The 57553-nt window shown below is 74.2% G+C and carries 48 protein-coding genes, 1 pseudogene and 1 riboswitch (2 of these 50 only partly in view); of the genes and pseudogenes, 25 read left to right on the plus strand and 24 right to left on the minus strand.

Annotated features, from left to right (window positions below; all coding sequences use genetic code 11):
• Positions 1–592, plus strand: the 3' portion of a protein-coding gene (locus ABH931_RS23285) for an NAD(P)H-binding protein (RefSeq protein WP_370116396.1). 281 nt of this gene lie to the left of the window's left edge; only the last 592 of its 873 coding nucleotides appear in the window; its start codon lies beyond the left edge, outside the window; its stop codon occupies positions 590–592.
• Positions 593–612: 20 nt separating this feature from the next.
• Here the strand turns inward: ABH931_RS23285 and ykgO are convergent, their stop codons facing one another.
• Both ykgO and ABH931_RS23295 read right to left on the minus strand, forming a co-directional pair.
• Positions 613–735, minus strand: a complete 123-nt coding sequence (gene ykgO / locus ABH931_RS23290) for a type B 50S ribosomal protein L36 (protein ID WP_370116399.1) — start codon at positions 733–735, stop codon at positions 613–615.
• Positions 736–840: 105 nt separating this feature from the next.
• Positions 841–1887 carry a lactonase family protein gene (locus ABH931_RS23295; RefSeq protein WP_370116402.1) on the minus strand — a complete coding sequence of 349 codons (1047 nt, stop codon included), beginning with the start codon at positions 1885–1887 and terminating at the stop codon, positions 841–843.
• A 174-nt stretch (positions 1888–2061) separates the two neighbouring features.
• On the opposite strand from ABH931_RS23295, the gene ABH931_RS23300 reads away from it, so the two are divergent.
• Entirely contained in the window at positions 2062–2763 is a 702-nt protein-coding gene (locus tag ABH931_RS23300) for a DUF6882 domain-containing protein (RefSeq protein ID WP_370116404.1), read from the plus strand.
• A gap of 28 nt (positions 2764–2791) precedes the next feature.
• On the opposite strand, the gene ABH931_RS23305 is transcribed toward ABH931_RS23300, so the two are convergent.
• The 3 genes from ABH931_RS23305 to ABH931_RS23315 all read right to left on the minus strand — a co-directional run bounded on the left by ABH931_RS23305 (position 2792) and on the right by ABH931_RS23315 (position 3817).
• Positions 2792–3190 (minus strand): hypothetical protein, encoded by a 399-nt coding sequence (locus tag ABH931_RS23305; protein ID WP_370116407.1) that lies wholly within the window; start codon positions 3188–3190, stop codon positions 2792–2794.
• A gap of 151 nt (positions 3191–3341) precedes the next feature.
• Positions 3342–3566 carry a DUF1877 family protein gene (locus ABH931_RS23310; protein ID WP_370116409.1) on the minus strand — a complete coding sequence of 75 codons (225 nt, stop codon included), beginning with the start codon at positions 3564–3566 and terminating at the stop codon, positions 3342–3344.
• Positions 3563–3817, minus strand: coding sequence for a hypothetical protein (locus tag ABH931_RS23315; protein WP_370116412.1), 255 nt, complete (start codon positions 3815–3817; stop codon positions 3563–3565). The genes ABH931_RS23310 and ABH931_RS23315 overlap by 4 nt, the downstream gene beginning before the upstream one ends.
• A 137-nt stretch (positions 3818–3954) precedes the next feature.
• On the opposite strand from ABH931_RS23315, the gene ABH931_RS23320 reads away from it, so the two are divergent.
• Positions 3955–4899 carry an alpha/beta fold hydrolase gene (locus ABH931_RS23320; protein ID WP_370116415.1) on the plus strand — a complete coding sequence of 315 codons (945 nt, stop codon included), beginning with the start codon at positions 3955–3957 and terminating at the stop codon, positions 4897–4899.
• Between the two features lie 7 nt (positions 4900–4906).
• Here ABH931_RS23320 and ABH931_RS23325 read toward each other — a convergent pair whose 3' ends face one another.
• A complete protein-coding gene (locus ABH931_RS23325) occupies positions 4907–5899 on the minus strand; it encodes a magnesium transporter CorA family protein (RefSeq protein ID WP_370116417.1) in 993 nt (330 codons plus the stop codon).
• 24 nt (positions 5900–5923) lie between these two features.
• Between ABH931_RS23325 and ABH931_RS23330 the strand changes: the two genes are divergently transcribed.
• A complete protein-coding gene (locus ABH931_RS23330) occupies positions 5924–6271 on the plus strand; it encodes a hypothetical protein (RefSeq protein ID WP_370116419.1) in 348 nt (115 codons plus the stop codon).
• A gap of 104 nt (positions 6272–6375) precedes the next feature.
• On the opposite strand, the gene ABH931_RS23335 is transcribed toward ABH931_RS23330, so the two are convergent.
• On the minus strand, positions 6376–7275 hold the full coding sequence (locus ABH931_RS23335) for an SDR family oxidoreductase (protein WP_370116422.1): 900 nt from the start codon (positions 7273–7275) through the stop codon (positions 6376–6378).
• A gap of 87 nt (positions 7276–7362) precedes the next feature.
• Here ABH931_RS23335 and ABH931_RS23340 point away from each other — a divergent pair, with 87 nt between their 5' ends.
• Entirely contained in the window at positions 7363–7923 is a 561-nt protein-coding gene (locus ABH931_RS23340) for a helix-turn-helix domain-containing protein (protein WP_370116425.1), read from the plus strand.
• A 29-nt stretch (positions 7924–7952) separates the two neighbouring features.
• On the opposite strand, the gene ABH931_RS23345 is transcribed toward ABH931_RS23340, so the two are convergent.
• The gene (locus ABH931_RS23345) at positions 7953–8189 is read right to left on the minus strand and encodes a hypothetical protein (protein ID WP_370116428.1); all 237 of its coding nucleotides are present in this window, start codon (positions 8187–8189) and stop codon (positions 7953–7955) included.
• A gap of 112 nt (positions 8190–8301) precedes the next feature.
• On the opposite strand from ABH931_RS23345, the gene ABH931_RS23350 reads away from it, so the two are divergent.
• From ABH931_RS23350 to ABH931_RS23370, 5 genes are all read left to right on the plus strand, one after another.
• Positions 8302–8727: a hypothetical protein gene (locus tag ABH931_RS23350; RefSeq protein ID WP_370116431.1), complete on the plus strand. Its 426-nt coding sequence runs from the start codon at positions 8302–8304 to the stop codon at positions 8725–8727.
• An 89-nt stretch (positions 8728–8816) separates the two neighbouring features.
• The gene (locus ABH931_RS23355) at positions 8817–10016 is read left to right on the plus strand and encodes an MFS transporter (protein ID WP_370116434.1); all 1200 of its coding nucleotides are present in this window, start codon (positions 8817–8819) and stop codon (positions 10014–10016) included.
• A riboswitch (ZMP/ZTP riboswitch) is annotated at positions 10016–10101 on the plus strand. It overlaps the preceding gene by 1 nt.
• A gap of 32 nt (positions 10102–10133) precedes the next feature.
• A complete protein-coding gene (locus tag ABH931_RS23360; protein WP_370116436.1) occupies positions 10134–10286 on the plus strand; it encodes a hypothetical protein in 153 nt (50 codons plus the stop codon).
• Positions 10287–10309: 23 nt separating this feature from the next.
• Positions 10310–11113, plus strand: a complete 804-nt coding sequence (locus ABH931_RS23365; protein ID WP_370116439.1) for a methyltransferase domain-containing protein — start codon at positions 10310–10312, stop codon at positions 11111–11113.
• A 179-nt stretch (positions 11114–11292) separates the two neighbouring features.
• Complete coding sequence (locus ABH931_RS23370) at positions 11293–11496, plus strand: cold-shock protein (RefSeq protein ID WP_370116442.1); 204 nt, start codon at positions 11293–11295, stop codon at positions 11494–11496.
• A gap of 106 nt (positions 11497–11602) precedes the next feature.
• Here ABH931_RS23370 and ABH931_RS23375 read toward each other — a convergent pair whose 3' ends face one another.
• On the minus strand, positions 11603–14002 hold the full coding sequence (locus ABH931_RS23375; RefSeq protein WP_370116444.1) for an ATP-binding cassette domain-containing protein: 2400 nt from the start codon (positions 14000–14002) through the stop codon (positions 11603–11605).
• Positions 14003–14004: 2 nt separating this feature from the next.
• Between ABH931_RS23375 and ABH931_RS23380 the strand changes: the two genes are divergently transcribed.
• The 3 genes from ABH931_RS23380 to ABH931_RS23390 all read left to right on the plus strand — a co-directional run bounded on the left by ABH931_RS23380 (position 14005) and on the right by ABH931_RS23390 (position 18461).
• Positions 14005–14628, plus strand: coding sequence for an ATP-binding protein (locus ABH931_RS23380; RefSeq protein ID WP_370116447.1), 624 nt, complete (start codon positions 14005–14007; stop codon positions 14626–14628).
• Between the two features lie 129 nt (positions 14629–14757).
• Positions 14758–17799, plus strand: coding sequence for an AAA family ATPase (locus tag ABH931_RS23385; protein WP_370116450.1), 3042 nt, complete (start codon positions 14758–14760; stop codon positions 17797–17799).
• A gap of 365 nt (positions 17800–18164) precedes the next feature.
• Positions 18165–18461: a hypothetical protein gene (locus ABH931_RS23390; RefSeq protein WP_370116453.1), complete on the plus strand. Its 297-nt coding sequence runs from the start codon at positions 18165–18167 to the stop codon at positions 18459–18461.
• Positions 18462–18623: 162 nt separating this feature from the next.
• Here the strand turns inward: ABH931_RS23390 and ABH931_RS23395 are convergent, their stop codons facing one another.
• From ABH931_RS23395 to ABH931_RS23405, 3 genes are all read right to left on the minus strand, one after another.
• Positions 18624–19214, minus strand: a complete 591-nt coding sequence (locus ABH931_RS23395) for an SSI family serine proteinase inhibitor (RefSeq protein WP_370116456.1) — start codon at positions 19212–19214, stop codon at positions 18624–18626.
• Positions 19215–19598: 384 nt separating this feature from the next.
• Positions 19599–21299, minus strand: coding sequence for a DUF885 domain-containing protein (locus ABH931_RS23400; RefSeq protein WP_370116459.1), 1701 nt, complete (start codon positions 21297–21299; stop codon positions 19599–19601).
• A gap of 59 nt (positions 21300–21358) precedes the next feature.
• Entirely contained in the window at positions 21359–22261 is a 903-nt protein-coding gene (locus ABH931_RS23405; RefSeq protein ID WP_370116461.1) for an NAD-dependent protein deacetylase, read from the minus strand.
• Between the two features lie 95 nt (positions 22262–22356).
• On the opposite strand from ABH931_RS23405, the gene ABH931_RS23410 reads away from it, so the two are divergent.
• Entirely contained in the window at positions 22357–24300 is a 1944-nt protein-coding gene (locus tag ABH931_RS23410; protein ID WP_370116464.1) for an MFS transporter, read from the plus strand.
• A gap of 122 nt (positions 24301–24422) precedes the next feature.
• A complete protein-coding gene (locus ABH931_RS23415; protein WP_370116467.1) occupies positions 24423–25415 on the plus strand; it encodes an alpha/beta fold hydrolase in 993 nt (330 codons plus the stop codon).
• Here the strand turns inward: ABH931_RS23415 and ABH931_RS23420 are convergent.
• A complete protein-coding gene (locus ABH931_RS23420; RefSeq protein WP_370116470.1) occupies positions 25397–25558 on the minus strand; it encodes a hypothetical protein in 162 nt (53 codons plus the stop codon). The genes ABH931_RS23415 and ABH931_RS23420 overlap by 19 nt on opposite strands.
• Before the next feature lie 120 nt (positions 25559–25678).
• Between ABH931_RS23420 and ABH931_RS23425 the strand changes: the two genes are divergently transcribed.
• On the plus strand, positions 25679–30592 hold the full coding sequence (locus ABH931_RS23425) for an alpha-(1->3)-arabinofuranosyltransferase family protein (RefSeq protein WP_370116472.1): 4914 nt from the start codon (positions 25679–25681) through the stop codon (positions 30590–30592).
• A 983-nt stretch (positions 30593–31575) separates the two neighbouring features.
• Here ABH931_RS23425 and ABH931_RS23430 read toward each other — a convergent pair.
• Complete coding sequence (locus ABH931_RS23430; RefSeq protein WP_370116475.1) at positions 31576–32751, minus strand: glycosyltransferase family 4 protein; 1176 nt, start codon at positions 32749–32751, stop codon at positions 31576–31578.
• A gap of 235 nt (positions 32752–32986) precedes the next feature.
• Here ABH931_RS23430 and ABH931_RS23435 point away from each other — a divergent pair, with 235 nt between their 5' ends.
• Genes ABH931_RS23435 through ABH931_RS23455 form a run of 5 tightly spaced genes read left to right on the plus strand, consistent with a single transcriptional unit; the run spans position 32987 to position 37499 of the window.
• Positions 32987–33982 carry a DUF3068 domain-containing protein gene (locus ABH931_RS23435; protein WP_370116478.1) on the plus strand — a complete coding sequence of 332 codons (996 nt, stop codon included), beginning with the start codon at positions 32987–32989 and terminating at the stop codon, positions 33980–33982.
• Entirely contained in the window at positions 33979–34527 is a 549-nt protein-coding gene (locus tag ABH931_RS23440) for a methyltransferase domain-containing protein (protein WP_370116481.1), read from the plus strand. Before ABH931_RS23435 ends, ABH931_RS23440 begins: the two co-directional genes overlap by 4 nt.
• The gene (locus tag ABH931_RS23445; RefSeq protein ID WP_370116484.1) at positions 34524–36089 is read left to right on the plus strand and encodes a hypothetical protein; all 1566 of its coding nucleotides are present in this window, start codon (positions 34524–34526) and stop codon (positions 36087–36089) included. Before ABH931_RS23440 ends, ABH931_RS23445 begins: the two co-directional genes overlap by 4 nt.
• On the plus strand, positions 36086–37201 hold the full coding sequence (locus ABH931_RS23450) for a methyltransferase domain-containing protein (RefSeq protein WP_370116487.1): 1116 nt from the start codon (positions 36086–36088) through the stop codon (positions 37199–37201). Before ABH931_RS23445 ends, ABH931_RS23450 begins: the two co-directional genes overlap by 4 nt.
• 52 nt (positions 37202–37253) lie before the next feature.
• Positions 37254–37499 carry a hypothetical protein gene (locus ABH931_RS23455; RefSeq protein ID WP_370116490.1) on the plus strand — a complete coding sequence of 82 codons (246 nt, stop codon included), beginning with the start codon at positions 37254–37256 and terminating at the stop codon, positions 37497–37499.
• Between the two features lie 69 nt (positions 37500–37568).
• On the opposite strand, the gene ABH931_RS23460 is transcribed toward ABH931_RS23455, so the two are convergent.
• The 4 genes from ABH931_RS23460 to ABH931_RS23475 all read right to left on the minus strand — a co-directional run bounded on the left by ABH931_RS23460 (position 37569) and on the right by ABH931_RS23475 (position 44261).
• Positions 37569–40328 carry a bifunctional YncE family protein/alkaline phosphatase family protein gene (locus tag ABH931_RS23460; protein WP_370116493.1) on the minus strand — a complete coding sequence of 920 codons (2760 nt, stop codon included), beginning with the start codon at positions 40326–40328 and terminating at the stop codon, positions 37569–37571.
• A 13-nt stretch (positions 40329–40341) separates the two neighbouring features.
• Positions 40342–41694 carry an ABC transporter permease gene (locus ABH931_RS23465; RefSeq protein ID WP_370116600.1) on the minus strand — a complete coding sequence of 451 codons (1353 nt, stop codon included), beginning with the start codon at positions 41692–41694 and terminating at the stop codon, positions 40342–40344.
• 20 nt (positions 41695–41714) lie between these two features.
• Positions 41715–42656: an ABC transporter ATP-binding protein gene (locus ABH931_RS23470; RefSeq protein ID WP_370116496.1), complete on the minus strand. Its 942-nt coding sequence runs from the start codon at positions 42654–42656 to the stop codon at positions 41715–41717.
• 237 nt (positions 42657–42893) lie between these two features.
• Positions 42894–44261: a deoxyribodipyrimidine photo-lyase gene (locus ABH931_RS23475; protein WP_370116499.1), complete on the minus strand. Its 1368-nt coding sequence runs from the start codon at positions 44259–44261 to the stop codon at positions 42894–42896.
• Between the two features lie 320 nt (positions 44262–44581).
• Here ABH931_RS23475 and ABH931_RS23480 point away from each other — a divergent pair, with 320 nt between their 5' ends.
• Positions 44582–45697, plus strand: coding sequence for a mechanosensitive ion channel family protein (locus ABH931_RS23480; protein WP_370116502.1), 1116 nt, complete (start codon positions 44582–44584; stop codon positions 45695–45697).
• On the opposite strand, the gene ABH931_RS23485 is transcribed toward ABH931_RS23480, so the two are convergent.
• The gene (locus ABH931_RS23485; RefSeq protein ID WP_370116505.1) at positions 45661–47406 is read right to left on the minus strand and encodes a discoidin domain-containing protein; all 1746 of its coding nucleotides are present in this window, start codon (positions 47404–47406) and stop codon (positions 45661–45663) included. The genes ABH931_RS23480 and ABH931_RS23485 overlap by 37 nt on opposite strands.
• 425 nt (positions 47407–47831) lie before the next feature.
• Between ABH931_RS23485 and ABH931_RS23490 the strand changes: the two genes are divergently transcribed.
• The 3 genes and pseudogenes from ABH931_RS23490 to ABH931_RS23500 form a co-directional block, all read left to right on the plus strand.
• Positions 47832–51530 carry a HAMP domain-containing protein gene (locus ABH931_RS23490; RefSeq protein ID WP_370116603.1) on the plus strand — a complete coding sequence of 1233 codons (3699 nt, stop codon included), beginning with the start codon at positions 47832–47834 and terminating at the stop codon, positions 51528–51530.
• A complete protein-coding gene (locus tag ABH931_RS23495) occupies positions 51527–53896 on the plus strand; it encodes a SpoIIE family protein phosphatase (RefSeq protein ID WP_370116508.1) in 2370 nt (789 codons plus the stop codon). The genes ABH931_RS23490 and ABH931_RS23495 overlap by 4 nt, the downstream gene beginning before the upstream one ends.
• Positions 53897–53936: 40 nt before the next feature.
• A pseudogene (locus ABH931_RS23500) lies at positions 53937–54195 on the plus strand (transposase); the annotation flags it as partial.
• Between the two features lie 72 nt (positions 54196–54267).
• Here the strand turns inward: ABH931_RS23500 and ABH931_RS23505 are convergent.
• The 5 genes from ABH931_RS23505 to ABH931_RS23525 form a co-directional block, all read right to left on the minus strand.
• Positions 54268–54960, minus strand: coding sequence for a cytidylate kinase family protein (locus tag ABH931_RS23505; RefSeq protein ID WP_370116511.1), 693 nt, complete (start codon positions 54958–54960; stop codon positions 54268–54270).
• Between the two features lie 274 nt (positions 54961–55234).
• The gene (pip, locus tag ABH931_RS23510) at positions 55235–56194 is read right to left on the minus strand and encodes a prolyl aminopeptidase (RefSeq protein ID WP_370116514.1); all 960 of its coding nucleotides are present in this window, start codon (positions 56192–56194) and stop codon (positions 55235–55237) included.
• A 69-nt stretch (positions 56195–56263) separates the two neighbouring features.
• Positions 56264–57103, minus strand: coding sequence for an SAM-dependent methyltransferase (locus ABH931_RS23515; protein ID WP_370116517.1), 840 nt, complete (start codon positions 57101–57103; stop codon positions 56264–56266).
• A gap of 108 nt (positions 57104–57211) precedes the next feature.
• The gene (locus tag ABH931_RS23520; RefSeq protein WP_370116519.1) at positions 57212–57481 is read right to left on the minus strand and encodes a hypothetical protein; all 270 of its coding nucleotides are present in this window, start codon (positions 57479–57481) and stop codon (positions 57212–57214) included.
• On the minus strand, positions 57481–57553 hold the final stretch of the coding sequence (locus ABH931_RS23525) for a hypothetical protein (protein ID WP_370116522.1). It continues 83 nt past the right edge of the window; the window shows 73 of its 156 coding nt (coding positions 84–156); the start codon falls outside the window, past its right edge; its stop codon occupies positions 57481–57483. The genes ABH931_RS23520 and ABH931_RS23525 overlap by 1 nt, the downstream gene beginning before the upstream one ends.

Raw genomic sequence — 57553 nt, forward strand, 5'->3', positions numbered from 1 at the left:
CGTGCGGCGCATCGTGTACCTGTCGTACCTGGGCGCCGCGCCCGAGGCCACCTTCACCTACGCCCGCGACCACTGGCACACCGAGCAGCACATCCGCGGCACGGGCCTGGGCTTCACCTTCCTGCGCGACAGCAGCTACCAGTCCGACCTCGTCGCCATGACCGGCGACGACGGCGTCCTGCGCGGGCCGGCCGGTGACGGCCGCGTCGCGGCCGTCACGCACGACGACGTGGCCGACGCCGCCGCGGCGGTCCTGCTCGCCGGGCCCTCGGCCGGGCACGGCGGCGCCACCTACGACCTGACCGGCCCCGAAGCCCTGACGTTCGCCGAGGTCGCCGCCGCCATCGGCCACGCCGCCGGACGGGCCGTCACCTACCAACCGGAGACCCGCGCCGAGGCGTACGCCTCCCGCGCGGTCTACGGCGCGCCCGCGTGGGAGGTCGCGGGCTGGGTCACCTCCTACGAGGCGGTGGCCTCGGGCGAGATGGACGTCGTCTCCGACGCCGTGCACGCCCTCACCGGCCACGCGCCGCAGTCCTTCGCGGACTTCCTCGCCGCACACCCGCGGACCTATCGGCGCCTCCAGGGCTGACCAGCCCCGGCCGGCGCTGATCAGCCCTGGCGGGCCTTCATCCGCGGGTCCCGCTTGTTGATCACGTACACCCGGCCACGACGGCGGACGATCTGCGAGCCCGGCTGCTTCTTGAGCGACTGCAGTGAGTTGCGCACCTTCACGGGGCATCCCCTTCCTTGCACCGGCCCGGCATGGAGCCCGGACCTCGTGGGCATGCCAACGCCCCCGTGACGCCGCGCATTCCCGGCTGCCTCTTCGGGGCCCGCTCAGCCGATCGCCAGGGCACAGGTCGGCGACGGCGTCGCACAGCGGTGCAGCGCGGTGAGCGTGCCGCTGGTGGCGTCCACCGCGAACACGACGAGGGTGTCGGACCGCTCGTCGCAGACGTAGAGATGCTCGCCGACCAGTTCCAGATGCCGCGGCCAGGCACCCTCGCACGCGAACTCTCCGATCAACCGCGGCAGCTCCTCGCTGGGCACGGCCCGGAACACCGAGACGGTGTCCGCGCCCCGGTTGGAGAGCAGCAGCAACCCGCGGTCCGCGCCGACGCTCAGATGGGCCGGGTAGTTGGTCGCGGTCGCGGTGGTGCTCGCCGCCACCGCCCCCAGCCAGGTGAACCGGCCCGGCTCGGTCTCGCGCAGCACGTGCAGGCGTGCGTCCAGCTCGCCCACCACGTACGCCAGACCGTCCGCGCCGCGCACGAGCTGGCGCGGGCCCGTCCCGGCGGGGAGCGCGGTGACCGCGTCCGGCCCGTCGTCGGAGTCGGCCACACCGGACCGGAGCTGGTCCGTGCCCAGGTCCACGACGGTCCACCGGGCATCGGGACCCGGGACCACCATGTGCGCGTGCGGCCCGTCCTGCCGGTCCGCCTGCGGCCCGAGCGCCTTGGCGTCCCCCTCCCAGGTCCGCGCGCCACCGGACGGAAGCCCGGCCTCGTCCAGGTCGAGGAAGAGCACCGACCCGCTGCGGTAGTTGGCCACGGCCAACCGCCGCCCGCCCTCGCCGACGGCGAGGTGGCAGGGCCACCCGCCCCGGCTCGACACCCGCGCCAGCTCCCTCAGCGACCCGTCCGTTGCGACGCCGACGACGCTCACCGTCCCCGCCCCGTCGACCGCGTCCGCCTCGTTCGCGGTGTAGAGCAACGGCAGTGTCGGATGCCGCACCACGTACGACGGCGACGGCAGCGCGAGCGCGCCGAGCGGCGTCAGCGAACCGTCCGCCGGATCCCGCCGGTAGGAGGTCAGGCCGCTGCCGTGCCCGCCCATCTCCTCGGTGTAGCAGCCGGTGACGAGCAACTGGACGGCGGTGTTCACGCTGGCGTACTCCTCGAAGCGGTCGACGCTTGATCATCGCATGGCCCGATCGCCACCCGGCCTGTTCGAGGCGGTCCCTCCTGCGGCGCGGGCGGGCCTGATAAGTCGCCCCGCTCCGCCCGGACGCCCGAGGCCGCGCAGAGCCGCCGGTTCGGCAGCAGCTAGGCTGCCCCGATGACCGTGGCCTTCTCAGACGAGTTCCTGCACGCCGCCGAGTACCACGCGGCCTGGGGCGTACAGCAACTGGAAGTGATCGACCGCGCCTTCCCGGCCGGGCCGTGGACGGCGGATCTGGACCAGTGCCGCTATGAGTCCGGTGGCCGAAACCTTCGGGTGGGACTGCTGGGCAGCTACGACCTGGCGGAGCAGACGTGGCTGTGGGGCTGGGCCAACCCGGGGTTGGGCGGCAGCGCGGTGGCCGCCGCCAGTGCGCGCGTCGCCGAGTTCGGCCGCCGTCACGGCATCGTGGAACTGCAGCAGGAGGGCGTGTCGCTGGCAGGCTTCGCCGATCCGCGCCGCGCCGCGGAGGCGCTGGCCTTCCTCGGCATGGCATCGCTCGGCGCGCCCGGCTACATCGGCCAGGAGGCCGGTCCGCAGACCCGGGTCTACTTCGTGCCGCAGGACCCGGAGCTGCGGCCCGCGCCGCTGGACCCGGTTGCCATGCCGCGTCATCTGCTCACCGGCGCACAGCTGTTCGGCCGCTCTCCGCGACTGGTGGTCAAGGGCTGGTTCGCTTTGCACGGTCTGACGGTGCAGGAGGCCGCTGACCGGATCACAGCTTCGCTGCCCGGCGGGGGCACTGCTGTGGTGGCTTTCGACTCCGCCGGCCGTATCTCGGGCATCGACGCCGGACCGGTTTCTGCCGGAGCCCACTGAACGTGTCCGTGCCTGGCGCTGCCGGGACTCAAGGGCTTTCGAGCCGGCGGTACCACCACGGGCCGGCGTTCCAGGGACGGCGCTCGTCGGCGAACGGATCGGGCAGCGTACGCGCCAGGTACCGGACGTCGAGCGCCGCCACCTGGCGGCCCAGCTCCGCGCGGGCGCGGGGCGGCAGGCGCCGCAGTACCTCGTCGAGCACACTGCGGGCGTACCGCACGTCGTCGAGGTCGCAGCCGGGGGCGGGGCAGTCGGCCGGCCTCGGGTAGAGCGGGCGCCGGCCGGGGGAGAGGGCGAACTCCCGGTACCGGCGCAGGGCGAGTTCCGTGGCGCCGGCGGTCACGTCGCCGTGGGGGCGGCGCAGTTCCAGGCGCCGGACGTCGCTCATCGCGGCGGCGGAGAGACCGGGGATCGCGCGCCGTGGCACGTCGTGCTCCCAGGCCAGTGCATGGAGTCGGGTGGCACGGAGCGTGCCGGGCCGTCTACGCGGCATGGGCCTTTCGGCTGATCGTCGTCATGCGCGTCATCCTGCCGGACGCCGCGCGCCGACGACAGCCGATTTCCGCGCCGCACCCCCGTCAGCTCAGTTCCCGCAGGACCGCCTGCCCGGCCGCCGCAGCCGCCGCGTAGAACGCCTGGAGGTCGGCGTAGACGTCCCGCAGCGCCTGCGCTCCCTCGCGGTCGCGGCCGCACGGGTACACGTCGTCCAGGTCCATGGCGTCCTCGTCGGCGAAGTCCGCCAGCGTGTCGAACGACAGCCGCGCGAGGAACCCGGCCGCCCGCGCCACCTCCTCCGCCGTCACCAGGCCCGGGGATCGAAGTCCAGCTCGTCCTCCGCCCCGTCGGCATCGAAGAGCGCGCTCCCCATGACCGGGTCGACGGGACACCCGGCCGCCCGCACCAGCCACTGGAGCGCGCCCCACGACTTGTCCAGCGCCAGTGCCGCCCGGAACGTCTCCCCGTCCCGCATCTGTGGGCGCGCCCACACGCGCCCCTCGGCCGCGGCCGCGGCCGCCTCCGGTCCGACCCGCAGCAACTCCACGTGGATTCCCATGACCGCACAGCATGCCGTAGGCCTCCGACATCTCCTGAGGGAGGATCAGGGTCCGGATCCTTCTCAAAGGGCATGCGTCAGGTCGGACCCGGTGCCTACGCTGGCTGCGTTTCGAGCAACCGACCGGGGGAGTGAACATGCGACTGGGAGACAAGGCGACGAAGCGTACCCGTCGTGTCGGGGTGGTCGCCGCGGCCGCGCTGACGGTGGTCGGCCTCTGCGCCGGGGGACCGGCCGTGGCCGCGTCGCGGGCCGCCGCGCAGGACGGCCCGGCGGGTATCCTCGGGGTCCCGACGCAGGTGGCGCACACGCGGCTCGGTGACGTGGGCTACCGCGAGCTCGGCGCGGGCAGCCCGATCGTGCTGGTCATGGGCCACGGCGGGTCGATGGACGACTGGGCGCCGGACTTCGTGGACGCCCTTGCCGCGCACCACCGCGTGGTCGTCTTCGACAACGCGGGTATCGGCGAGACCAGCGCGCTGCCCGCGCCGCTGACGGTGTCGGAGATGGCCGACCAGACGGCCGCCCTTCTCGCGTCCCTGCGGCTGCACCGGCCCACGGTGCTCGGCTGGTCGATGGGCGGCATGATCGCCCAGGCTCTCGCCGTGCGGCACCCGGAACGGGTCGGCCGCCTCGTGCTCGCCGCCACCCTGCCCGGGACCGGCGACGCGCTGCCCGTGCCGGCGGCCGCCGCCGCGGCGCTGGACAGCCCTAACCCGCTGGTCGCCCTGTCGGTGCTGTTCCCGCAGGACCAGACGGCGGCGATGGTCGCCTACGGCCGTGCGGTCCTGCAGTACCCGGACTTCTACAGTGCCTCAGCGGCCGTGCGGACCGAGCAGCGGGCGGCGAGCACCGCATGGACGGCGGGCCAGGACCCGGCGGGCCGGCACATCGGGCGCATCCACGTCCCGGTCCTGGTCGCCGACGGAGCCGAGGACGCGGTCAACCCGCCGTCCAACGCCTCCCTGCTCGCGGCCGACCTGCGCCGCGCGCAGCTGCTGCAGTACCCGGACGCGGGCCACGCCTTCCTCTTCCAGGACGCGCCGGCCTTCGTGGCGGCGGTCGACGCGTTCGCCCGCTGAGCGGCGGTCAGATCCAGTCGCGGCGCTTGAATCCGAGGTACAGCCCGACCGACAGAGCGACGGTCACCCCGGTGGAGACGAGGAAGCCCCACTCCGTGCCGAAGCCGGGGTACGGCACGTTCTGCCCGTAGAAGCCGGTGACGGCGGTCGGCACGGCGACGATCGAGGCCCAGCTCGTCACCTTCTTCATGATCATGTTCATCCGGTTGCCCTGGATGGTCAGGTTCGTCTCCATGATCGAGCCGACCATGTCGCGCAGCGACTCCGTCCACTCCGTGACCCGCAGCACGTGGTCGTAGACGTCCTGGTAGTACGGCATCATCGGGTCGCAGACGATCCGCAGGTCGCGGCGCATCAGCGTGTTGACCATCTCGCGCATCGGCAGCACGATCCGGCGCAGCCGGACGAGGTTCTTGCGCAGGGCGAAGGTCGCCCGCTGGATGTCCTCGGTCGAGCCGGCGCTGCCGTCGAACAGGCCCTCCTCGATCTCCTCGATCCGGTCGTCCATCTCCTGGACCGCGCGGAAGTGCCCGTCGACGACCTGGTCGAGCAGGCCGTGGAGGAGGTAGCCGACGCCGTTCTCGGCCAGCGCGGCACCGTCGTCCCAGCGGGCGACGACCTCGTCCATGTCGAAGCGGTCGTCGGGACGGATGGTGATCAGAGCCTTGTCGGTGACGAACACCGACAGTTCGCTGACGCTGAGCTCCTCGCCGCCCTGGTGGGCGCAGACCGCGTACATGCTGAGGAAGCAGTGGTCGCGGTAGCGGTCCAGCTTGGGGCGCTGGTGCTCGTGGCGGGCGTCCTCGACCGCGAGCTCATGGAGGCCGAACTCCTCGGTGATGGTCTCGAAGTCCTTGGGGGACGGCGCACACAGGTCCAGCCACACCAGGGTGCCGGGTTCGGCGAGGTGGTCGGATATCTCCGGCACGGGGAAGCCCTCGAGTTCGAGCTTCCCGTCGCGGTAGAGACGGGTCCGGGCGGAGCGAGCGGTTTCGGCCATCGCGCCACAATAGCGGCTGGCCGAATGCCCTCCGTCCCCGGTCCCGCGCCGCCCCCCGGGCTGCTCAGCCCGCTGGTGCCGTTCGCCCTGGAGTTCCTGACGCTGCGGCGCCTCACGGCCTCGGCCTTCGGGACCCTGATGAGCCTCGAACCCGCGATCGCGCTGCTGGTCGGCGCCGTCGTGCTGCACCGGATTCCGGGCCCGGGCCCGGCGCAGGGCACCGCCCTGGTCGTCACCGCCGGCATCGGCGCGACCCGCACCGGCGCCCGCCCCGAACCGTCCCCGACCCCGCCGCCGGACCACGCGCCGCACCCGGCCCGCGCGGACGCCGACTGCCCGGCCCGAGCCCCGCGCGGACGCCGCCCGGCCTGAGCCTCGCGGGGGGCGGCTCGCACGCCGAGCCGCTGGCACGCCGAGCCGCTGGCACGCGGAGCCGCGCCGGCACCGCGCGGCGGCGGCGCCCCCGTCGCGGGCCGTCACTCCGGCAGGGTGTACGCCCCCGCTGCGATGTCCTCCAGCAGGGTCGGGCCGGTCGGCTCCCACCCCAGCAGCTCGCGCGTCCGCTCACTGGACGCGACGATGTCCATGCCGAAGAAGTGGCCGATCCAGCCGAAGTGCGCCCCGGCCTCCTCGGCCGCGACCGATACGGTCGGCAGGCCCAGCTGCGCGCCGATCGCCGCGGCGATGTCGCGCGAGGGGATGCCGCTCTCGGCCGCCGCGTGCACCCGCGAGCCGGCCGGAGACTGCTCCAGGGCGAGCCTGACCAGCCGCGCGGCGTCCGTGCGGTGCACGGCCGCCCAGTGGCTGCTGCCGTCGCCGATGTAGGCGGCCGCGCCGTGCTGCCGGGCGATGCGGGTCAGCTGGGCCGTGAAGCCGTGGTCGCCGACGCCGTGGACGGTGGGGGCGAAGCGCAGCGCGACCGCGCGGACCCCGCGCTCCGCATAGGAGAGGGCGAGGTTCTCGCTGCCGCCGCGCATCGAGTCCGCGCCGTGGAACGGCGAGGGGTCCTCCTCGGTGAGCGGTCGCCCGGGGACCGCGGACGCGAGCCCGGAGGCGAGCAGGAACGGACGGTCGCTGCCCTCCAGGGCGTCCAGCATCCGCTGGACCGCCACGTGCTCGGTGCGGCCGGCCGCTGCGTAGTCGGTGAAGTCGTGGATGAACGCGAGGTGGATCACGGCGTCGGCGGCCTTGGCCGCCTCGGCCAGGCCGTCGGGGTCGTCCAGGCTGCCGCGGTGGACCTCCGCGCCCTTGGCCGTGAGCGCGGCGGCGGAGCCGTCGGAGCGGGCCAGGCCGACGACCTGGTGGCCGTGGGCGAGCAGTTCGTCGGTGACGGCGGAGCCGATCCAGCCGGAGGCGCCGGTGATGAAGACACGCATGGCGGGTGCCCTTCCCTGGGTATGTCAGTGGCTGACATCAACGCTAGCACTTTATGTCAGTCACTGTCATCAGTAGAATCCGATGCCATGAGTCGCTGGAAGCCGGATGCACGGGGGCGGATGATCGCCGCCGCCATGGAGCTCTTCGCCGAACGTGGGTTCGACGCGACCACCGCGGGCGACATCGCCGCCCGCGCGGGCGTCACCGAGCGCACCTTCTTCCGGCACTTCGCCGACAAGCGCGAGGTCCTCTTCGACGGGTCAGGAACCCTCACCCACACCGTCACCGACACGATCCTCGCCGCGCCCGCGGCCGTGCCCGCGCTCGACGCCGCCCTCGCGGGCATGGCCGCGGGCGGCACCCTCCTCGCGGAACTGCGCGAGCACGCCGTCCGCCGCTCCCGCATCGTGGCCGCCACCCCGGCCCTGCACGAGCGCGAACTCCTCAAGCTCGCGGCCATGGTGGACGCCACCGCCGACGCTCTCCGGGCACGCGGCGTCGCCGACCCCACGGCCGCCCTCGCCGCGCACAGCGCCGTCTCGGTCTTCCACGTCGCCTTCGGGCGGTGGGTGACCGCCCCGGAACCCGCTCCACCCTTCGCCGACTGCGTCGCCGACGCCGCGTCAGCCCTGCGCGCCCTCAGCTGAACGCACGGCCCGCCCTCGCGTCGAGGGCGTCACTCCCACACCTCGGGGCCCCCGCCGATCCACTGCACCGTGTCCTCCGCGTCCAGGTCGACCTCGCCAAGGCCCGCGCGCCGGCAGAACTCGACGACGTCCCGCACGTTGTGCGCCTTGCCCACCTGCGTGCCGAGGATGTCCACGTGCCGGAACGGCGGACTGGCCTCGACGACGTGGTGGACGACCACAGGCGGCCAATGGTGCGGCACACCGGAAGCTGCTGGCTCGGTCATGTGCCCCAGCCTGCGACGACACCGCCGTGATCGCATCCGCGCCACCGCGGCCGCTGCCACGCGTCCGGCCGTCGGGGGATCGGCTCCGGCACGCGGGCGTAGATTGGCAGCCATGCGATGGGGGACGCAGCCGCGCTGGGCGCGGTGGGTGGCAGTGGTGTACGTCGTCGGCTTTCTCGAGGGGACCGGCGTCCATGCGTACGACGCGATCGTCGGTGGCGTCCACGCCTTCCGGGGCTGGACCGTGCCCGACCAGGTCCTCGCCCAGTCCCTCCTCCTGTTCGACCCGCTCGCGGTCGCGTGGACGGTCCTGGCGCGCCCCGCGGGGCCCGTGCTCGGCGCCGCCGTCATGGCGGCCGACCTGGCGGCGAACTGGGGCGAGAACTGGGACGGGATCGTGCGCCACCCGCTCGACTACGTGGGGGTCGTCGGTATCACGCCGATGACGTTGTTCGGGCTCTTCGTCCTCGCCACGGCGTTCCCGCTGTACCGGTCGTTCAGTGCGGCAGAACGCGCACCGCTGCGCATCCCGCGCTGATCGCACGTGCCTCGCGCACGCAACTGGACCACTCGACAGGCACGGAACCGGACCTTACCGGGGGTCCGGTGGTCCCCTAGCGTCTCCCTGTGACCGAAACCGTCGACACGGCCCCGCCTGTCCACGCGCCGCACCCCCGGATCGTGACGCGGCCGCTCCTGTTCCGCTTCGTCTCCCTGCTCGGTGCCTCGACCAGCTTCTACCTGCTGCTGTCCGTCGTCCCCGGCTATGCCGCCGCCCACAGCGGCCCCGGAGGCGGGAGAGGAGCGGCAGGACTGGCCACCGCCGCGCTGATGCTCGCGAGCGTCGCGGGGGAGCTCGCCACGCCCGCGCTCGTCCGCCGGCTCGGCTACCGGACGGTCCTCGCGGCCGGGCTGGTGCTGCTCGGTGCGCCCGCGCTGGTGCTCACCGCCTCGACGGCGCTGTGGTGGACCGTCACCGTCTGTCTGCTGCGCGGCGTGGGCTTCGCCTTCACCGTCGTGGCGGGCGGCGCGCTGACGGCGGCCCTGGTCCCCGCGGAGCGCCGGGGGGAGGGGCTCGCGCTCGTCGGCGTCGTCGGCGGTGTGCCCTCGCTCCTGGCGCTCCCGCTCGGGGTCTGGCTGGCCGCCCACGCCGGCTGCACCACGGTCGCCCTGATCGCGGGCGCGACGCCGCTCGCCGCCGTCCTCTCCGTGCCCGGGCTCCCGGACCGGATCGGGGCACGCTCGGCGCAGGGCATCGGCCTCGCCCAGGCCCTGCGCACGGGCCGGCTCGCCCGCCCGGCACTGGTCTTCTCGGCCACCGCGCTCGCGGCCGGAGTGGCCGTCACCTTCCTGCCGCTCGCGGTGCCCGCCGCCGGGACCGGTCTGGTGACGGTGGCGCTGTTCGTCCAGCCCGCCGCGACCACCGCCGCCCGCTGGCTCGCCGGACGGCACGGCGACCGCCACGGTCCGGCCCGGCTCGTCCTGCCCGGACTGCTGCTCGCGTGCGGCGGCACGCTCCTGATGGCGGCGACCGGCATGCCGGTCCTGGTCGTGCTCGCCGTTCTGCTCTTCGGCACCGGCTTCGGCATCGCCCAGAACGCGACGCTGACGCTGATGTACTCCCGCGTTTCCGCGGCCGACTACGGCACCGTCAGCGCGATGTGGAACTTCGCCTACGACGCCGGCATGGGCGTGGGTGCCCTCGGCTTCGGACGGCTCGCGGGCCTCACGGGCTACCCGTGGGCCTTCGCGGCCACCGCCGCGATCATGCTCGGTGCCCTCTTTCCGGCGCTGACCCCCACGAGCACGGAGGCTCCCCTACAGTGATCGACTGCCGCGACTGGCGAAGGTGGGCCACCACCGGGGAGCGGCCGCAGTCCCGATGCGAGCGTCGACCGCCTGGGCGCTTCCGTCAGCACCGATCCGCTGATGAGAGGCCATGCGATGAACCCGCACCACGCGTTCCCGCACCACCCGGACACCGCCCCCGAGACCGCCCCCGGGACCGCTGCCCCCACCGAGACCGAGACCGAGGCCCTGTCGCTCACCCCCGACGAGGCTCCCGAGGCCGACGTCCAGCGACTGTGCCGCCGATGACCACGACAAGCCGAGGAGACTCCATGCAGACCACGACCGTGAACGCCTTCTCGGACGTCGATGCCAGCGGCCGTGCCGCCGAGCTCGCCCGCTACCTCGACCACGCGGACCGCGGCCTGCGCGGGCCGAAGGACACACTGCGGGCGGGCTTCGCCGCCCGTTCGGGCGGCCGGGTCCTGGACCTCGGCTGTGGGACCGGGCACGAGCTCGCCCAGCTCGAACGCGACGGATTCCACGCCGTGGGCGTGGACTTCAGCGCCGCCATGGTCCGCGCGGGGCGCGAACGGCTCGCCACCGACGGTTGCCCGGCCCGACTCGCGGTCGCGGACGGCGCGCGACTGCCCTTCGCCGACGGCACGTTCGACGGCTGCCGCATCGAACGCGTCCTCCAGCACGTGCCGGACCCGGTGGCCGTGCTGCGCGAGGCCCACCGCACGCTCCGCCCGGGCGGGGCGATCGCGATCCTGGAGCCCGACTGGGCCTCCTTCGCTCTGGCCGCCACCGACACCGGCGCGGCCCGCGCCCTCGCCGACGCGGTCGGCGCCGACATCGCCCATCGCGACGTGGGCCGTCACCTGCGCCGCCTGTTGACCCAGGCGGGCTTCGCCGACGTCCGCATCGAGACCGAACTCGTCACCTACCGCTCCGTGGAGGATCTCGCCAACATCATCTCCCTCGACCGCGCGGCGTCCCGCGCCTGCGCGGACGGCCGCCTCACCCGCCCCCGCGCGGACGCGCTGCTGGCAGAACAGCTGCACCTGTCCACGACAGGCGCCTTCCACGCCACCCTCCACCGCTCCGTCCTCGCCTGGGCGACGAGCGTCTGACGGCGATTCGAGCAGCGTTTCCTGGACACCCTGTAGCCATATGATCACTCGACCACTACGGTGCTCCTCGAACGCGCTGTTCCGAAGTTGCTTCACCGCAGATCCGAGGACCCAGGGCGATCACACCCAGGGGTACCCGGCATGTGGGTGCCCCGCGATCCCTTGCAGGGAGTACCAGCATGGCTCAGGGCACTGTGAAGTGGTTCAACGCGGAGAAGGGCTTCGGCTTCATCGAGCAGTCCGGCGGCGGCGCGGACGTGTTCGTCCACTACTCCGCGATCCAGACGACCGGCTACCGCGAGCTCGCCGAGGGCGAGAGCGTCACCTTCGACGTCGAGCAGGGCCCGAAGGGCCCGCAGGCCGCGAACGTCGTCCGCGGCTGACGTACGCCGTCAGCTGCGGCGCCGCGCCCCGCCTGCCCACGGGCAGGCGGGGTGCGGCCGTCGTGTGTCCCGGCCGGCTCACGGCCCGGGCCTTTCCGCGGTGGCGTCAGGCCCCCACGTAGTCGGCCAGGTGCCGGCCGGTGAGTGTGGAGCGGGCGGCGACGAGGTCGGCGGGGGTGCCCTCGAAGACGACCCGGCCGCCGTCGTGGCCGGCGCCGGGGCCGAGGTCGATGATCCAGTCGGCGTGAGCCATGACCGCTTGGTGGTGCTCGATGACGATCACCGACTTGCCCGCGTCGACGATGCGGTCCAGCAGGCCGAGCAACTGCTCGACGTCCGCCAGGTGCAGACCCGTCGTCGGCTCGTCCAGGACGTAGACGCCGCCCTTCTCGGCCATCTGCGTGGCGAGCTTCAGCCGCTGCCGCTCGCCGCCCGACAGCGTCGTCAGCGGCTGGCCGAGCGTCAGGTAGCCCAGCCCGACGTCGGCCAGGCGACCCAGGATCGTGTGCGCGGCAGGGGTCCGCGCCTCGCCCTCGGCGAAGAACTCCAGCGCCTCGCTGACCGGCATCGCCAGCACCTCGCTGATGTCCCGCCCGCCGAGCCGGTACTCCAGCACGGACGCGTCGAAGCGCTTGCCGTCGCACTCCTCGCAGGTGCTCGCCACCGTGGCCATCACCGTCAGCTCGGTGTAGACGACGCCCGCGCCGTTGCAGCCCGGGCAGGCGCCCTCCGAGTTCGCACTGAACAGGGCGGGCTTGACGCCGTTCGCCTTCGCGAACGCCTTGCGGATCGGGTCCAGCAGGCCGGAGTACGTCGCCGGGTTGCTGCGGCGCGAGCCGCGGATCGCGGCCTGGTCGATGGAGACGACGCCCGCCTCCGCCGCCACGGGCAGCTTCGGCAGGGAGCCGTGCAGCAGCGAGCTCTTGCCCGAGCCCGCGACGCCCGTCACCACCACGAGCACGCCGAGCGGGATGTCGACGTCGACCTCGCGCAGGTTGTTCGCACTCGCGCCCCGGATCGGCAGCGAGCCCTCCGGCGTGCGGACGGACTCCTTCAGACGCGCCCGGTCGTCCAGGTGCCGCCCGGTGATCGTGCCGCTGGCCCGCAGGCCCTCCACCGTGCCCTCGAAGCAGACCGAGCCGCCCGCCGAGCCCGCGCCGGGCCCGAGGTCGACGACATGGTCCGCGATCGCGATCGCCTCCGGCTTGTGCTCGACGACCAGCACCGTGTTGCCCTTGTCCCGCAGCCGCCGCAGCAGGCCGTTCATGCGCTGGATGTCGTGCGGGTGCAGACCGATGGTCGGCTCGTCGAAGACGTAGGTGACGTCGGTCAGGGCCGAGCCGAGGTGGCGGATCATCTTCACCCGCTGGGCCTCGCCGCCCGAAAGCGTGCCGGAGGGGCGGTCGAGCGAGAGGTAGCCGAGGCCGATCTCCACGAACGAGTCGAGGTTCTGCTGCAGCGAGGACAGCAGCGGCGCGACGCTCGGCTCGTCCAGCGCGCGGACCCAGTCCGCGAGGTCGCTGATCTGCATGGCGCAGGCCTCGCCGAGGTGGATGCCCTTGATCCGGGAGGAGCGGGCCGGCCCGGCGAGCCGGGTGCCGGCGCACTCCGGGCAGGTGGCGAAGGTGACCGCGCGGTCCACGAAGGCGCGGATGTGCGGCTGCAGCGCGTCCCGGTCCTTGGAGAGCATCGACTTCTGGATCTTGGGGATCAGGCCCTCGTAGGTGAGGTTGATCCCGCTGATCTTGACCTTCGTCGGCTCCTTGTACAGGAAGTCCGCCAGCTCCTTCTTGGTGTACTTGCGGATCGGCTTGTCCGGGTCCAGGAAGCCCGACTCGATGAAGATCTTCGTCGTCCAGTGGGCGTCCACGGAGTAGCCCGGAACCTTGATCGCGCCCTCGTTCAGCGACTTCGACTCGTCGTAGACCTCCGTGAGGTCGATGTCGGAGACCGAGCCACGCCCCTCGCAGCGCGGGCACATCCCGCCCTGGATGCTGAAGCTGCGCCGCTCCTTGACCGTCTTGCCGCCGCGCTCCAGCGTCACCGCGCCCGCGCCGCTGATCGAGGGCACGTTGAAGGAGAACGCCTTGGGCGAGCCGATGTGCGGCGTGCCGAGGCGGCTGAACAGGATGCGCAGCAGCGCGTTGGCGTCCGTGGCCGTGCCGACGGTCGAGCGCGGGTCCGCGCCCATCCGCTGCTGGTCCACGATGATCGCGGTGGTCAGGCCCTCCAGCACGTCGACCTCGGGCCGGGCCAGTGAAGGCATGAAGCCCTGGACGAAGGTGCTGTACGTCTCGTTGATCAGCCGCTGCGACTCCGCGGCGATCGTGTCGAACACCAGCGAGCTCTTGCCCGAGCCGGACACACCCGTGAACACGGTCAGCTGCCGCTTGGGGATCTCGACGTCCACGTCCTTGAGGTTGTTCTCGCGCGCGCCGTGCACACGGATCACGTCGTGTGCCTCACCGCCCGCACGTACGGCGTCCGATCCCTTGGCCTTGCTCATCGGTGTCTCCCTCCGTTGGGCGGGCACCCGCCCGGCAGCCAGACCGATCGTATCCGCGCCGACCGACAGGCTCCGGGAGCTTTGAATACGTACCCGTACGTTGGGCGACCCGTATTGTTCGCGCGAGGGCGGTCGGTGACCGTGGAGGACAGAGGCCCACGTCCCCCAGCACAGGAGCCCCGCATGGAGACCATCACCGCCGCGCCCCCCGGCCGCACCTGCCGCGGGGATCGCCGACGGGCCTCCACCGCCTGCGTCCTCCCCGCGATCACCGCGTCCGTGCCCGCGCTGCGCCGCCTCGCCCTGTCCACGGTGCGGCGCTGGCGGCTGCCGGAGGAGACCGGGGAGGCGCTGGGGCTGATCGTGACCGAGCTCGTCACCAACGCGTCCGCCACAGTGGCGGGCCCGACGTCACCCTCCGCCTGTGCGCTGCGGCGGGCGCCCTCACCGTCCAGGTCTCCGACTCCGGCCACTGGCGCCCCCGCATCTCGCCGCCGGACGACGACACCCCCTGCGGCGGCCGTGGCCTCCTCCTGGTCCAGACCTACGCGACCACCTGCACCGTCCACGCCTCCCCCCACGGCACCACGGTCACCGCGGAACTCCTCCTCCCGCTGCCTGCCTGATCCCGCCGGGGCCGCCGCGCCTGCGCGGCCCGCCGTCCCGGTCCTGGCCCTGCCCCGTAGGCCCGCCGTCCCGGCGTTTGCCGCGTCGTCCGGACGGATCTAGCGTGGGCAGGCAGGGAAGGTGATCGCGTGGCACGTGTGCCGGACCGTGTGCCAGACCCGGGCGCCGCGAGCGGCGGAAGCGGCGGCGGCGGGTTCGCGTTCGTCGGGCGGGAACGGGAGCTGGGGTTGCTGCTCGCGGCCGCCCGCCACCCGCCCGCCGTCGTGCTGGTCGAGGGCGAGGCCGGGATCGGCAAGTCACGTCTGCTGCACGAAGCCACCTCCCGTCTCGCCGCCGAGGGACGCCCGGTCCTCACCGGCCTCTGCCACCCCCTGCGCGAGCCCAGCCCGTACGGGCCCGTCGTCGACGCGCTGCGCCGGGCGGGCCGGTGGCTGCCTGCCGACGGGCTCCCGCCGATCGCGGGCGCCCTGGCCCCGCTCCTGCCGGACCTGGCCGGCCGGCTGCCCTCTCCCCCGCCGCTGCCGGAGGGCGCCCAGGCCCGGCGGCACCAGCTGGTCCAGGCCGTGCACTCGTTCCTCACCGCGCTCGGCCCCGCCGCCCTCGTCGTCGAGGACCTGCACTGGGCCGACGAGGCCACCCGCGAACTGCTGCTCCTGCTCGCGCGTGACCTGCCCGACCGGCTCGGCCTGGTGCTCAGCTACCGCGGCGAGGACCTGCCGCCCGACGCCGCCGTCCTGGGCGCGGCCTACCGCAGGCCACCGGGCACGAACGGCACGGTGATCCGGCTGGCCCCGCTCACCCGCGACGACGTCCAGGAGCTGGCCGTGGCCGCCCTCGGCGGCCAGGCGAGCGCCGAGCTGGGAACACTGTTGTACGACCGGAGCGAAGGACTGCCCCTCGTTGCCGAGGAGGACCTGCTGACGCTGCGCGAACACCGGCGGCAACCGTCGGGCGGCGACCCCCGGGCGGAGCTGGAGCGCGCGGGCGTGCCACGCGGGCTGCGCGAGGCGGTCACGGAGCGGTTGGCCGCGCTCAGTGCGGCGGGCGCGGCGATCGTCGACGCGGCCGCCGTGCTCGCCGTCCCGGCGCCGGAGGCGCTGCTGACCCGGCTCGCGGGGCTGGACCCCGAGGAGGGCGCGCGGGGGCTCGTCGAGGCGCTGCAGGCCGCCGTCCTGGACGAGACCGGACCCGGGAGTACCGTGGGCGCGCACTACGTCTTCCGCCATGTCCTGGCCCAGCAGGTCGCCTACGCGCACATCCCGGGACCGCACCGCACCCGCCTGCACCGGCGCGCGATCGAGGAGCTGGAACGGCAGTCGCCCGCGCCCCTGGTCCAGATCGCCCACCACACGCTGGCCACCGGCGACCGGCAGGCCTGGCTGCTCCGCGCCGAACAGGCGGTGGAACGGTCGATCACGCTGGGCGACGCGGGCACGGCGGCCGGGCTGCTGCACCAAATCTTGGAACAGCCCAGTTTGGAACAGCCCAGCTTGGAGCAGCCCGGCCTTGAGCAACCCGGCCTGGGACAGCCCGCCCCCGAGCAGTCCGGCCACGGCCGACCCACCCCTGGGCCCGCGCCGCCCGCCGAGGGCGATCCCCGCTCGCGCGCAGCCCTCGCGCTCGCGCGGATCGCGGTCAACGGCGCCGACCACACGCGCAACGCCGCCGTCCTGCGCCGGATCCTGGCGGACCCGCGCCTGCCCGCCCCCGTCCGCGGCGAGATCCGGCTCGCGCTCGGGTTGCTCATGGTCAACCACGCGGGCGACCGCAGCGGCTACCGCGAGCTCGAACGCAGCGTCGACGAACTGCTGGCCACGCGCCCCGAGCGTGCTGCCCGAGCCATGCTCGCCCTGGCCATGTTCGAGCGTGACGGGGGGACCGCCCGCGGCGAGGCGTGGCTGGAGCGGGCCGAACACACGGTGGCGGACGGGGACGACCAGGCGGTCAAGGCGGCGGCGCGGGCGACACGCCTCACCATGATGGCCCGCGACGGCAGCCCGGACGTGTGGACGCAGCTCGACCTCCTGCCGCGCGAGGCCGCGGACGTCGAGATCCTGCGGCAGACCACCCGCGCCCTCTACAACGTCGGCGAACTGTGCGTGGAGCTCGGCCACGACCAACGCGCCGCCGCACTCCTCGCGGAGAGCCGGGAGTTGGCGCACCGGGCCTGGATCCCGCACCTGGAGTGCTACAGCCGCATCGCGCTGCTGCGGCTGGAGGGCCTGGCCGGCCGTTGGGACGGGCTGGAGGAGCGGTTCGCCGCGCTGGGCGCGGAGTTCCCGGAGATCGCCATGTTCGGCGAGGAACAGGCTCTGGTCTTCGGCACGCTGGCCGCCGCTCGTGGCCAACGGGCCCGTGCACTGGAGCAGTTCACCGCAGCGGCGGCCTCCGGGGAAAAGGCCTTCCAGGTGACGACGGCGCTGCGCGCGGCGGCGGCGCTGGCGGAACTGCGTCTCGTCCAGCACGCACCGCGCGACGCGTGGGCGATCGCCGCCCCGGCGGTGGAGCAGTTGCACGAGGCGCTCGCCTGGGCGCGCGCGACCAACCTGGTCGCGGTCGCGGTCGAGGCGGCGCTCGGTGCCGGCCAGCAGCCCGCCGCCTCCGCGCTCGTGGCCGCGGCCACCGCCGCCCTCGCCGCCCGCGACGCCCCTGCGGCGCGCGCCGAACTTGCCTTCGCCCGGGGCCTCCTGGCCCTGGCAGTCGCTCCGGACGGCACGTCGGCTCCCGTCGCGGCCCCCGCCGAGGCGGCGGTCGCTCACTTCGACGAGGCCCGCCGGATCTGGCAGCAGGTCGGACGCCCGTACGAGGCCGCCCGCGCGGCCGAGCGTGGCGGGGCCGCGCTCGGGGCCGACCGCGCGCAGGACGCCGCGGCGCGGCTCACCGCCGCCCTGGAGACCTACACCCGCCTCGGCGCCACCGCCGACGCCGCACGCTGCCAGCAGACCCTGCGCGACCTCGGCATCGGCGCCCACCCATCCCCACGCGGCCGCCGCGGCTACGGCGGCGAGCTCTCCCCGCGCGAGCGCCAGGTCGCCGAACTCCTCGCCACCGGCGCCACCAACCAGGACATCGCCGAGGCGCTCTTCCTGTCACCCCGTACCGTCGAGCAGCACGTCGCCAGCGTCCTGAAGAAGCTCGGCACCACCCGCAAGGCGCTTGCCGACGCTTGAGAGCCGGGGAACGAGCGAGTGGCTGATCCCGTCGACTGTTCGGCCTGAGTCCTGGTCCGCCCGGCCCGCCGCGCGGATCGGGTGTTGCGCGCACCCGTACGGACGCCTTCGGAAGGCGCGCGGCCCGGTCCCGGGGTGAGCATGAGGTGGCCGGACGTGCGGGAGTGGCCCGCGGGGACCGACGGGAGCACCACCATGCGCAAGCACTGCTCGGCCCGCATATCCGGGTCCCTCGCGGCCAGGCCCGTGACCGCGCCCCGTGGTGGTGCCGCGTGACCGCCGCCATGCCGCCCGTGCGAGCGCGGGCCGTAGCGCCGCCGCCGGCGACTGAACCGCCGTCAGCCTTGCCGCCCGGCCTGCCGAAGGTGCCGGTCGAGGCCCTCCCGGTGGCGGGACTCGTCGGTGCGGCCCTGTTCACCGCGTTCGCGGGACTGCACCTGTCCCGCGCCCACGGCACGGCTCTCGGCTGGCACGCCCTCGCGGGCACGGTCGGACTGCTCCTCGTCCTGGCCGCCGTCATGATGGCGGGTCACCGAGCCCGCCGCTCCCAGACCTGGGCCCGCCTCGCGATCGCGGCCGCGCTGGTCGCGGTGGGCATCGCCGCGGTCGACACGGCGATGCTGTGCTGGTACGCCTTCGCCCGTGTGCTGGGCGGCACCTGACGCTGCATCGGCCACTGGTGACGTGCAGTCCGACGGACGGTCCGGGACCCGACAGTCGACGGTGCGCAGACCGCCGGGCGGCGGTACCGGCCCGCCGGACCGGTGCGTCACCATGGACGCAGGCCCCCGCTCTCCCCCCGTGAGCGGGGGCCGCCCACCGCCTCAGAACGCGAACAGCACGCTGGTCGCGCGGCGCAGCTGGCAGGGGTTGGGGTAGGTGCGCCGGTAGTCGACGGGGTCGCCCTCCCACACGCCCATCGCCGTGACCGTCACCGGCTGGTAGAGGTCGGGGCACATCACCTGGAGCGTGGGGCGGGACGTGAAGTCCAGGCCGTCGGACCGCAGCGCGGCGCAGCTCTCGGCGGGGGAGGGGTGGTCGCCGCCGGGGGTGTCGTCGTCGCAGGTGAGGACGGTGCTCCGGCTGGGCCCGGGGTCGACCGCGGTGCCGGCGCCCACGGTCATGACCAGCACCGACGGACCGGGCGCCGTGCTCGACGCCCCGGGCGCCACGGGGTCGGCGGCGGCCCGGGGTGCGGCCCCGGCGAGCAGCGCCGCGACGGCGGCGAGGGTGAAGGCGGCGGTACGACGCGGGAGTGGGCGCATGGTGTCCTCCGGGCTGGCTCCGTGACCGATCGATCGGTCGGGACGTTCCGTGCCAGGACCCTGCCACAGCGCGGCGCCGGCGCGCGGCGACGCCGACCCGATCGAGCCGCCCGCCGGACCGTGCCACTCGGCGCGATTGTCGCTGGCCACCGCCCTCCGTGGCCGCAGCCACGGGTGCCGGCCCAGGTCACTCGCGTGGGGGACGCCGCGTCAGGGCCGTCGGACCGGGCCCGATGCCGCCGCGGCAGGGCGGGCAGCCCCGCCGGGCGACCCCTGTCGCCCGGCCACCGGCCAACGACCGGCGCGTGGCCGACACCCGCCCTCGTGACCCCGTCCGTGCCGCCCGGGCCGTCCTCGCGGCCCCCCGCGAATCCGCTGGTCGGTGGGGCCAGTACCACCGAGCGGTGGTACTGGCCCCCTCCCGGGCCTGCCAGCATCAACCCCCGGGTCACTCATTTTGAGCCACGAGGCCCCGACCGTGGGGGGACGGCCGGGGCCTCGACCCACCTGCCCGCGCCTCTCCCGGGCGACGCGTCAGAGCGCGGCCAGGTTCTCCGTCAGGTCGTCCAGTCCCAGGGAACCCTGGCGGATGGCGGCCATGTGCCACGCCTTCAGGTCGAACCGCGCCCCGAGCCGGGACCGTGCGGCGTCGCGGCCCGCCAGCCAGGCGCGTTCCCCGAGCTTGTAGCCGATGGCCTGCCCCGGGAGCCCGAGGTAACGGACGATCTCGCTGTCCCGCGACGCCGGCGGCAACCCGACGTACGCGTCGAGGAAGTCCGTGGCCAGAGCCGGGGTCCACCGCTCGCCGGGGTGGAAGGGGGAGTGGGACGGGATCGTGTACTCCAGGTGCATGCCGATGTCGATGATCACCCGCACGATGCGCATCATCTGCTTGCCCAGGTAGCCGAGGCGGCGGCCGGGGTCGGCCAGGAAGCCCAGCTCGTCCATCAGCCGCTCCGCGTACAGGGCCCAGCCCTCGACGTTCGCACTGACCTTGCCGAGCGTCACCTGGTAGCGCGACAGCTGCTCGGCCGCCGCCGTCCACGAGGCGAGCTGAAGGTGGTGGCCGGGAACGCCCTCGTGGTACCAGGTGCTGACCAGCTGCCAGGTGTGGAACCGGCCCTCGGCGTCGCCGTTCGCGAGCGGCAGGTAGGTGCGGCCGGGGCGGCTGAAGTCCAGGCTCGGGCCGCTGTAGTAGGGCGCGGCGGCGGTCCCGGCCGGGGCGATCCGGGTCTCGACCCGGCGCAGCGGGCCCTCGATGTCGAAGTGGGTGCCGTCGAGGGCCTCGATCGCCTCCTCGACGAGCTGCTGCAACCACGCCCGCATCTCCTCGGCGCCCTGCACGGTGTGGCCGTGCAGGTTGAGATGCTCGCGCGCCTCCTGGACCCCCGCGCCCGGCAGCACCCGTCGCGCCTCCGCGCCCATGTCGGCCCAGACCCGGTGGAACTCCTCCCAGGCCCAGTCGTAGGCCTCGTCCAGGTCCAGGTCCGCGCCGGTGAACCGGCGGGCGGCCACCAGGTAGCGTTCGCGGCCCACCGCGTCCGGGGTGCCCTTCGCGGCCGGTGCGTAGTCGGCGCGCACCCAGTCGCGGAAAGAGGCCACCGCGGTGGTCGCCTCGCGGGCGGCGGCCTCCAGCTCCGGGCGCAACGCCTCCGGCGCGGGCGCGACGAAGTCGGCGAACCAGCCTGGCCCGCCCGTCTTCTCCTCGCCGGTCCACTGCGTCAGCTGCGCGGCGAGCACCTCGGCCTGACGCGGCGCGGCGAACAAGCCCCGCCGGACACCTTCGGCCAGCGTGGCCCGGTGGCCCGCCAGCGTCTCGGGGAGACGGCGCAGCCGCCCGAGGACCGGCGCCCAGTCCTCGTCTGTGGCCGTCGGCATCATGGTGAGGAGGCTGCGCAGCCCGTGCACGGGGGCGTGCAGGTTCCGCACCGCGCGGAACTCCTCGCCCGTGTCGTGCCAGCGCAGCTCGGCCGTCAGCCGCTCGCGCAGCAACCGCGCACAGCTCTGCTCGGCCGGGTCGCCGGACTCCTCCAGGGCGTCGAGCCGGCGCAGCGTGTCCCGGGAGACGTCGGCCAGCGTGTCCAGGCCCTGCGGGGTGAGGTCGGGCAGCCGGTCGTTGCTCGGGTCCAGGCCGAGCCAGGTGGCGACGCCGGGGTCGACGGCGGCGACGCGGTCGACGTGGTCGTCGGCCAGGCGGCGGGGTGTGGTCGGTCGGGTGCTCAGTTCGTCGGGCATTCGATCATCCTGGCCGACGCGGCACCCCGCTGTCCCGGAAAATTCTCGCAGCGTACCTGTCAGCCCTCGGGCGCGCCGAGCGGCGCCCCCAGGCGGCGGGCGAGCTCCGTCAGCGCCTCGCCGAGCGGCAGGTCCACCCGGAGCGCCGCGTGCTCGTCGCCCCGGGTGACACCCCGGTTGATCACGAACACCGGGGTGCCGGCCCGGGCCGCGTGGCGGACGAACCGAAGCCCGGACAGCACCGTCAACGACGAACCGAGCACGAGCAGCGCCGCCGCCTCGTCGACCAGGCGGTAGCACGCGTCGACGCGGGCGCGCGGCACGTTCTCGCCGAAGAAGACCACGTCGGGCTTGAGCGTGCCGTCGCCGCAGGCCGCGCAGGGGACCGTTCGGAAGGTGCGCACCAGCGCGTCCGGCAGGTCGGCGTCGCCGTCGGGGTTGATCCGGATCGCGGTCGCCGCGAACTCGGGGTTGGCCAGCCGAAGCCGCCGGTCCAGCTCCGCGCGGGCGCCGGTGGCGCCGCAGGACAGGCAGACGACGCGGGCGAGGCTGCCGTGCAGCTCGACGACCCCGCGCGAGCCCGCGGCCTGGTGCAGGCCGTCGACGTTCTGGGTGATCACACCGGTGACGCAGCCGTGCCGCGCCAGCGCCGCCACGGCGAGGTGACCGGCGTTGGGCCGCGCCGCGCCGATGCTGCGCCACCCCAGGTGGCTGCGCGCCCAGTACCGGCGCCGGGCGTCCTCGCCGCCGACGAAGTCCTGGTAGGTCATCGGCGTGTGGCGGCGCAGCGTGCCGCCCTCCCCGCGGTAGTCCGGGATGCCGGACTCGGTCGACAGCCCGGCGCCGCTGAGCACCAGCACCCGCCCGTCCCGCAGTACCCGCTCCACCGGATCCACGCTGTCGCCGGGTTCCGGGAGCGCCCGGTCGCCCGGGGTCCAGCTCAGGGTCGGTCGCGTCCGCATGCGTGCAGGGTACGGCGCCGCGCCGACGAACGGCGCCGATGCCCGGGTGGACCGGGGTCCGCGTGTCAGCATGGGCTGTGCTTCGGGTGCGATGGGTGGCGGAGCGCGTGCGGGCGTGGGGGCCCGGGGTGCTGCCTGCCACCGGCCTTGCGGTGGTGCTCGGCGGGGTGTGGGTGCTCTTTCTGGCCGACGCGGGCGGTGACCTGGCGGCGCAGGTCGCCTGGGCCCGGTTCGTGGCCCACCACCCAGGCAGCGCGGACGACCTCGCCTGGTACGGCGGCGCCTACCCCGCCGCGTACAGCCTCGCCACGCCGCTGCTGATGGCCGCGGTCGGCGTCCGGGCGGTCGCGGTGGCCTCACTGGTGTCCGGCGCGGCCCTGCTGGCCGTCCTCGTCGCACGCTGCGGCGTCGGACGGCCCTGGCTGGTGTCGACGTGGGGCGCGTTCGCGCTGTGGTGCAACGTGGCGGCGGGGCGCGTCTCCTTCGCGGCGGGCCTCGCTTTCGCTCTCCTGGCGCTGGTCCTCGCAGTCCCCGCCGGGAGCAGCGACCGGCGGGGACGCGCGGACCCTGACGGGCGCGACGAGAGGGTCGGCTGCGCAGGCCGGGGCGGCTGTGTCGGGTGGTTCCGCCGGCCTGGTCGCCGGGCCCGTGACAGTCGCGACGGTCTCCACGAGTCGGCCGGTCGCGTCCACCGAGGCGCCCACGCTGAGCGCGAAGTGCGCAGCGGCCGGGCGGACGTGAGCCTCGGGCGTGTGCTCGGCGTGGCCGTGGCCGCAGGGATGGCGACGGCGGCCAGCCCGTTGGCGGGGCTGTTCCTCGAGGTGGGGGCGGCCGCGCTGCTGTTGCGGCGGCAGTACCGTGCGGGCGCGGCGCTCGCTGTGCCGCCGGTGCTGATCGTCGCTGGTGCGGCGCTGCTGTTCCCCTCCTACGGCGTGGACCCGTTCAGTGCGGCCACCGTGGTCGCGACCGTCGCCTGCACGGTCGCGGTCGCGCTTCTGGTGCCGCGCCGCTGGCGCACCCTGCGCCTCGCCGCGCTCGCCTACGCCCTCGGCGCCCTCGGCACCTGCCTGATGGACACCCCGATCGGCGGCAACATCGGCCGCCTGGCCCTCGTCCTCACCACCGTGCCCCTTCTCGCTGCCCTGACCACCCCAGGGGCCTGGAGCTCCGCGTTCCATCCTCCCCTCGTGCCGGGCGCGGGTGGCGTCGCGGCCTGCGCCGCCCGGCCTGTCAGCGCTCCCCGCGACCCGCGCGACCCTCGCGACCCGCGCGACCCCCGTGCCCCGCGCGACCCCCGGGACCTCCGCGCGGCGCGGCAGCGTGTGCGGATGGGCGCGCTCGTGCTCGCGTTCGCGGCCACCGCGTACTGGCTCGTCGCCGCCGACCTCGTCGGGCTGCCGCCCGCGACGCCCGCTGCGGGCGACACCGCGGCGCTCACCGTGGAACTGCACCGGCTCGGCGCCGAGCAGGCGCGCGTCGAGGCCGTGCCGATGGTCAACCACTGGGAGGCGTGGGGTCTGGTCGACACCGTCGAGCTCGCGCGCGGCTGGAACCGTCAGCTGGACATGCTGCGCAACCCGCTGTTCTACGACGACGCGCTCACCCCCGCCCGCTACCACGGCTGGCTGCGCACCTGGGCCGTGCACTACGTCGTCCTCGCCTCCGCCCCGCCGGACGAGGCGGCCCGCGCCGAGGTCGCGGTGATCCTCGCGCGGCCGCCCTGGCTGCGCCTGGTGTGGCAGACGGGGAGCTGGCGGGTCTACGCGGTCACCGACCCCGAACCGCTCGTCGCCGCGCCCGCCCACGCGGTCACCGCCGACGCGGCCGAGGTGCGGGTGGCCGTCCCGGCCCCGGCCGGGACCGTGCGGCTGCGGGTGCCGTGGTCGCCCTGGCTCGCCGTCACCGGCCCGGGCCCGGCCTGCCTGGAGCGCGACGGGGACTGGACGCTGCTGCGCCTCGCCGAGCCCGGGACCTACCGGGTGACCGCGCCCTACAGCTGGCCCAGGGGGACCCCCTGCCGGCCCGCCCGTCCACACTGAAACCACGTGATATTCCTGCTTGCACACGGTTATTGACAGTCCGTCAGCTTCCCTGCGACGCTTCCATGGCCCATCGGGGCACCCCGTTCCGTGGCCATCCGGGACAGTCCAGGGAGGAACTCGTGCTGCCACTGCCGCTGCTCCCGCCGCGTCGGCCGCCAGGACGGTTCGTGGCGGTCTGGGGCCGGGCCGTGCACCTCGTCGACGAGGGCGGCGCGGAGCGCGGACCCCAGGATCCGGTCGTGCTGCTGGAGTCCGGCCTCGGCGGCTCCTGGCTCGGCTGGGACCCTGTCGTCGCCGAACTGCTGCCCGAACCCGACGTCGCACCCGACGTCGCAGCCGATGTCGCGCCCGTGCCCGGCCCGCTCCGCGTGCTCCGCGCCGACCGCCCCGGCCTCGGCCGCAGTCAGCCCGCGCCGGGCGTGCCCAGTCTCGCGCTGCGCGCCGCCTGGACCGTCGCCCTGCTCGACGCGGTGGGCGTGCGCGCGCCGGTGGTCGTCTGTGGTCACTCCCTCGGCGGCCTGTACGCCGAGGCGCTGGCCCGCCTGTATCCGCACCGCGTCGCCGGTGTCGTCCTGGTGGAGGCCCACGCGCCCAACGTGACCGGTGAGGTGCTGGGTCACCGCCGGTCCAGGGTGCGGACGGCCCGCGCCGTCGGACACGCCGTCCGCTGCGCCGGGCTGAGCCAGGTCGTGGCGCCCGCCGTGCGGCGCCTGGGCATGCGGACCCAGTCCGTGCGCCGCGGCGACCAGGCCGACCGCGGCGACGCCTACCGCTCCGCGTACGGCGCGGGCCACTGCTTCACCGAGGCGCTGGTGGAACGCGTGCTGGTCCGCGACTTCCTCGCGGAGCTGGCGCAACTGCGCGCGAGCGCGCGGTTCCCGCAGGTGCCGCTGCGCGTGTTGTCGGGCGTCGGCGCGTCCCCGCAGGTGTACGGGGCCCAGGCCCGGATGAGCCCGCTGGGGCGGCACGTCGAGGTGGAGGGCACCTTGCACCTGATGCCGGTGGACCGCCCGGACGCGATCGCCGCGGCGGTGTGCGAAACCGTGCGCGAGGCGGCGGCGGGGCCGCCGGGGCCCCTGCCGTCGCCCCGCTACTACGACGCCTGCCCGTAGACGACCAGCGGCACATGGTGCTGCTGGGGCGTCGGAGCGTTCGGCTTGACCTCGCCGGCGGCCGCAGCGGCGGAGAACGCCGCGGCGGCGAGCAGTACGGCGAGCAGTGCACCGAGTGTCGGAAGGGTCGATCGAGCGAACACAGCACCACCCCACAGAGCCGACCATGCCCGTGAACCGGGCTGTTCGAGGCTATTGACGGTCCGTCAGAACTGCAAGAGGGGCCCGCCCCTGATCGACGGGCCAACGGCGAGGAGGATGCGGTGACTACCGCTGAAGCGAGCAGTTCGACCCGGGCGACCGCGGTGGCCCCGGCGGGCGCGGCAACCACCCCCGGGGGCGGCGGACCGCGCGGACCGCGCCTGCGCGCCTGGTTCCACGGGCCGCGCGCCGACGGGCGGGCGGGAGGCCGCTGGCTGCTCGGCGTGTGGGCGCTCGCTCTCGTCGGTCTGCTGCTGGAGGCCCCGGGCCGGATCGTCTTCGACACCAAGGCCGACGTCGTGCTCACCCCCGGCCGTTTCCTCGGCCAGCTCGGCGACCTGTGGAGCTCCCAGGGCGGCTTCGGCGGGCTTCAGGACCAGGCCGTCGGCTACGCGTTCCCGATGGGACCGTTCTACTTCCTGGCCGAGGCCGTCGGCATCCCGGCCTGGATCGCCGAGCGGCTGTGGATGTCGCTGATCGTCGCCGCCGCGTTCTGGGGCGCTGTGCGACTGGCCGAACGACTCGGCCTCGGCACCCGCACCCCGCGCCTGCTCGCCGCCCTCGCCTACGCCCTGTGGCCGACCCTGACCGCGCTCGTCGGCTCCACCTCGGCCGCGGTCCTGCCGATGGCGCTGCTGCCCTGGGTGATCGTGCCGCTCGTCGACGGGACCCGCCAGGACGCCTCCGCGCTGCGCTGCGCCGGACGCTCCGCCCTGGTCGTGCTCTGCATGGGCGGGGTCAACGCCGTCTCCGTGCTGGCCGTCCTGCCCGCGCCGCTGCTGTACCTGCTGACCCGTCAGTGGACGGTGCGCACCCGGCGCCTGCTCGGCTGGTGGCTGCTCGGCGTGCTGCTGGTCACCGCCTGGTGGTGGCTGCCGTTGCTGCTTCTCGGCCGCTACGGCTTCGACTTCCTCCCGTACATCGAGACCCCGCACACCACCGCCTCCACCATGGCCGCCACCGAGGCGCTGCGCGGCACCGGCAACTGGCTCGACTACCTCGACTTCGGCACGCCCGCCCTGAGCGCCGGGTGGGTGCTGGCCACCACCGGCTGGGCCGTCGCCGGCAGCGCCGCCCTCGCCGCGCTCGGCCTCGGCGGCCTCGCCCGCCGCGACGTCCCCGAGGGACGCTGGCTGCGCTGGACCCTCGGGCTGGGCGCCGTCGCCGTCATGGCCGTCTACGGCGGCACCCTCGGCGGCCCCCTGCACAACCAGTTGCAGTCCCTGCTCAGCGGACCCGGTGAGGCGTTCCACAGCGTCTACAAGTTCCAGCCGCTGCTCGCCCTGCCGCTCGTCCTCGGGCTCGCCCACCTGCTGGGCCGTCTGCCCGCCCGAGCGGCCACCGGCGCCACGGCCCGGCGCCTGCTGGTCCCGGTGACCGCCTTCGTGCTCACCGCCGCCCTGCTCGGCTGCGCCGTACCGTACCTGACGGCGCGCACGCTCCAGAGCGACTCCTTCACGGCCGTGCCCGACTACTGGAAGCAGACCGCCTCCTACGTCGCCGACATGGGCGGGAACGGCCGCACCCTGCTGGAGCCGGCCGCCTCGCACGGCGACTACACCTGGGGCAGCACCACCGACGACGCGTTCCAGCCCTACGCGCAGTCCTCCTGGGCCGAGCGGACCCTGGTGCCGAACGGCGGCGCGGGCGTCCAGCGCTACCTCGACGCCGCCGAGCAGGCCCTGGCGACCGGCACCGACCAGCCGGGGCTGGCCGCCTACCTGGCGCGCGCCGGCATCCGCTTCGTCGTTCTGCGCCACGACCTCTCCCCGGGCCAGTTCGACTACGTCGACCCCACCGCCTACCGGGAGACCCTGCTGGCGTCCGGCTTCCAGGTGGTCGCGCACTTCGGCCCGATCGTGCCGCCCACCCCGGTGCGCGGCGACACCCCGCTTCAGGTCCTCGACCTCGACTACGGCTACCCGTCCGTCGAGATCTTCGAGGCGTTCTCCACCAAGCTCCAGCCGCAGACGCCGTTCACCGTCCTCCCGGCCGGCGGCACGCTGCGCCTGAGCGGCGGACCGGAGAGCCTGCTCCAGCTCAGCGGTGCCTCGGACGGCTCCGGCGGCGGCATCGCCGACGGCCGCCCGGTGGTGCTCAGCGGTCAGGGCGCCACGACGGGCGGCACCGCCCCCGCCGGCAGCCCGCTGGTCGTGGCCGACGGCCTGCGCCGCACCGACACCTCCTTCGGCCTGATCCGCGACAACGTCTCCTACACCTACACCGCGAACGGCACCAACCCGGCCGACCGCTCCGACGGCTCCGGCGGCAAGGCCCCGCGCCAACTGGAGATGCCCTTCGACCTGAAGGGGCACCAGACCACGGCCGTGCTGTCCGGCGCCGCCTCGGTGACCGCGTCCAGCTACGGGTCTTGGCTGCTCCAGTCACCCCAGTACGACCCCGTCAACGCCTTCGACGGCGACGCCGCGACCGCCTGGACCGAGGGCAGCCCGAGCAGCCCGGTGGGCCAGTGGCTGCGGATCGACTTCGACGGCGCCGTGGACCTGCCCGCCACCGTCTCCCTCCAGCTCCTCGCGGACAGCCCGCTGCGCCCGCTGATCAGCCGGCTGACGGTCCGTACGGACCGCGGCACGGTCACCGACGCCCTCAACCCCACCGGCTCGGCACAGGACCTCGCCGTCCCGGCCGGTCCGACGCGCAGCCTCACCCTCACCATCGCCGCCGCGACGGGCGCCGTCCCCGGTGGGCTCGGCGCCGGCGTCAGCGAGGTCGCCGTTCCCGGCGTCCAGGTGACCCGCTACCTGGCCGTCCCGCACGACGCGCCCACGGGCGACGCTGGCGGCGTTTCCTTCAGCTTCCACCGCAGCGTCGCCGCGACCGGCCTGCTCGGCCCGCAGAGCCCGGAGACCGGCCTCGCCCGGCAGTTCGCCCTCGACCGGGCCGACAGCTTCGGCGTCCAGCTCGGCGCGGTGCCCGTCCCGGGCCCCGCGCTCGACGGACTGATCCGCAGCCTGACGCCGACGAGCCCGCTGAGCGTCGTCTCCAGTCCCGCCATCGCCAACCTCCCGCAGTACCAGGGCTCGAACCTGGTGCAGGCCGACAGCGCCGACGGCTGGATCGCCCAACCGGGCACGACCGCGCAGCTCAGCTACTCCTGGAAGGGTGAGCGCACACTGTCCGAGCTCGACCTCCAGGCCGCGGGCGGCCTCTCCGCCGCGCCCCTGACGGTCCACCTCAGCAGCCCTGCGGGCGAGCGCGACGCGTCCGTGGGCGCCGACGGCAAGGTCACCTTCGCGCCGCTGACCACGGACCAGGTCGCCGTCACCTTTCCGAAGGTCGCGCGGGTCACCAGCTACGAGCCGATCACCGGCACCCAGGTGCCGCTGCCGCTCGGACTGGCCAAGGCCGTCTTCCCCGCCCTGAGCGACCTCACCCAGAAGCCGGCCGACCCCAACACCCCCTTCACCCTGCCCTGCGGCCAGGGCCCGCAGCTCAGCATCGACGGCCGGACCTACCCGACCACCGCCTCCGGCACGCTCGGCGCGCTGCTCTCCCAGCAGGCCATCGGGGTCACCCTCTGTCCCGCCGACTTCCAGGTCTCCCTCCCCGCCGGCCCCGGCCACACCCTCGACGCCCCCGGGGACGCGCCGGGCTCGCCCCTCGCGATCACCGACGCCACCCTCGTGAGCACCGAGCAGAACGGGGCGCTCGCGGCCAGCGAGCCGGCCCCCGGCTCCAGCGCGCGGGTGGTCGACGCGTGGAGCTGGGGCCAGGAGGACCGCTCCGTGCGGGTCGAGGCCGGACCCGCGGCCTACCTGGAGGTCCACGAGAACGCCGCCCCCGGCTGGTCCGCGACGCTGAACGGGCGGACGCTTCAGGCCGTCACCCTCGACGGCTGGCAGCAGGGCTTCCTGATCCCGGCCGGCGCGAGCGGCGTCGTGCACCTCACCTACGCACCGCAGATCCTGTACGTGGTCGCGCTCGTGCTCGGCGCGGTGCTGCTGCTCCTGGTCCTGGTCACCCTCTACGTCGCGGCCCGCCGCGCGCCCGGCCGCCGCGCCGCCGCCGTGGCGGCGCGCCCCGGCCTCGGCGTGGTCGCGGGGCCGCTGGTCGCGGTGGCCGTCCTCGCGCTGGTCGGCGGCCCGATGGCGGGCGCGGCGCTGGTGCTGGTCGTCCTGTGGTGGTGGCGCCCGTCCCTCGCCCGCACGGCGGGCCCGGCGCTCGCGATCGCGACGATGACGGCGGCGGGGGTGATCGCCGCACTCTCCGTCGAGGGCGGCCTGACGGCGGGCCAGGGCGCGTTCGGCCCTGCGGCCCAGGCCTGCGCCCTGGTCGCCCTCGCCGCCGCGCTCGCCCCCTGGGCCACCGCCCGCCCGTCCGGGCCGATTCCCGACCCGGCGCAGCCCCAGCCGTCCGCCTCCACCCCGAACCAACCCCCGGCCCCCACCTCGTCCCCGTCCGGCCCACCGACCGTGGTCGCCCCCACGGGGCTCCTCTCCCACATCCCCCACCAGCCCACCGCCCCCGAGGCAACCTCGCCCACGACCCCGGACGCCCCCACGCAGCGGTTCGCCACGCCTCCCGGCGGGGAGACGTCCGCGGCCGAAGGCGGCCCGGTCGCCCCGGAGGCGACCTCGTCCACCACGCCGGACGCCCCCACGCAGCGGTTCGCCACGCCTTCCGGCGCGGGTTCGTCCTCGGTGAAGGGCGCTCCGGCCACTGCGGAGGCGACCTCGCCCCTGGTCCCGGACGCGCGGCTCGCCCAAGGCCCCGAGGCCGCTGCGTCGCCGGCGCAGCCGGTCGCCGAGGGCGGCGGGGCATTCCCTGAGGGGGACACCCCCACCCAGCGGTTCGCCCCGGCTCCCGACACGGGGACGTCCCCGGCGGAGCCGGGCGCCCCCGAGGCCCATGCGGAGCGGGACGGCGCGGGCGCGCCCATGGCTGACGAGCCGTCCGACGCCGTGCCGGCGGACCGGTCCGGTCCGCCCGCGGTGGGCGGGGAGGCGGGCGCGTGATCCTGGGCGTCGCCGCCGCCGTGCTCGCGGCCGTCTGCTACAACGTCGGTCTGCTGATCGAGAAGCGGGCGCTGGGCGCGCTGCCGCCGCTGCGGCTGGGCGCCCCCGTGGCGTTGTTCCGCTCGCTGTTCGGCAGACCGGCGTGGCTCGCGGGTTTCGCGCTCGTGCTGGCGGGGCTGGTGCTCCAGGTGGTCTCACAGGGACTGCTGCCGATCACCGTGGCGCAGCCGCTGCTCGCGGTGGGTCCGGCGGTGCTCGTCGCCGTCTCGGCGTTGGTGTACCGGGAGGCACCCGCCCGCGCGGACGTGGCCATGCTCGTCCTGCTCGCGCTGAGCACGACCCTGCTCGTGCTCAGCTACGACCCGCACCTGGACCCGGTGGGGCGCGGCGACCACCCCGCCGCCGTGCTGACCGTCTGCGCGTTCGCCGGCCTCGGCGCCGGGGTGGTGATGCTGCCGCGCGGGCCGCGCACGGGCACCGCCTACGGCGTGGCCGTCGGGCTGCTCAACGGCGCGGGCGGGCTGCTGGCCAAGGCGCTCGCGGTGGCCGCCAGGGACGGGCACCGGACCGTGGCCGCCCTCGCCGCGCTGCCCTACCCGTGGCTGCTCGCGGCCTTCTCGGTGCTGATGCTGGGGGTCATGCAGATCGGACTCCAGCGCTCCCGGGCGGCCTCACTGGTGCCGGCGCAGGTCATCACCGGCAACGCGCTGGTGATGGTCGCGGGCGGGGTCATCTTCCACGAGCCGCTGCCGGCCGATCCGCTGCGCCTCGGGCTGCGGCTGGGCGCGCTCGTCGTGTCGCTGCTGGTCCTCGCCCTGCGCCCACCGGCCGCACCCGCCCCGGCGCCGGCGTTCGCGCCGACCGGCGCCGCGGCCGTGCCCGGGGCCGTCGCGGCACCCGTGCCCGGGTCGACGGCGACACCGCCCGCCGCGCCGCCAGGCGTTCCAGGCCGAGCCCCGGCTGCCGCTCCGGCCGACGGCGCGTCAGCGTCCGCCGCGTCTGCCGCCCCCGCCGCCGTTGGAGGCGGCCCGGTGCAGCGCCTCGTCGACGACGGCGGCGAAGCGGTCGACGGTGGTGTGCCAGCGCAGCCCGAGCGCGCCCCGGCGGGCCGCGGCGCCCATGGCGCGGCGCCGGGCGGGGTCGAGGGCGAGTCCGGCCCAGGCTGAGGCGAACGCGCCCTCCGTGGGCGCGAGCAGGCCGGTCGTGCCGTGCGTGACGGAGTCCGTCAGTCCGGGTATGCGGAAGCCGACCGTCGGCGTGCGGCGAACGGCCGCCTCGGTGACCACCAGGCCCCAGCCCTCGACCTGTGAGGGGTGGAGCAACAGCCAGGCCTGGCAGAGCAGTTCGTGCTTGGTCTGCTCGTCGATCCGCCCGGTGAAGACCACCTGCGGCCCGGCCAGGGCTTCCAGGCGCTCGCGCTCTGGTCCGTCGCCCGCCACGACGAGGGTGCCGCCGGTGACCGGGCGCACCCGCTCCCACAGCCGCAGCAGCAGGTCGATCCGCTTGTAGTCGGCCAGGCGCCCCAGGGCGAGGAAGAGCGGCTCGGGGGACTTCGGCAGCAGCGCCTCGGGCTCGGTCACGTCCTCGACGCCGTTGGTGACGACCCTGATCCGCTCCCGCGCCACGCCGATCTCGGTCAGCGCCTGCGCGGTGGACTCCGAGACGGCCACGAACAGGTTGTCCCGGTGGACGCGCGGCAGCAGCACCGTCTCGGCGTAGCGGCCGAGCGCGGCGATCGGCCACGGGTAGCGCAGCGGCCACAGCTCCCGGTGCACGTGGTTGACCAGGCAGAGGGTGGGCGTGCGCGGGGACCAGGCGGGAGCGAGGTAGGGCAGGCCGTTGCAGACCTCGACGAGCAGGTCCACCCGGTCGAGCGACCGTACCGCGCGCGGCGCCGTCAGGAACTGGGTGTAGGGGCCGCCGTTGCGCCGCACGCGGTAGGGCCGCTCGGCGGAGACCGGACCGCCGCAGACCAGGGTGGTGGGATGCCCGCGCCGGGCGAGGCCCGCCGCCAGCTTGTCGATCAGGAGTTCCGATCCGCCGGCGGCGGGGCTCGCCAGGTCGCGCAGCGAGAGGAAGGCGACGTGTGCGCGGGTGGCCGTCCGGGCCCGGGGGACGCTCTCCCGGGACGGCGGCCGAAGGACGCCAGGGCTGTCCATCGGGGTGCCTTTCAACGAGGGAGGGAGAAGGGCGGGCCAACCCTAGGGTCTTGGTGACAAGGCGTCAATAACTTCCTACTGGTGGGTAATTCGTCTTCCGCAACAGGAATCGGAGACGGAATCATCGACCCGTCCACAATTATTGACGATCCGTCAGTTCAGGCTCTACGGTCCGGAGACATCTCGCGCCACCGCCCCGCCGCCCACCGAGCCCGGCAGCCCTTTGGGGGTCCCGTTGAGCCAACGCGTCCGCGCCGCCGTCCTGCTCACGTGCGGCGGGCTGCTCGCCGCCGCCGGACCGGTGCTGCACTTCGCCGTGCTGCCCGCCGTCCGGGTGGCCCCGTGGGATCCGGATTCCACGACCACCTCCGTCTCGATCGGCGACGCCCACTACCTCGACCCGGCCACGGGCGCGGCGGGCGCCGGTCAGGTGACGGCGGTCCAGCACATCCAGGGTGATCCTGTCCTCGGCAAACGCGAGCACCTCGCCGTGTGGACCATCACCACCCGCGTCGACACACCCGCGACCATCGGCCTGACCGACGCCCGCCTGGCCCTGAGCTATACGACCAACCGGTGGACCTTCGACCGGGTCACCAACACGTTCGTCGCCTGCTGCGGCGCCGACACCGGCCCGGACGCCGACGCCTACCTGAAGTTCCCGTTCCACGCGGACGCGACCAGCTACCAGATGTGGGATCCCGAGGCCGCGCGCGCCTTCCCCGCGTACCTCGTCGGCACCCGCGTCCTGGACGGCCACACGTTCAACGCCTACACGCAGACGATCAAGCCCATGCGGATCGGCTACGTCTCCGTCCCGCCCGGCCTGCTCGGCCTGACGTCCAAGGCGGCGACCGTCCAGGCCGAGGAGTGGTACCAGAACCCGCAGACGCTCACCCTGGTCGACCAGGAGACCGGCACGCCCGTCTCGCAGACCAGCCACGAGATCATCACGCTGCGCGCACCGGGCGCCCTGATCGACAAGGTGACCGTCCTGGACGCGGACCTGCGCACCACCCAGGACACCGAGCAGCAACTCGTCGACCAGGCCAGTGGCCAGGCGATGGGCCTGTCCCTGCTCGAAGGCCCGGTGCCGTGGCTCGTCACCGGCCTCGGCGCGGTGATCGCCGCGGTCGGCGTGCTGCGACTGCGGCCGCGACGCGGGGGAGCGGCGGCCGCGGAGCCGGATCCGGCGGCGGAGGAGCAACCCGCGGTCCCGGAGGGCGCGTGACCACCGCCCAACCGGCGTCGGTCCCGGCCCTGGCCCTGCGCCTGCTGGCCACCGCCCTGCGCCACGGCGTCCGCGCGCCCGCCTACCGGCGGCTGCACGCCTGCTACCACGTCCGCCGCGTCGACCGGCTGCTGGACCTGGCGAGCCGCCAGGTCGTCGCCGTGGGACACGACGCGTGGCGCGCCGACGCCTTCCGCACCGCCGGTGCCCGCTGCCTCGTCGTCGAGCCGGCGGACGCCCGAGGCGCGTCCGCCGAGGGGGAGCGGGTGATCGCGGACGGCTACTGGTTACCGGTCAGGGACGGCGCCGCCGATCTCGCCTACTGCGACGCGGCCTTCCCCCGCGCCCCCGACGCGGTCGGGGTGCTGGACGAACTCGCCCGTATCACCCGCGTCGGGGGCCTGGTCTGCCTCTCCCTTACCGGCGCCCGCCGCCTCGTCGTCCGCCATCTGCGCCACCGCAGCGACCTGACCCTGCTCACCCGCCTCGCGACGGTGCCCCGGCCGAGGCGCCGCGCCGAACTGGTCCTGCGGAGGACGGCATGAGCGCGGACCCGACACGATTCACGGCCGTCGACGAGACCGCCGACCTGATGGAGCGCCGCGGCGAGCCCAATCTCATCTACCTCGAACTCGCCGTCACCGGCCGCTTCGACGTGGACCGCCTGCGTGCCGCCGTCCGCACCGCTTTCGCGGCCCACCCGGCGACCCGCTCCCACCGCGCGCCCACGCCGCCGTGGCGCACCCGCAGCCGCTGGCAGCTGACGGCGTGGCCCGCCACCGACCCCCTGACGGTCCGCACCGGCCCCTCCCTCGACTCCCTCGACTCCCTCGACCTCGCGGCCGAACGCCGCGCGATCCTCGACACCCCTCTCGACCTCCGCGACGCCCCTCTCCTCCGCCTCCGCCTCCTCACCGGCGCCCCGGGCGGCGACCGCCTCCTCCTGGTCGCCCACCACGCGGGCTTCGACGGCATGGGCTTCGTCGGCGTCCTCCTCGCCATCTGCGCCGCCTACAACGCCACCCCTCAGCCCCCGTGCGCCGCCCCCGCACCCAGTGGCACCCCCCACGCGGTTCCGGCTGCGCCGGGCCGGGTGTCCGGCGGGCCGGCGCACCCGTGGGCCCCTGTCCCGGGTGCGGCGTTGCCGTTGCCGTTGCCGGTGGCCGCGTCCGGCGGCGCCCCTCGCGCCGTCCCGGCTGCGCTGGGCCCGGCGTCCGGCGCGGCCGGGGTGCCAAAGGGCCCTGGGCCTGGCGCCGGCCGGCCCGTCCTGCCCGTCGAGGCCGTGCGCCGTCCGCGCCCGGGGCTGCTGCCGGTCCGGCCCGTTCGGGTGGCCAGGGAGCCCGCCGGGGGCGGACGGAGCGGGTACGCGGTGGTGCCGCTCGCGTTCGACGCGGAGCGGACCGCCGCGCTGTCGCGGGCCGCCCGCGCGGCCGGGGTGACGTTGAACGACCTGTTGCTCGCCGCCCTCGCGCTGGCCGTCGTCCGGTGGAACGCCGCCCACGCGCGGCCCACCGCGCCGCTGCGGATCACCATGCCCGTCAACACCCGCGACGGGCAGACCCGCCACGACGGCCAGGGCAACCACTCCCGCCTGACGTCCATCGGCATCGGCGCCGACTCCTGCGCAGGCGACCCGCGGACGCTGCTCGCGGCCGTCGCCGCCCGCACCGCCGAGGCCAAGGCGGCCCCGGCGGGACCGCAAGGAGGCCCCGCCGCCGTCGTGCTGGGCGCAGCCTGGCTGCCGCGGGCGATCCGGCAACTGCTCGCCCCTGGCGTGCGGTTCGCGGCCCGCGCGCTCGCCGACACGACGATGCTCAGCAATCTCGGCCCGATCACCGCCCTGCCGCGGAGCCTCGCCGGGGCGGGCGACATCACCGAGCTGTGGGCCGCCGCCCCGGCGCCCATGCCGCGCGGCCTCTCGGTCACCGCGCTCGGCGCGGGCGGGCGCCTGCACCTGATGATCCGGCACCGCCTCGAAGCCCTGGACGCGTCGGCGGCAGCCGCCTTCACCGAGCTCCTCGCCCACGCCGTCACCGAACTCTCCACCGGCGCGCCTGCGCCGTCCCCCGCGCTCGCCGTCCCCCGTTCCCCGGAAGGACCGTCGTGACCCCGCCCACCCCCTCCGGCGCCGCAGCTGCCGGGCCCGGCGAGCCCGCCGGGCCCGCCGACCCGGTCGGCCCCTCCTCGTTGCGCAGCCTCTACGAGGACCCCACCGTCGTCGTGGCCTCCAGCCTCCACCGTGCGCGACGCCAGCTCGCCCTGCTGGACCCGCTGCTCGACCAGGCCGCGGTCTCCCGCCGCAGACTGCGCATCCTCGACGTGGGCTGCGGCGACGGCGCCGCCACCGCGTTGCTCGCGCACCGCGCGCACGGCCACACCGTCGTCGGCGTGGACTGGTCCCGGATGGCGCTGGACCGCGCGCAGGCCCGCGGCCTGACCCTGGTGCGGGCCACGCTCGACCACGGCGGACTGCCGATGCCCGACGCGGCGGTCGACGTCGTCGTCTTCAGCGAGGTCATCGAGCACCTCGTGGACACCGACGCGGCCCTCGACGAGCTCACCCGCGTCCTGCGGCCGGGAGGATCGCTCCTGCTCTCGACCCCCAACCTGGCCGCCTGGTTCAACCGCGGGCTGCTGCTGGCCGGCGTGCAGCCGGTGTTCACCGAGGTGAGCCTGAAGCGCATCTACGGCCGCCCGGGGCACGAAGTCGTGGGCCACCTGCGTGTGTTCACCCGCGCCGCGCTGCTCGGACTGCTGGGCGGCCACGGGCTGGACATCGTCGCCGTGCGCGGCGCGGCCTACCACGACACACCGCGCGTGCTGCGGCCGCTGGACCGCCTGCTGCAACACGTGCCCGAACTCGCCGCCGACCTGATCGTCCACGCCCGCACCCCGCTGGTCTCCGGCACCGGCCTCCCGGGGACCCCCGACACCGTGCCGCCCGAGGAGGACACCGTGTCCCTCGCCCCGGAGCTCCTGGACCTGCTCGCCTGCCCGGTCGACAAGGGCCCGCTCCTCTACGACGCACAGACCGACAGCCTGTACAACCCGCGCCTGCGCCGCGCCTACGCGATCGTCGAGGGCATCCCCCACCTCCTCGCCGACGAGGCCCGCCCCGTCGACTGGGCCGACCACGACCGCATCACCGCCGCTGCCGGGGCCCCACCGACCCTTGCCGGCGCCGAGCGGGAGCCGACCTCGCCGGTAAGCCCAGCGTGACGGTGACACCCCCCCGGCCGACGGGCGTGACGGTCGGGACTATCCTCCCGTCATGCTCATAGCTCTGATGTTCGGCTTCGCCGTGCTCGGCCTCGGCGTCGGCGGATACCAGGCCTTCCGCCGCCGCTGGTTCGAAGCCGCCCGCGTCGTGGTGGGGTGCGCCACGGCGGTGGCGGGTTATGCGGCGATGCAGCTGCACGCCCCGTCGATCGCGGTCGCCGCCACCCGGGTCGGCGTGGCGGCCACCGTGGCCTACGTCTCCTACGTGATCCAGGCCCGCCGCGCCCAGCGCCGCTGAACGCGCAGACCCCCGGCGCGCACGACGCTGCGTGCTCACCGGGGGCCCTGGGCAGGCGGTGGTGCGGGATCAGCCGTCCGTCTCCGAGGACGGCAGGTAGGCGCCGGGGACCTGGCCCGGGGCGTAGATCTTGGTCTCGCCCGGGTAGGGCGTGGTCCAGTTGTGGGTCTCGTACCAGACCAGGTGGTTCATCTGCGCCGGGTTGGCGTAGTCCGGCACCGCGTTCGGGCCGGTCAGGTGCTGCTGCGCCTGCCACGCGGCCCACTGCGCGGCCACGGCCTGCTCCGCGGCCGGCGGGGTGGTGGTCCGCGGCACCAGGGCCGCGTGGTGGTCCTGCGCGGCCGGCACGTCGACGCCGCAGGGCGGCGGCGTGGACAGGCCGTCCGTCAGCGGCGTGCGGTTGGGCACGGCGGTGAACGGCGTGTAGTCGGGCCTGTCGGTGAACGCCGTCGCCATCGGCGTGGCGGCCGCGTCCTCCTGGTTCATCGGGTGGATCCCGAGGATCTGCTCGATCGTCCGGACCATGGTGATCTGCGAGTAGTAGTGGTCGTCGACGGTGCCGTGCTGCGCCCAGGGGCTGATGATCTGGATCGGCGCACGGTGCCCGTCCACGTGGTCCAGACCCGCCTGCGAGTCGTCCTCGACGACGAAGATCGCCGAGTCCTTCCAGTAGGGGCTGTGCGTGATCTCGTCCACGATCTTGCCGGTGGCCAGGTCGTTGTCGGCGACCTGGGCCGCCGGGCTCGCCGGACCGCCGGTGTGGTCGCTCGACAGCCACAGCATGTTGAGGTTCGCCGGGCCGTTCTTCTCGAAGTCCTGCTTCCAGATCTCGTACCGGTACTGGTCCGGCACGGACGTGTCGAACCTCGGGAAGGCGGGCACCGACACGCTGTTGAGCGACGGGATCGGCGAGGACGAGGCCAGGGTGTAGGCGGAGGGCCCGCCCGTCGAGTCCATGGTCTTCGCGTCGCAGTACAGGTTCTGCCAGCTGGCGTCCGCCGGCTTGGTCAGGAACTGGTGGAACTCGCCGAAGTCCCGCACGCTCTGCCCGGCTGCCTGCGCGCCCGTCCACAGGAAGCCGGAGGACTGGTGCCCGAGCGCGTCGTCCTCGGTGTCGTAGCTGCGCAGGTACTCGCCGGCCGAGGACTCGGTGTACTCCGGGTCGTCGGCCTGCATCAGCCAGTTGTGGCCCTCGGCGGAGTTCGTGCCGATGTCGTAGGTGTTGTCGTAGAGCCCGAACTGCTCGGCCAGCGCGTGCTGGTTCGGCGTCACGTTCTCGCCGAACTGGGCCAGCGCCGGGTCGCCGTTGCCCTGCGGCATGTCACCGAAGAGCTGGTCGTAGGTCCGGTTCTCCTTGACGATCAGGAACACGTGCTTGATCGTCGACGGGTCGCCGATGCGTGTCGGGACCGGCACCGGCTTGGCCCTGCGCCCGTCGGCCAGCTTCACCGAGCCGCCGGTCCAGCCGTTGTCCTTGAACACCTGCGCCGTCCTGTCGCGGACGACGCGGTCGCTGGGCAGCGTGAACGTGGTCAGGCTGGAGGTGGTGTCGTGGGTGTTGTGCGCCCCCGTCGCGTCGGGGCGCAGGGCGTCGACGCCACGGGTGTTGGAGACGACGACCTTGCCGCCCACCGTGGCGATCTCGGCCGGGAAGTAGTCGGTGGGCAGCAGGCCCACGTAGCTGACCGGATCCTGCGGGCCGCTGTAGCGGTAGACCGCGACCGCGTTCGCGCGGCCCAGGGTGACCAGCAGGTGCCCGTCGTCGGTCAGCGTCACCGCGTCCGGTTCGTACCCGACCGTCGCCTCGGGCCACGGCTGCGTGTCGATCGTCTGCACGACCCGGTCCCCGCGACGGGTGTCGATGACGGAGACCTGGTTGGACGCGGTGTCGGTGACGAACACGACGCCGTTCTTCGCGTACACCCCGGTCGGGTGCAGGCCCACGTCGATGCTGCGCACCGCCGCCGAGGAGTCCGCGAGGTCGATGACGCTGACCGTGCCGGACGTGGTCGCGCCCGTCACCGGGCTCGCCGGCACCTGGGTGCCGTAGGAGTTCAGCGTCGAGTCGCCGGCCTGGGCGGTGCGCCCGCCCTCGTTGGTGACGTACAGCTTGTGGCCGACCTGGACGACGCCGCGCGGCGCGTTGCCCACCGCCCAGCTCTGCTCGATCGCGCCTGTCGCGGCGTCGATGGCGACGACCCGGTTCTGGCCGTTGACCACCCCGTACACCGTCGAGCCGTCGGCGGAGAACACCGCCGCCGACGCCAGCGCGTGAACCGCGCCGCCGCCCTGCGCGGCTATCGGCACGAACACCGGAGCGGTGAGGCTGCCGTCCGCCTGCACGGTGAACCTGGTGTAGCCGTCCGCCTCGCCCAGCCACAGCTGCGTGCCGTCGGGGGAGTAGACGGGCGCCTCCTGGCCCACGCCGTCCCCGGCGATGTGCAGGTCGTCCACCGAGGCCGAGCCGACGCGCTGCTGCACCTGACCGGTCGCCAGGTTGACGATGACCAGCGAGGCGTCACCGTCGGCGACGGTGGCCGCCAGGTGACCGCCGTCCGGGCTGACCCGCGACGCCATCAGCTTGCCGTCGTTGATGACCAGGCGGGTGCCGTACGGGTTGAGGTACTGGTCGCTGGAGATCACCTCGCCGTGCGAGGTCTGCTGGCCGACCTGCTCCGACCCGAACTGCCGGGTCGAGGCGAAGGCGGTCCCGGTGGCCACGGCGACGGCGGTGACGCACGCCGTCACCAGCGTGGCCCGGCGGCCGACCCGGCGCCCGAGGACGACGAGCTGCTCCTTCTCTCCACGTCGGCGACGTGTGACCTGCATGGGTCATCCCTTCTCAAGGGGAGGGCAGCAGCTCGACGTTCCCGTCGAACTGCCACAGGGGGTTCGGCGCGTCCCCGGTCGGGGTCCGCACCAGGAAGTAGCCGTTCACGTCCTTGGGTCCGTCGCCGTCCGCCTCCAGGCGGCCGTTCGGGGCGACGGTGAGCTGGTAGACGGCCGTGCCGGGCGCCGCCGCCCCGGGCAGGTGCCAGGTGACGACGCAGTGCCAGTCGTTGCCCGCACCCACCGGGTCCTCCGCAGACTGGCCGTCACCGCGCGCGCACGCCGCGGAGACGCGCAGCTGCGCCTCGGTGACGGCGGGACGGTGCAGCTGGTCCGTCTGCAACCGGTACAGGTGGGCGAACACGGTCGCGACGGAGCGCTGGACCTTGGCCCGGGTGATCCCGGAGCCCGTCGACGGCGTGGCCGCGGCCACCGCCCCGAAGGTCAGCGCGAGCAGCGCGGCCAGCGGCAGCACCCCGAGGGCGACCGCCCGGCGCCCGAGCCCGTCGTCGCTGCCGCCGGTGAAGTCGCGGCGCCGGAACAGCAGATAGGCCGAGACGGTGGCCACCACGACCCACGCCAGGCTCACGCCCACCGAGACCAGCAGCTCGCCCAGCTGCGCCGGGTCGGTGAACAGCCCGTTCCAGGCGACGAAGGCGTAGCCGGGCAGCGCCAGGCGCAGCGCCACCGGCAGGGGCAGCATCTGCGCGAGCTGCATCGCGACCGCGGTCAGCGCCGGCACCAGCAGTCCCATCGGCGAGCGGCCAAGGACGACGGAGCCCAGCAGCCCGATCGCCGCGAGCGCGAGGGTCGGCGCGAGCGCGCACAGCCACGCCAGCAGCACCGCCCCGGCGGCGTCCGCCGACGCGAGCTGGTGCCCGTCGACGCCCACCAGCGGCCGGTCACCGACCGCCGCCAGGCCGCCCACCGCACCGGAGACCGTCAGCCCTGCCACCATCAGCACGATCACGGTCACGCTCGCCAGCGCCTTCGCGACGAAGATCCGCCGCGTCGAGCGGACCGCCACCAGCAGATGCCGCCAGGTGCCCAGCCGGTCCTCCACGGCGAACACGTCGCCCGCGACGACGGAGGTCAGCAGCGGCAGCGCCCACGAACCGGAGAACCCGAGCACCACCAGCGGCCCGGCCCAGCCCGTCGCGTGCATCCAGCGCCCGAACAGCGTGTCGGAGGGCAGGGTGCCCTGCTGCGCGACCGCCGCCACGAACAGGCCCGGCACGGTCCAGCAGGCCAGCAGCAGCAACCGGATGCGCCACTGCGCGACCAGCTTCACCACCTCGAACCGGTACGCCCGTGTCACGGGCACCCGCTCCTCGGCCTGCGGCTCCTCGGCGTCCTCGGCCTCCAGGACCCCGGTCGCGCTCGCGCTCACTGCTCCTCCTCCGGCTGCTCGGTCAGGTCGAGGAAGGCGGCCTCCAAGGGCGAGACCACGGGGGCGACCTCACGCACGCCGATGCCGGCCGCCGCCAGCGCGGCCACCAGCGCCTCGACGGCCGGCACCAGCGCGCGTACCACCAGAGCCTCCGCGCCCCGCCACGCCCCGGGCTCGGCCACAACCCGCACCCCCGGCGCCGCCTCGGCCATGCGCCGTGCGGCCGCCGGATCGGAGGAGAGCAGCCGGTACTCCAGCTCCCGGTGGTCGGACGCCAGCTTGCCGAGCGGCCCGGCGAAGCGGACCCGCCCGGTCGCCAGGATCACCACCTCGGAGCAGAGCGCCTCCAGGTCGTCCATCCGGTGGCTGGACAGCACGATCGTCGTCCCGCTGTCCGCGAGCCGCCGCAGCACCCGGTGCACCTGCAGCTTGCCCGCCGGATCGAGCCCGTTGGACGGCTCGTCCAGGACCAGCAGCCGCGGACCGGTCAGCAGCGCGGCGGCCAGCCCGAGCCGCTGCCGCATCCCGAGTGAGAAGCCCCGCACCCGGTCGTCGGCCACCTCCGTGAGCCCGACCTCGTCCAGTGCCGCCTCGATCCGGCCGGCGCGCGTGTTCTGGCCGCGCAGCGCGGCGAGCGCCGCCAGGTTCTTCCGCGCGGTCAGGGACGGATACAGGCCGGGCCCGTCGACGAACCCGGCCACCCCGCGCGGCGCGACCAGCGCCCGCCCGACGGGCGCGCCCAGCACCGTCAACTGCCCGCCGTCGGCCACCGCCAGCCCGAGCAGCAGCCCGAGCAGGGTCGTCTTGCCCGCCCCGTTCGGCCCGGCCACCCCGTGGACCAGCCCGGCCCCCAGATCGAGATCGACCCCGTCCAGTGCCACCACGTCGCCGAAACACTTCGTCAACCCAACGGCCCGTACCGCAAGTTGTGAGTCCATTGGCCCCTTCTCACGCCGCGCTCCCAGGCACGGTAGGACCTGTCAGGGCACAGTCAGGGGCACCCGGTTGAACGCCGGTGAAACGTCAGACGGCCGGAGTCACTCCGCCTCGCGCAGCCCGACGCAGTCGTGGGCCCAGACGGGTCGGGGTACACGAACGTCCCCGTCATCCAGGGCTCGTACGCGGACAGCCGAACCACCTGGAACCGAACGAATTCCGGGCGGGCCCGGCCCGTGCTAGGCCACGCCGCGGCGGGCGCGGAAGCGGGTGAGGGCGGCGTCGAGGGCCACCAGGGGTGGCGGGTAGCCGAGTTCGGCGCGCAGGGCCGCGGGCAGGCGCCAGGGTTCGTAGATCGCGGGTGCGGTGAGGCGGGCGAGTTCCGGGACCCAGCGGCGGACGTACGCGCCGTCCGGGTCGTAGCGCCTGGCCTGGGCCACCGGGTTGAGGACGCGGTTGGGGCGGGTGTCGGTGCCCGTCCCGGCGACCCACTGCCAGTTGAGCTGGTTGTTCGCCACGTCCCCGTCGACCAGCAGGGAGAGGAACCAGCGGGCGCCCTCGCGCCAGTCGAGCCCGAGGGTCTTGCTCAGGAAGCTCGCCGTCACCATCCGGGCCCGGTTGTGCATCCAGCCCTCGGCGCGCAACTGTCGCATCCCGGCGTCCACCAGGGGGTAGCCGGTGCGGCCCTCCTGCCAGGCGCGCAGCTCCTGGTCGTCCTCGCGCCAGCGGTCGTGCCGCGGGCGGTAGTCGGCCCGCGCGGCGTCCGGGCGGGCCGCGAGGACCTGGTGGTGGAAGTCGCGCCAGGCGAGCTGGCGCTCGAAGGCGTGCGCCCCGGCACTCCCCGCCGCGCGGGCCGCGTGCACCAGCTCTGTCGCCGACAGGCAGCCGAAGTGCAGGTCGGGGGAGAGGCGCGAGGTCAGGTCGTGGACGAGCGTGTCGTGCTCGTCCTCGTAGGCGTCGAGATGGTGCTCCAGCCACCGGCCCATCCGGTCGCGGGCCGCCCTCTCCCCGCCGGCCGCAAGCTCCGGGGAAAGCAGCGCCGCGTCCGGACGCACGGGCAGCGGATCCGACGCGGGCTCCGGCGGGGTCAGCAACTGCCGCGGCGGCGGCAGCGGACGCCGCTGGGGCTCCTGTACCCACCGCCGCAGATACGGGGTGAAGACGGCGTAGTGGTCCGAGCCCGTCGGCGTCACGGCGCCCGGCGCGACCGCCGTCACCACCGCCTCGTGCGCCACCACCCGCGCGCCGACCGCGCCCACCGCGGCGCGCAGCCGCTCCTCCCGGGCCCGCGCGAACGAGCTGTGGTCGGCGGCCAGATGGACCTCACCGGCGTCCGTCTCCTTGACCAGGCGTGCGACGGTCTCGTCCACCGCGCCGCCGCGCACCACCAGCCGGCTGCCGCACGCGCGCAGCCCCCGATCCAGGTCCGCCAGACTGTCGTGCAGGAACGCGAGCCGGTTGGGCGCGGCGAATCCGGCGGCCTCGACCGCCGGATCGCTCACGAACACCGGAACGACGGCCTGGCGCCCACCTGCCGACGAGGCGAACAGGACCGGGTTGTCGGCCAACCGCAGATCGCGGGTGAACAGGCAGATTCGCACGGTCATGGATCGCCTCTCGAAACGGTGCCAGAGCAAACCCTTCGTCGCCCGGCGCCGCCCTTCCCACGTGCATCGCTTCCGCATCGATGCGCACAGGCACCCGGCTCGGTTCACGGTGTCAGCTGTTCCGGATACCCCCGCGCCTACGCCCACGCACTGCTCAGCGGTACCGCGGGCTGAGGCGCGAGCCCGGTAGGCGGCACGCTCCCCGCGCCGCCCGGGCCAAGGCGCGTCCGCCGGGCACCCCCGTTTGCGCGACCGCCGGCCCGGTTAGGCGCGGTCCCGACAGGGCGCGCACGCGCAGCCGGACCGTGGGGAGAAGCCAGGTGAACCCAGCCGTCGCATCCGTCGCCGAACCAGTGACGGCCGTCGCCGCCTCAGGGGCGGCCGCCTGGCTGGTGGTCGGGTTCGCCGAGCTGCTGGCCCGGCGGGCCGTCCGCTTCCGCAGGGCGGGCGGCACACCGCTGCGGCTGCTCGGCCGCTGCCGCCGGCCGTTGCTCGCCACGCTGGTGCCCGTCGCCCTGCTGGTCGCCGGCAGCCGCTTCCGCTGGGCGGGCGACGCGGACGGCGTCGCCCGGCACACCCTCGTCGTGCTGCTGATCGGCGCCACCGCCTGGCTGCTCTACCGCATCGCGAGCCTCGGCTTCGACCTCGGCCTCGCCCGCTACACCGTGCAGCCCCGGGACGCCGCCCGACTGCGCCGGGTGCGCACCCAGGCCGACCTGATGCGACGGATCACCGGAGCGCTGTGCGCGGTGCTGGCCGTCGCCGCGATCCTGATGACGTTCCGCACCGTGCGGACCGTCGGCACCAGCGTCTTCGCCTCCGCAGGCCTGCTCGGCCTGATCGCCGGCATCGCGGCCCAGAGCACCCTGGCGAACCTCTTCGCCGGCATGCAGCTCGCCTTCGGCGACATGATGCGGATCGGCGACGAGGTCGTCGTCGCGGGGGAGTGGGGCACGGTCGAGGAGATCACCCTCACCTACGTCGTCGTCGCCACCTGGGACCAGCGCCGCATCGTCATGCCCGCCTCCGCCTTCGCCGGCAAGCCCTTCGAGAACTGGTCCCGTCGCGACCCGGCGATCACCGGCACCGCGCTGCTGCACGTCGACTACCGCGCCGAAGTCGCCGACCTGCGCCGCCGCCTCGCCGAGATCCTGCACGCGACGGACCTGTGGAACGGCAAGGGCCAGGCACTCCAGGTCGTCGACGCCACCCAAACCACGCTGGTGGTGCGCGCCCTGATGACCGCCGACAACGCGGCGGACGCCTTCGACCTGCGCTGCCTGGTGCGCGAGCAGCTCGCCGCCCACCTGCGCGACAAGCAGCCGGGCGCGCTCCCGCGCGTCCCCGTGGGGACGGCGGACGGGAGCGGCCCGGCCCCGGGCGGCGACCCGCGCTGGGATCAGCTGCCGAACACTTCGAACTCCCACAGCGAGTAACCCCACTGGGTGCCGCGCGCCGTTCCGTACATCCGCACGTAGCGGCCGCTGCCCGAGACGCTCAGCGTCTGCGTGCCGCCCGTCCCGGCGGTGGTGGACCAGATCGTGGTCCAGTTGGTGCCGTCGTTCGAGGTCTGGATCGCGAACGCCTTGCCGTAGGCGGTCTCCCAGGCCAGGGTGACGCCGCAGATCGTGTGCGTGGCGCCGAGGTCGACCTGGAGCCACTGCGGGTCGGAGAACTGCGAGGACCAGCGGGTGCCCAGGTTGCCGTCCACGGCGTTCGGCGCCGGGAAGGAGGTGTTCTCCTGCGAGGACGCGGTCGCCGGGCGGTTCAGTGCGAGGTCGCTGGTCCCGCAGGTACCGCCGCCACCGCCGCCGTTCGGTCCGGTCCACAGCTGGTCCGCGGCACCGGTGCAGGTCTCGATGTCCAGCCGGGAGGCGGTGTTGCCGCCCGGATCGGTCAGGCACAGGCCCGAGTTGGGATTCACCAGCTCACCGTTCGCCTGGTGTGTCCAGCCTTGCGCGGGCGTGCCGTTGCAGGGGTACCAGTCGGTGTTCGTGCCGCTGCTGGTGCCCGCGCTCACCACGTCCAGGCAACCGCCCTGCACCCGCACGGTGTTGTCGCTCCAGGTGGACCACTGCTGGCCGCCGCTGCCGTCGCACGCCGCGAGGCCCATCGGATTGCCCTCGGTGTTCAGCGAGTTCTGGTTGGCCAGGCACAGCCCGCCGTTGCCGGTCACCGTGCCCGACGCGGTGGAGGTCGCCGTGGGCGTGGAGTTGCCGCCCTGCTCGTAGACGGCGACGTAGCCGACGCTCATCGACGCGCCCGAGCTGGTGGCGGCGGTCGGCGTGGTCGATCCCTGGATGCCGTTGGGGTAGTTGCCGCCCATGGCGAGGTCGAAGATGAGGAAGAAGCCGTGGTCGATCGCCTGCTGCCAGGCCGCGGTGCCCACCGACGCCTCGGTGACGGTGCTCTCCACCGTGCCGTCCATCACGAACTGCAGCGTCTCGGCGCTGGTGTTGGTCCGGTCCACGATGACGGAGTAGGTGTGGTAGCCCGTCTGGCAGCCCGACCCCGCGCCGGGACAGGCGATCAGCGGGTGCCCGCTGCTCCCGGCCGAGTCGTGCAGGGTCTGCGAGGCCTCGTTGAGGCCGTTGACGTCCTCCATCATGTCGATCTCGCCCGACTGCGGCCAGCCGCCGCCCGCGCGCATCGGTGAGCCCAGTGCCCAGAACGCGGGCCAGTAGCCGAGCCCGTTGGCCGGGTTGGGCTGCTCGACGGAGGCGGTCATCTCCAACTTGCCGCCGGCGGGCGCCTGGAAGTCGTCGCGGGTGGACTCGATCCGGGCGGAGGTCCAGCTGCTGCCGTTGGCCAGCGCCTTGAGCACGAGGTGGCCGTTGCCGTCGAGGTAGGCGTTCTGGGTCGAGCTGGTGGTCTGCTCGATCTCGCCGGTGCCGTAGCCGGTGCCGATGTCGTAGAACCAGTTGTTCGACGAGGGCGCGGACCCGGCCGCCCCCGAGAAGTCGTCGCTGAACACGGTGGTCCAGCCGGACGGCGGCGGAGGCGGGGTGTCCGCGTGGGCGGCGGGCGCGGCGGCGAGGCCGGTCACGGAGAAGGCGGACAGTAAGCCGAGCACGGCGGTCGCGCTGAGCGCGCGCAGCCTGGTGAGCCGGGTGGAGCGGGTGAGACGGGTCATGCGGGTGGACATGCGACTCTCCCCTCAAGGGACGCGTTCCCGGGCAGGACGAAGTGCGCGGAGAGGCCCGGCGGAGCTGAGAGAGCGCTCTCTCGCGTCGCACATGGTGTGCCCTCGTCACATCCCGTGTCAATGAGTCGCACCAAGGGACGCGCCGACCCGGACGCGGCGTCTACCCCGCGAACCCGGATCGACACGGTGTGTCGCGCGGGGGTGGGGTTTCTCTCACGCGTTCGAGTGGCCGCTGCAACGGTCCGGGTTCGAACAGCCCCCGAACGCCGGGGCTTCGGGGCCTCGCCGACCCTCGGCGTGCGCGCGTCAGGCATGTCCCGGAACCGTCGCGTCCCCCTAAGCTGGGCCAGATGTTCGCGAGTGGCCGTCGCGGTCCGTCCGGCGAGATCCGCCGGGCGAGCGGGGGCCGGGAGGCGGTGACGGCGATGTCGAGCGGGGAACGTGGGCAGCTCGAGACGGTGGCCGTGGGCGCGCCGGAGGCGGGCCTGGGTCAGCTGCTGGCCGGGCTGACCGCCGTCCGGGACGGCGACTTCAGCACCAGGCTGTCCGACGAGGGCGAGGGCCTGCTCGGCGAGATCGCCGTCGTCTTCAACGGCATGGTCGACCAGCTCTCGCTGTTCACCTCCGAGGTGACGCGTGTCGCCCGCGAGGTCGGCACCGAGGGCCGCCTCGGCGGCCAGGCCGACGTGCCGGGCGTCTCCGGCAGCTGGAAGGCGCTCACCGACTCCGTCAACGCCATGGCGGGCAACCTGACCACCCAGGTCCGCGACATCGCCCAGGTGGCCACCGCCGTGGCCAGCGGCGACCTCTCGCAGAAGATCGAGGTCGACGCGCGCGGGGAGATCCTGGAGCTCAAGAGCACCGTCAACACGATGGTGGATCAGCTTTCCTCCTTCGCCGACCAGGTGACGCGCGTCGCACTGGAGGTCGGCACCGAGGGGCGGCTCGGCGGGCAGGCCGAGGTGCCCGGCGTCGCGGGTGTCTGGCGCGACCTGACCGACTCCGTGAACTTCATGGCCGGCAACCTGACCGGTCAGGTCCGCGCCATCGCCCAGGTCGCCACCTCGGTCGCGCAGGGCGACCTGACCCGCAAGATCGAGGTCGACGCGCGCGGGGAGATCCTGGAGCTGAAGACGACCATCAACACGATGGTCGACCAGCTCTCCTCCTTCGCGGCGGAGGTGACCCGTGTGGCACGCGAGGTCGGCACCGAGGGCAACCTGGGCGGTCAGGCCACCGTGCGCGGCGTCTCCGGCACCTGGAAGGACCTGACCGAGTCCGTCAACGTCATGGCGGACAACCTCACCGCACAGGTCCGTTCGATCGCGCAGGTCACCACGGCCGTCGCCCAGGGCGACCTGACCCGCAAGATCGACGTCGACGCGCGCGGGGAGATCCTGGAGCTGAAGACGACCATCAACACGATGGTCGACCAGCTCTCCTCCTTCGCAGCCGAGGTCACCCGCGTCGCCCGCGAGGTCGGCAGCGAGGGACGCCTGGGCGGCCAGGCCGAGGTTGAGGGCGTCTCCGGCACCTGGAAGCGGCTGACCGAGAACGTCAACGAGCTCGCCGGGAACCTCACCCGGCAGGTCCGCGCCATCGCCCAGGTCACCAGCGCCGTCGCCAAGGGTGACCTGACCCGCTCCATCAGTGTCGACGCCTCCGGCGAGGTCGCCGACCTCAAGGACAACATCAACGCCATGGTCGAGTCGCTGCGCGAGACCACCCGCGCCAACCGCGACCAGGACTGGCTCAAGACCAACCTCGCCCGCCTGTCCGCCCTCATGCAGGGCCGCCGGGACCTGCCCGTGGTCGCCGAGCTGATCATGGACGAGCTCACCCCGCTGGTGGAGGCCCAGTACGGCGCCTTCTACGTGGCGGCGGAGGGCCTGGACGGGCCCCGGCTGCACATGATCGGCGCCTACGGGCGCGCGCCGGGCGAGCCCACCAGCTACGCGTTCGGCGAGACGTTGGTGGGCCAGTCGGCGCGCAGCAAGCGCACCATCGACGTGGAGAACCTGCCGCCCGGCTACGCCACCATCTCCTCGGGCATGGGCCGGATCGCCCCCACCGCGCTGGTCGTGCTGCCGATCATCGTCGAGGACCAGGTGCTCGGCGTCATCGAGCTCGGCTCGGTCACCCCGTTCACGCCCGTCCACCGTGACTTCCTGCAGCGGCTGATGGAGACCATCGGCGTCAACGTCAACTCCATCCTCGCCAACGTGCGCACCGAGGAGCTGCTGGGCGAGTCCCAGCGCCTCGCGGTCGAACTCCAGGCACAGTCCGGCGAGCTGCAGGCACGTCAGGACGAACTGCAACGCTCCAACGCCCAGCTGGAGGAGAAGGCCGCGCTGCTGGTCTCGCAGAACAAGGACATCGAGACCAAGAACCTGCAGATCGAGAAGGCCCGCCAGGAGCTGGAGATGCGCGCCCAGCAGCTCTCGCTCGCCTCCAAGTACAAGTCGGAGTTCCTGGCCAACATGAGCCACGAGCTGCGCACGCCGCTCAACTCCCTGCTCGTGCTGGCGCAGCTGCTCGCCCAGAACCCCGGGCGCAACCTGACGCCCAAACAGGTCGAGTACGCGGGCGTCATCCACTCCGCCGGCTCCGACCTGCTCCAGCTGATCAACGACATCCTGGACCTGTCCAAGGTCGAGGCGGGCCGGATGGACCTCAGCCTGGAGGAGGTCGCACTGCGCGGCCTGCTCGACTACGTGGAGGCCACCTTCCGTCCGCTGACCGGCGACAAGTCGCTCCACTTCCGGGTCTCGGTGGCGCCCGGCACGCCGTCGGCGATGGTGACCGACGAGTCCCGGCTGCGGCAGGTCCTGCGCAACCTCCTCTCCAACGCGGTCAAGTTCACCGAGCGCGGCGGGGTCGACCTGCGCATCTCCTGCCCCGCGCCGGACGAGCTGCCGCCCGGGGTCGAGGGCTACGGTCCCTTCATCGCGTTCGAGGTCCGCGACACCGGCATCGGCATCTCGGTGGACCAGCTGACCACCATCTTCGAGGCGTTCCAGCAGGCCGACGGCACCACCAGCCGCCGTTACGGCGGCACCGGTCTCGGCCTGTCGATCAGCCGTGAACTCGCGCAACTGCTCGGCGGCGTCATCACCGTCACCAGCCGCCCGGGCGAGGGCAGCAGCTTCGTGCTGCACCTGCCGCTGCGGCACCCGGAGTCGCCCGACCACGCCGACGCCGACGTGCCCGCGCAGATCTCCCGCACCGCCGCCGGGAACGGCGCCGCCGGATGGGAGCCGGACGGCTTCACCGCCGTCGGGGCTCCCTCGGAGCGACGCCTGCTCGTGGTCGAACGCGAGGCGCGCGGCCTGCTGACGCTCGTCGCCGAGAGCGCCGTCGGCGACCTCGCCGCCGCCGACCCCGACGGCAGCCCCGTCCGGCTCAGCACGGTCACCGGCGTCACCGAGGCCGCCGCCGTGCTCGCGCTCGACCAGCAGCACTGCATCGTCGTCGAACTCGCCGACCAGGACCCGCAGCTGTGGAGCTTCCTGCAGGCGCTGGAGGAGGACCACGCGCTGCGCGGCATCCCGCTCGTCGTGCACGGCCGCGGCCTGACCGGCGCGCACGAGCAGACCCTGCGCGAGCGCACCGGTGCCCGCCCGCTCGACGTCACCGACAGTCTTGACGAACTGCGCGACCGCGTCCGCGAACGCCTGGCCACCCAGACCCCGGCGCCCGTTCCCGTCGTCGCGCGCACCGCGGCGGTGGCCGTGGCCGTCGACGAGCGGCTCGCCCGGCGCACGGTGCTGGTCGTCGACGACGACGTGCGCAACGTCTTCGCGATCAGCCAGATCCTGGAGATCCAGGGCATGCGCGTGCTGCACGCCGACAACGGGCGCCTGGGCATCGAGACACTGGTCGCGCACCCGGAGGTGGACCTGGTGCTGATGGACGTGATGATGCCCGAGATGGACGGCTACCAGGCCACGGCGGCGATCCGGTCGATGCCGCAGTACGCGACGCTGCCGGTCGTCTCGGTGACCGCCAAGGCCATGCCCGGCGACCGCGACAAGAGCCTCGCGGCCGGGGCCGACGCCTACGTCACCAAGCCCGTCGACGCGCGACAGCTCGTCGCCACCATGCAGGAGGTCCTGGGCCTGTGACGGATCGTCCGAACGGACCCTCCTCCGACCCGGCCGAGCCGGGCATGCCGCACCCGCGCCGCAACGGCGTGGGCGCCGCGCCCGGTGTCGGGCGGCTCGCCGACACCGTGGAGCGGGTCGAGGCCGTCCTCGGCGCGGCCGACGGTTCCGCAGAGGCGCGCGTCCTGGTCGACCGGGCCACGGGCGTGCTGATGGAGCGTCTGGGCTGTGGCCCGGAGGAGGCCCTGCGCGAGCTGCACGCCCGCGCCCGCGCGCAGGGGCGGGCGCTGCTGCGCTGCGCGGACGAGGTCCTCTCCCACCCGGCCGATGACGGCGCCGCCACGCCCCCCGCACTGCCGCGCTGGCACGCCGAGGACGGCCAACGGGCGGTGACCGCGATCCTGGACCACGCGCTGCAGCCCTTCGGTGCCGACAGCGTCCAGCTGTGGGCCGTCCGCGAGGACGGTGGCCTGCGGCTCGCCGGCCGGGCCGGCGTGCGGCCGGCGCCCGGCGCACACCGGGCCCCGGCCGCGACCCCCGGCGTGGCGGCCCAGGCCGTGCGCGGCAGCATGCCGGTGTGGGCGGACACCTCGCCCGCGGTGTCGGGCGGGGCTTCGGGCGGGGCGGTGACTGTCGCCGTACCGGCGATGCGGCGCGGCCGGGTGATCGGCGCGCTGGAGATCAGCTGGACCAGCGGCGCACCCACGCACGACGACCGACTCGAGCGCGAACTGCTGGCCCTGGCCGAACTGGCCGCCCACACCCTGGACGACCCCGCGGCCCCCATGCCGCCGCTCCCCGCCCCGGACGAGGTGCCCGCACCCGCCGCGACTCCCGTCGTCCACGACGCGGACGAGACACTGCGCCGACTCGCGGACAGCCTCCACGACCCGGCCCTCGTCCTCACCCCGCTGCCCGACGCGTCGCCGTGGGACTACCGCATCGCCCACGTCAACGAGAACTTCGCCGACCCCGCCGGGCGGCCCGCCGCGCTGGTCGAGGGCCGGACCCTGCTCGAGGCCTACCCGGGCTTCGGCGGCCCCGGCGAGCTGGCGGAGCGGATCGCCTACGTCCACGCCACCGGGGAGTCGTTCCGGTCCGACGGGCTGCCGCTGGTCGCCGACATCGGAGCCATCCCCATCACGGTCCGCGCCCGCGTCGGTGTCAGCCGCATAGGCGACGCCGTCCTGCTGACCTGGCGGGTCGACGAGGACGACGCCCGGCTGGGGCCGATGCTCCAGCACGCCCAACGGCTGGGCCGCATCGGCGGGTTCGAGGACGACCTGCTCACCTCCCGGGCCACCTGGAACCCGGAGCTGTTCGAGCTCTTCGGGCTGTCGCCCCAGAGCGAGCCGCTGCCCCTGTCCCACCTGCGCGGACGGGTCCACCGCGACGACCGCGAGGCCTTCGACGCGTTCCTCGCCGGGGTGACCCTCCATCAGGAACCCCGCGAGGTGTCCGTGCGGTTCCACCGCGGCGTCGACCACGTGGTCCGGCACGTCCGCGTGGTGGCCGAACCCGTCGTCGACGAGACGGGCAACCTCGTCGCGATCCGCGGCGCCTGCCAGGACGTCTCCGCCCACCACTGGACCGAGGTGGCCCTGAGCGCCACCCGTGACCAGCTCGCCCACACCCAGGCCGAGGCCGACGAACGGGCCCGCCTCGCCCGCCGCCTCCAGCACGCGATCATGCCGCCCACCCCGGGCACGGTCTCCATGGCGGGCCTGACCATCGGCGTCCGCTACCGCCCCGCCCACCAGGACCACGCGGTCGGCGGCGACTGGTACGACGCCGTGCCGCTGCCCAACGGCGACGTGCTGATCTCCGTCGGCGACGTGGCCGGCCACGGCATCGAGGCGGCCACGGGCATGGTGGCGCTCCGCAACGCGCTGCGCGGCCTCGCGACCACCGGCGCGGGCCCGGGACAACTGCTCTCGTGGCTCAACGACGTCGCCTTCCACCTCACCGAGAACGTCACGGCCACAGCGGTGTGCGGGCTCTACCAACCCGACCGCCGCCTCTTCCGCTGGGCCCGCGCCGGCCACCCGCCGCCGGTCCTGCTCCACGAAGGCGCCTCACGCTCGGTCGACTTCGGGCACGGCATCCTGCTCGGCGCCATCCCGGACGCCTCCTACGCGGAGCAGGAGATGACGCTGCCGGAGGACGCCACCTTGCTCCTCTTCACCGACGGCCTGATCGAACGCAAGGACAGCAGCGGCCTCGACGACCTCCACGCGGCGCTTCGCAGCGCGTCCTTTCCCGCTTCGGGTTCGCTCGCCGACCAGCTCGACCACCTGCTGGCCCAGAGCCGCTCCGACACCGACGACGACACCTGCCTGATCGGCATCCACCGTCCGGCCAAGGGGTCCGAGCAGTCCGTGCCCTGATCGCTCGCTGATCGTTGGGTCTGGAGTGACTGGTGTGGGCTATCCGTCGAACCTGTCGGACGAACAGTGGGCGCTGGTCGAGCCGCTGCTGCCACCCTCCCGGATGGGCCCGAAGGGCGGCCGACCGGAGAAGCACCCGCGTCGCCGGATCGTGGACGCGATCTTCTACGTCGTGCGCACGGGGTGCTCCTGGCGGCAGTTGCCCAAGGACTTCGCGCCCTGGCCCACGGTGTACTGGTACTTCTCGTGGTGGCACGACGACGGCACCGTCGCGCGGATCCACGACGCCCTCCGGGAGGGAGAGGCCGCCGTGATCAGCTCACCGCTCGAAGAACCCGTGTCGCTGGTTTCGGACTCCGGCCGACGGGGTGTCACCACCGCGGTGGGCGGGCCTCCCAGGCCGGGCGCTGGAGATCGGCGTTGTCCACGATGACGTCGGCGTGGTCGGTGGGACGGGCGGTGGCGAGGTAGAGCTGCTGGGCGGGGATGTAGCGGTCGCGCCAGGTCCGTTCGATGGCGGCGGCGTGGGTGGGAGATCCGGCCGGTGCGGTGCCGCGGTGCTGGGCTCGGTCCACCGTCTGCTCGAACGGTACGGAGACGAAGACGCGCAGGTCCCATCGGTCCACGAGCTCCGGGCGCAGCAGGAAGACGCCGTCGAAGAGCAGCACGGCGTCTTCGGGGGCGGTCATCGCCGGCGGCAGGTACGAGGTGTCGGCGTCCGCGTCGTAGACGGCGTGCCGGAACCTCCGGCCTCCGCCCGGCCCCAGCGGGTCGAGCAGCACCCGGCACAGGGCGGCGTTGTCGTGGGCGTCGAAGTAGCAGCCCTCGGCGGAGTACTGGCCGCGTCGGTAGCGCTGCGCCCGGGGAAAGAGGAAGTCGTCGATGGTCGCGCGGATGACGTGGCGGCCCCGCGCACGCAGGACGACGGCGAGTTCGTCGGCCAGCGTGGTCTTCCCGGCGGCGGGCGGCCCGTCGATGGCGACCCGCAACGGATGCGCGGCCCGGAGGGATCCGATCGCCTCGGCCAGCCGGTCGACGAGCTCGCCGCGGGTACCGTGATCCATTGGTGCCGCCCCTCTCGCGGAGTCTGTGTGCAGTGCCCCGGTACGTGCGGATCGCGTAGCCGCACGATCGGTGTTCGGCCGGCCCTGCCCCAGGTCTCCGCGCTCCGCAGGGGAGCTCCTCCCCACGGCCAGGTCTCGTTCTGCCAGTCCTCGGTCGCGACGCGCAGCCAGTGGCGAAGCCCTGGAACGGCCGCCCGAACCATCGCCACGCGGACGAGCAGGTGGCGCCCTGACTGGGCGGCGGCTGGGAATCCCGCGCCGCCGCCCTCCACGGTCAGCGGTACTTGAAGTTCTCGACCGCCTCCAGCATGGTCTGCCCCAACGCGTCGCTCCCGGCGTGGCCGCTGTCCTCGACGATGTGGAGCTTGGCGTCCGGCCACGCCTTCGCCAGCAACCAGGCTGTCTGGACCGGAGAGCCCATGTCGTGTCGTCCGTGGCCGAGCACCGCGGGGATCCCGGCCAGGCGGTCGGCGTTGCGCAGGAGCTGGTCCTCCTCCAACCAGGCGCCGTTGCTGAAGTAGTGGGCACAGATGCGGACGAACGCGATCTGCGCGTCCACGTCCCGGTTGCTGTACATGCCCGGGGTGCCGTTGGGCTCGTCGGAGATCACCGCGTCCTCCCAGGCCAGCCAGTCGGCGGCGGCCTTGGCCCGGACGGTGCGGTCGGGGTGCTCCATCAGCCGGGCGTAGGCGGCGAGCAGATCGCCCTCGCGCTGGTCCGCCGGGACGCCGTCGCGGAACCGGTCCCAGGCCTCGGGCTGGAACCGTCCGGCTCCCCGGTAGAGCCAGTCGATCTCGCTGCCGCGCGTCGTGGTCACCGCCTGGATGGTGATCTCGCTGACCCGCTCCGGGTGCCGTTGGGCATAGGCCAGGATGAGCGTCGAGCCCCAGGAGGCGCCGTTCAGCATCCACGTGTCGATGCCGAGGTGCTCGCGCAGGCGCTCCATGTCCTCGACCAGGTGCCACGTGGTGTTCAGGCTCATGTCCGCCGCCGGATCGCTCGCGTGCGGGGTACTGCGCCCGCAGTTGCGCTGGTCGAAGCGCACGAGCCGGTAGCGCTCGGGATCCCAGGCCCTGGCCGGCCGCTGCGATGTGCCCGCGCCGGGGCCGCCGTGGACGTTCAGGACGGGCTTGCCCTCGGGGTTGCCGAGCTGTTCGTAGTAGACGCGGTTGCCGTCCCCGGTGTCCAGCATTCCGCAGTCGTAGGGACTCGTCGGAGCGTAGAGAGGAGCCATGACAAACGATCGTACGCAGTGCACGGCAAGGCTTCCACCGAGCCCCGCCCACACGGGGATTGGCCGCGCTCAGGGCTTGAGCGCCACGCCGCCGAACATCCCGATCCGGTCGTCCCCGGCGCGAACGTGCTCGTCCGGCCGCCACCGCGACAGCATCACCAGGCCCGGGGCGACCGGCTCCAGGCCGTCGAAGAACGCGGCGATCTCCTTACTGCTCCGCACCGCGGTCTTCACCGACGAGCGGGCGTAGGCCTTCGCCGTCGCGCGCATTCCTTCCGGGTTCAGGTCGGAGGTGACCTGTGACAGCACCAGTGCACTGCCCGGCGGGACGGCGTCCATCAACGTGCGCACCGCGCCGTACGGGTCGTCCTCGTCGACGACGAAGTGCGTCACGGCGACCAGCAGCACCGCGACGGGCCGGTCGAAGTCCAGGCGGGCGCGCACCAGGGGGTCCTGCAGGATCTCCGTCGGACGCCGGACGTCCCCGGCGACGATCGTCGCGGCCGACGGCGCGGCCTCCTCGCGGTGAACGCGGGTGTGCGCAAGGACGATCGGATCGTTGTCGACGCCGACGATCCGCGCGTCGGGCCGCACCGACAGCGCGGTCTCGGCGGTGCCGCCGGGAGCGGGCAGGCCGATGCCGAGATCCAGGAACTGATTCACGCCGCTCTCGGCCAGGTGCCGCACCGCGCGGGTCAGAAAGGCACGGTTGACGCGGGCGAAGTCCCGGACCGGCATGGTCTCCATGGCCTGCTCCGCCGCCGCGCGATCGACCGGGAAGTGGTCCTTGCCGCCGAGGAGGTAGGAGTAGATGCGCGCCGGCGTCGCCACGGTCGGGTCGATCAGGTTGCTGTCCAACGGCTCCGAGCCCGGCACGTCGTCCTCCAACTCGTCGACATTCCCTGTCACCTGAGCGTAACGTGGGTCGCCCGCACACCACTCGACCTCGGGCATCGACAGGAGTCGACCGAGGGGCGACAGGGTCGCTCACGAGCGGTCACGACGCGGGCCCGCGGCTCAGAGGAGCTTGCTCCGCCGCGTCGTGCCGCCCTTCGCTGGGGCCTTGCCGGCGCGGCGGGGTTTGCGCGGGCGTGGCTTTGCGAGGTCCTCGCTGAGGTTGATGCCGGGGCGGGCCTGGGACTCGGGGGAGTGCCCCGGTTGGCACGAGACGCAGTACGCCTGGCTGGCCGGACCGGTCGGGTACTCCATCGTCGGCGGGGGCAGGTAGTGGGCGCCGCAGTCCAGGCAGAGGTACACGGAGCGCGTCGGGTCGTCGGGCGTGGTCATCAGGCGATCCTCCCGCTGCCGCCGCACGAGGTGCAGGGGCCGTAGTACCGGTGTTCCTTGGCAACGGTGTTG

Source organism: Streptacidiphilus sp. MAP12-33 (assembly GCF_041261265.1).
Lineage (GTDB): Bacteria > Actinomycetota > Actinomycetes > Streptomycetales > Streptomycetaceae > Streptacidiphilus.

Bases quoted from the DNA above. Each gene is read 5' to 3' on its own strand.
- ABH931_RS23340 (WP_370116425.1), top strand. From the start codon at position 7,363: ATGAGTCGCTGGAAGCCGGATGCACGGGGGCGGATGATCGCCGCCGCC.
- ABH931_RS23320 (WP_370116415.1), top strand. From the start codon at position 3,955: ATGCGACTGGGAGACAAGGCGACGAAGCGTACCCGTCGTGTCGGGGTG.
- ABH931_RS23490 (WP_370116603.1), top strand. From the start codon at position 47,832: ATGTCGAGCGGGGAACGTGGGCAGCTCGAGACGGTGGCCGTGGGCGCG.
- ABH931_RS23505 (WP_370116511.1), bottom strand. From the start codon at position 54,960: ATGGATCACGGTACCCGCGGCGAGCTCGTCGACCGGCTGGCCGAGGCG.
- ABH931_RS23470 (WP_370116496.1), bottom strand. From the start codon at position 42,656: ATGGACTCACAACTTGCGGTACGGGCCGTTGGGTTGACGAAGTGTTTC.
- ABH931_RS23365 (WP_370116439.1), top strand. From the start codon at position 10,310: ATGCAGACCACGACCGTGAACGCCTTCTCGGACGTCGATGCCAGCGGC.
- ABH931_RS23300 (WP_370116404.1), top strand. From the start codon at position 2,062: ATGACCGTGGCCTTCTCAGACGAGTTCCTGCACGCCGCCGAGTACCAC.
- ABH931_RS23360 (WP_370116436.1), top strand. From the start codon at position 10,134: ATGAACCCGCACCACGCGTTCCCGCACCACCCGGACACCGCCCCCGAG.
- ABH931_RS23460 (WP_370116493.1), bottom strand. From the start codon at position 40,328: ATGCAGGTCACACGTCGCCGACGTGGAGAGAAGGAGCAGCTCGTCGTC.
- ABH931_RS23520 (WP_370116519.1), bottom strand. From the start codon at position 57,481: ATGACCACGCCCGACGACCCGACGCGCTCCGTGTACCTCTGCCTGGAC.
- ABH931_RS23330 (WP_370116419.1), top strand. From the start codon at position 5,924: ATGCCCTCCGTCCCCGGTCCCGCGCCGCCCCCCGGGCTGCTCAGCCCG.
- ABH931_RS23485 (WP_370116505.1), bottom strand. From the start codon at position 47,406: ATGTCCACCCGCATGACCCGTCTCACCCGCTCCACCCGGCTCACCAGG.
- ABH931_RS23455 (WP_370116490.1), top strand. From the start codon at position 37,254: ATGCTCATAGCTCTGATGTTCGGCTTCGCCGTGCTCGGCCTCGGCGTC.
- ABH931_RS23430 (WP_370116475.1), bottom strand. From the start codon at position 32,751: ATGGACAGCCCTGGCGTCCTTCGGCCGCCGTCCCGGGAGAGCGTCCCC.
- pip (WP_370116514.1), bottom strand. From the start codon at position 56,194: ATGGCTCCTCTCTACGCTCCGACGAGTCCCTACGACTGCGGAATGCTG.
- ABH931_RS23335 (WP_370116422.1), bottom strand. From the start codon at position 7,275: ATGCGTGTCTTCATCACCGGCGCCTCCGGCTGGATCGGCTCCGCCGTC.
- ABH931_RS23405 (WP_370116461.1), bottom strand. From the start codon at position 22,261: ATGCGGACGCGACCGACCCTGAGCTGGACCCCGGGCGACCGGGCGCTC.
- ABH931_RS23370 (WP_370116442.1), top strand. From the start codon at position 11,293: ATGGCTCAGGGCACTGTGAAGTGGTTCAACGCGGAGAAGGGCTTCGGC.
- ABH931_RS23315 (WP_370116412.1), bottom strand. From the start codon at position 3,817: ATGGGAATCCACGTGGAGTTGCTGCGGGTCGGACCGGAGGCGGCCGCG.
- ABH931_RS23475 (WP_370116499.1), bottom strand. From the start codon at position 44,261: ATGACCGTGCGAATCTGCCTGTTCACCCGCGATCTGCGGTTGGCCGAC.
- ABH931_RS23445 (WP_370116484.1), top strand. From the start codon at position 34,524: ATGAGCGCGGACCCGACACGATTCACGGCCGTCGACGAGACCGCCGAC.
- ABH931_RS23375 (WP_370116444.1), bottom strand. From the start codon at position 14,002: ATGAGCAAGGCCAAGGGATCGGACGCCGTACGTGCGGGCGGTGAGGCA.
- ABH931_RS23350 (WP_370116431.1), top strand. From the start codon at position 8,302: ATGCGATGGGGGACGCAGCCGCGCTGGGCGCGGTGGGTGGCAGTGGTG.
- ABH931_RS23325 (WP_370116417.1), bottom strand. From the start codon at position 5,899: ATGGCCGAAACCGCTCGCTCCGCCCGGACCCGTCTCTACCGCGACGGG.
- ABH931_RS23400 (WP_370116459.1), bottom strand. From the start codon at position 21,299: ATGCCCGACGAACTGAGCACCCGACCGACCACACCCCGCCGCCTGGCC.
- ABH931_RS23345 (WP_370116428.1), bottom strand. From the start codon at position 8,189: ATGACCGAGCCAGCAGCTTCCGGTGTGCCGCACCATTGGCCGCCTGTG.